This is a genomic window from Geomicrobium sp. JCM 19037, assembly GCF_000698105.1.
Classification (GTDB): domain Bacteria; phylum Bacillota; class Bacilli; order Bacillales; family Marinococcaceae; genus Geomicrobium_A.
Window position 1 is genome coordinate 1 of sequence record NZ_BAWZ01000039.1, and the last position, 42,952, is coordinate 42,952.

General features: G+C 46.5%; 38 protein-coding genes and 12 pseudogenes. 29 read left to right on the forward strand and 21 right to left on the reverse strand.

The window, feature by feature from the left end; translation table 11 throughout:
• Positions 1-718 precede the first annotated feature (718 nt).
• Positions 719-1,692, reverse strand: a pseudogene (gene glpX / locus JCM19037_RS17880) (class II fructose-bisphosphatase).
• A 71-nt stretch (positions 1,693-1,763) separates the two neighbouring features.
• The gene (locus JCM19037_RS17885; protein ID WP_042403461.1) at positions 1,764-2,225 is read right to left on the reverse strand and encodes a GNAT family N-acetyltransferase; all 462 of its coding nucleotides are present in this window, start codon (positions 2,223-2,225) and stop codon (positions 1,764-1,766) included.
• A gap of 114 nt (positions 2,226-2,339) precedes the next feature.
• On the opposite strand from JCM19037_RS17885, the pseudogene JCM19037_RS27685 reads away from it, so the two are divergent.
• Positions 2,340-3,716 (forward strand): annotated as a pseudogene (locus JCM19037_RS27685) (4-hydroxyphenylacetate 3-hydroxylase family protein).
• 1 nt (position 3,717) lies between these two features.
• Here the strand turns inward: JCM19037_RS27685 and JCM19037_RS17895 are convergent.
• Positions 3,718-4,248, reverse strand: coding sequence for a transcription repressor NadR (locus JCM19037_RS17895; protein ID WP_042403463.1), 531 nt, complete (start codon positions 4,246-4,248; stop codon positions 3,718-3,720).
• Positions 4,220-5,347, reverse strand: coding sequence for an IscS subfamily cysteine desulfurase (locus JCM19037_RS17900; protein WP_042403466.1), 1,128 nt, complete (start codon positions 5,345-5,347; stop codon positions 4,220-4,222). Before JCM19037_RS17900 ends, JCM19037_RS17895 begins: the two co-directional genes overlap by 29 nt.
• A 111-nt stretch (positions 5,348-5,458) precedes the next feature.
• Here JCM19037_RS17900 and JCM19037_RS17905 point away from each other — a divergent pair, with 111 nt between their 5' ends.
• The 11 genes and pseudogenes from JCM19037_RS17905 to JCM19037_RS17950 all read left to right on the forward strand — a co-directional run bounded on the left by JCM19037_RS17905 (position 5,459) and on the right by JCM19037_RS17950 (position 12,990).
• Positions 5,459-6,901 carry an L-aspartate oxidase gene (locus JCM19037_RS17905; protein WP_042403468.1) on the forward strand — a complete coding sequence of 481 codons (1,443 nt, stop codon included), beginning with the start codon at positions 5,459-5,461 and terminating at the stop codon, positions 6,899-6,901.
• Complete coding sequence (gene nadC / locus JCM19037_RS17910) at positions 6,855-7,697, forward strand: carboxylating nicotinate-nucleotide diphosphorylase (protein ID WP_042403470.1); 843 nt, start codon at positions 6,855-6,857, stop codon at positions 7,695-7,697. The genes JCM19037_RS17905 and nadC overlap by 47 nt, the downstream gene beginning before the upstream one ends.
• Positions 7,694-8,787, forward strand: a pseudogene (gene nadA / locus JCM19037_RS17915) (quinolinate synthase NadA). The gene nadC and the pseudogene nadA overlap by 4 nt, the downstream one beginning before the upstream one ends.
• Positions 8,788-8,883: 96 nt before the next feature.
• The gene (locus tag JCM19037_RS25995; protein WP_042403472.1) at positions 8,884-9,696 is read left to right on the forward strand and encodes a DUF418 domain-containing protein; all 813 of its coding nucleotides are present in this window, start codon (positions 8,884-8,886) and stop codon (positions 9,694-9,696) included.
• A complete protein-coding gene (locus JCM19037_RS24615) occupies positions 9,633-10,094 on the forward strand; it encodes a DUF418 domain-containing protein (RefSeq protein ID WP_193744801.1) in 462 nt (153 codons plus the stop codon). Before JCM19037_RS25995 ends, JCM19037_RS24615 begins: the two co-directional genes overlap by 64 nt.
• 57 nt (positions 10,095-10,151) lie before the next feature.
• Complete coding sequence (locus tag JCM19037_RS26000) at positions 10,152-10,319, forward strand: hypothetical protein (protein ID WP_193744802.1); 168 nt, start codon at positions 10,152-10,154, stop codon at positions 10,317-10,319.
• Between the two features lie 703 nt (positions 10,320-11,022).
• Positions 11,023-11,310 (forward strand): hypothetical protein, encoded by a 288-nt coding sequence (locus JCM19037_RS17930; protein WP_042403478.1) that lies wholly within the window; start codon positions 11,023-11,025, stop codon positions 11,308-11,310.
• A 5-nt stretch (positions 11,311-11,315) separates the two neighbouring features.
• Entirely contained in the window at positions 11,316-11,819 is a 504-nt protein-coding gene (locus tag JCM19037_RS17935) for a GNAT family N-acetyltransferase (protein ID WP_042403479.1), read from the forward strand.
• Positions 11,820-11,830: 11 nt separating this feature from the next.
• Positions 11,831-12,130, forward strand: a complete 300-nt coding sequence (locus JCM19037_RS17940) for a hypothetical protein (RefSeq protein WP_052364032.1) — start codon at positions 11,831-11,833, stop codon at positions 12,128-12,130.
• A gap of 16 nt (positions 12,131-12,146) precedes the next feature.
• Positions 12,147-12,458, forward strand: a complete 312-nt coding sequence (locus JCM19037_RS17945) for a TIGR04104 family putative zinc finger protein (protein ID WP_042403481.1) — start codon at positions 12,147-12,149, stop codon at positions 12,456-12,458.
• A 178-nt stretch (positions 12,459-12,636) separates the two neighbouring features.
• Complete coding sequence (locus JCM19037_RS17950; protein ID WP_042403483.1) at positions 12,637-12,990, forward strand: hypothetical protein; 354 nt, start codon at positions 12,637-12,639, stop codon at positions 12,988-12,990.
• Here the strand turns inward: JCM19037_RS17950 and JCM19037_RS17955 are convergent.
• Positions 12,966-13,172 (reverse strand): hypothetical protein, encoded by a 207-nt coding sequence (locus JCM19037_RS17955; RefSeq protein WP_042403484.1) that lies wholly within the window; start codon positions 13,170-13,172, stop codon positions 12,966-12,968. The two genes, JCM19037_RS17950 and JCM19037_RS17955, sit on opposite strands and share 25 nt — an antisense overlap.
• Positions 13,173-13,288: 116 nt before the next feature.
• Between JCM19037_RS17955 and JCM19037_RS17960 the strand changes: the two genes are divergently transcribed.
• The 3 genes and pseudogenes from JCM19037_RS17960 (at position 13,289) to JCM19037_RS27690 (ending at position 15,547) form a co-directional block, all read left to right on the forward strand.
• Positions 13,289-13,972, forward strand: a complete 684-nt coding sequence (locus tag JCM19037_RS17960) for an alpha/beta fold hydrolase (RefSeq protein ID WP_238544800.1) — start codon at positions 13,289-13,291, stop codon at positions 13,970-13,972.
• Positions 13,973-14,103: 131 nt separating this feature from the next.
• Complete coding sequence (locus tag JCM19037_RS17965; RefSeq protein ID WP_042403486.1) at positions 14,104-14,820, forward strand: hypothetical protein; 717 nt, start codon at positions 14,104-14,106, stop codon at positions 14,818-14,820.
• A gap of 92 nt (positions 14,821-14,912) precedes the next feature.
• Positions 14,913-15,547: pseudogene (locus JCM19037_RS27690) on the forward strand (CatA-like O-acetyltransferase).
• Positions 15,548-15,594: 47 nt separating this feature from the next.
• Here the strand turns inward: JCM19037_RS27690 and JCM19037_RS17975 are convergent.
• Complete coding sequence (locus JCM19037_RS17975; protein ID WP_042403488.1) at positions 15,595-16,332, reverse strand: IclR family transcriptional regulator; 738 nt, start codon at positions 16,330-16,332, stop codon at positions 15,595-15,597.
• 391 nt (positions 16,333-16,723) lie between these two features.
• Here JCM19037_RS17975 and JCM19037_RS27695 point away from each other — a divergent pair, with 391 nt between their 5' ends.
• The 6 genes and pseudogenes from JCM19037_RS27695 to JCM19037_RS18000 all read left to right on the forward strand — a co-directional run bounded on the left by JCM19037_RS27695 (position 16,724) and on the right by JCM19037_RS18000 (position 22,371).
• Complete coding sequence (locus JCM19037_RS27695; protein WP_238544801.1) at positions 16,724-17,167, forward strand: M20/M25/M40 family metallo-hydrolase; 444 nt, start codon at positions 16,724-16,726, stop codon at positions 17,165-17,167.
• A complete protein-coding gene (locus JCM19037_RS27700; RefSeq protein ID WP_238544802.1) occupies positions 17,125-17,616 on the forward strand; it encodes a M20 family metallopeptidase in 492 nt (163 codons plus the stop codon). The genes JCM19037_RS27695 and JCM19037_RS27700 overlap by 43 nt, the downstream gene beginning before the upstream one ends.
• 13 nt (positions 17,617-17,629) lie before the next feature.
• Positions 17,630-18,390: pseudogene (locus JCM19037_RS17985) on the forward strand (dimethylarginine dimethylaminohydrolase family protein).
• A gap of 22 nt (positions 18,391-18,412) precedes the next feature.
• Positions 18,413-19,287: pseudogene (locus JCM19037_RS17990) on the forward strand (dimethylarginine dimethylaminohydrolase family protein).
• Positions 19,288-19,299: 12 nt separating this feature from the next.
• The gene (locus JCM19037_RS17995) at positions 19,300-20,925 is read left to right on the forward strand and encodes a M20/M25/M40 family metallo-hydrolase (protein WP_042403490.1); all 1,626 of its coding nucleotides are present in this window, start codon (positions 19,300-19,302) and stop codon (positions 20,923-20,925) included.
• 15 nt (positions 20,926-20,940) lie between these two features.
• On the forward strand, positions 20,941-22,371 hold the full coding sequence (locus JCM19037_RS18000) for a YfcC family protein (RefSeq protein WP_081829419.1): 1,431 nt from the start codon (positions 20,941-20,943) through the stop codon (positions 22,369-22,371).
• A gap of 63 nt (positions 22,372-22,434) precedes the next feature.
• On the opposite strand, the gene rnr is transcribed toward JCM19037_RS18000, so the two are convergent.
• The 5 genes from rnr to secG form a co-directional block, all read right to left on the reverse strand.
• The gene (gene rnr / locus JCM19037_RS18005; RefSeq protein WP_042403491.1) at positions 22,435-24,729 is read right to left on the reverse strand and encodes a ribonuclease R; all 2,295 of its coding nucleotides are present in this window, start codon (positions 24,727-24,729) and stop codon (positions 22,435-22,437) included.
• An 18-nt stretch (positions 24,730-24,747) separates the two neighbouring features.
• Positions 24,748-25,500, reverse strand: a complete 753-nt coding sequence (locus JCM19037_RS18010; protein ID WP_042403493.1) for a carboxylesterase — start codon at positions 25,498-25,500, stop codon at positions 24,748-24,750.
• Entirely contained in the window at positions 25,497-25,814 is a 318-nt protein-coding gene (locus JCM19037_RS18015) for a carboxylesterase (RefSeq protein ID WP_081829420.1), read from the reverse strand. Before JCM19037_RS18015 ends, JCM19037_RS18010 begins: the two co-directional genes overlap by 4 nt.
• Positions 25,815-25,881: 67 nt before the next feature.
• On the reverse strand, positions 25,882-26,178 hold the full coding sequence (locus JCM19037_RS18020; protein ID WP_081829421.1) for a carboxylesterase: 297 nt from the start codon (positions 26,176-26,178) through the stop codon (positions 25,882-25,884).
• Positions 26,179-26,277: 99 nt separating this feature from the next.
• The gene (gene secG, locus JCM19037_RS18025; RefSeq protein WP_042403522.1) at positions 26,278-26,508 is read right to left on the reverse strand and encodes a preprotein translocase subunit SecG; all 231 of its coding nucleotides are present in this window, start codon (positions 26,506-26,508) and stop codon (positions 26,278-26,280) included.
• A gap of 324 nt (positions 26,509-26,832) precedes the next feature.
• Between secG and JCM19037_RS27705 the strand changes: the two are divergent.
• Positions 26,833-28,075, forward strand: a pseudogene (locus JCM19037_RS27705) (transposase); the annotation flags it as partial.
• Positions 28,076-28,446: 371 nt separating this feature from the next.
• On the opposite strand, the gene JCM19037_RS18035 reads toward JCM19037_RS27705, so the two are convergent.
• Entirely contained in the window at positions 28,447-28,923 is a 477-nt protein-coding gene (locus JCM19037_RS18035) for a hypothetical protein (RefSeq protein ID WP_042403497.1), read from the reverse strand.
• A gap of 166 nt (positions 28,924-29,089) precedes the next feature.
• Here JCM19037_RS18035 and JCM19037_RS24625 point away from each other — a divergent pair.
• Positions 29,090-30,341, forward strand: a pseudogene (locus tag JCM19037_RS24625) (transposase); the annotation flags it as partial.
• A 197-nt stretch (positions 30,342-30,538) separates the two neighbouring features.
• Here JCM19037_RS24625 and eno read toward each other — a convergent pair.
• The 6 genes and pseudogenes from eno to JCM19037_RS18070 form a co-directional block, all read right to left on the reverse strand.
• Positions 30,539-31,818 (reverse strand): annotated as a pseudogene (eno, locus tag JCM19037_RS18045) (phosphopyruvate hydratase).
• A 22-nt stretch (positions 31,819-31,840) separates the two neighbouring features.
• Positions 31,841-33,359: pseudogene (gene gpmI / locus JCM19037_RS18050) on the reverse strand (2,3-bisphosphoglycerate-independent phosphoglycerate mutase).
• A pseudogene (gene tpiA / locus JCM19037_RS18055) lies at positions 33,356-34,113 on the reverse strand (triose-phosphate isomerase). Before tpiA ends, gpmI begins: the two co-directional pseudogenes overlap by 4 nt.
• Positions 34,114-34,125: 12 nt before the next feature.
• Positions 34,126-35,307 carry a phosphoglycerate kinase gene (pgk, locus tag JCM19037_RS18060; protein ID WP_042403499.1) on the reverse strand — a complete coding sequence of 394 codons (1,182 nt, stop codon included), beginning with the start codon at positions 35,305-35,307 and terminating at the stop codon, positions 34,126-34,128.
• A 75-nt stretch (positions 35,308-35,382) separates the two neighbouring features.
• Positions 35,383-36,390: a type I glyceraldehyde-3-phosphate dehydrogenase gene (gene gap, locus JCM19037_RS18065; RefSeq protein WP_042403502.1), complete on the reverse strand. Its 1,008-nt coding sequence runs from the start codon at positions 36,388-36,390 to the stop codon at positions 35,383-35,385.
• Positions 36,391-37,425, reverse strand: coding sequence for a sugar-binding transcriptional regulator (locus tag JCM19037_RS18070; RefSeq protein ID WP_042403524.1), 1,035 nt, complete (start codon positions 37,423-37,425; stop codon positions 36,391-36,393). It abuts the gene before it with no gap.
• 201 nt (positions 37,426-37,626) lie between these two features.
• Between JCM19037_RS18070 and JCM19037_RS18075 the strand changes: the two are divergent.
• The 3 genes and pseudogenes from JCM19037_RS18075 to JCM19037_RS18085 all read left to right on the forward strand — a co-directional run bounded on the left by JCM19037_RS18075 (position 37,627) and on the right by JCM19037_RS18085 (position 38,989).
• A pseudogene (locus tag JCM19037_RS18075) lies at positions 37,627-37,955 on the forward strand (PadR family transcriptional regulator).
• On the forward strand, positions 37,952-38,371 hold the full coding sequence (locus JCM19037_RS18080) for a permease prefix domain 1-containing protein (RefSeq protein WP_042403507.1): 420 nt from the start codon (positions 37,952-37,954) through the stop codon (positions 38,369-38,371). The pseudogene JCM19037_RS18075 and the gene JCM19037_RS18080 overlap by 4 nt, the downstream one beginning before the upstream one ends.
• Before the next feature lie 3 nt (positions 38,372-38,374).
• The gene (locus JCM19037_RS18085) at positions 38,375-38,989 is read left to right on the forward strand and encodes a hypothetical protein (RefSeq protein WP_052364038.1); all 615 of its coding nucleotides are present in this window, start codon (positions 38,375-38,377) and stop codon (positions 38,987-38,989) included.
• On the opposite strand, the gene JCM19037_RS18090 is transcribed toward JCM19037_RS18085, so the two are convergent.
• Complete coding sequence (locus JCM19037_RS18090; RefSeq protein ID WP_042403509.1) at positions 38,962-39,561, reverse strand: TetR/AcrR family transcriptional regulator; 600 nt, start codon at positions 39,559-39,561, stop codon at positions 38,962-38,964. The two genes, JCM19037_RS18085 and JCM19037_RS18090, sit on opposite strands and share 28 nt — an antisense overlap.
• A gap of 83 nt (positions 39,562-39,644) precedes the next feature.
• Here JCM19037_RS18090 and JCM19037_RS18095 point away from each other — a divergent pair, with 83 nt between their 5' ends.
• Together JCM19037_RS18095 and JCM19037_RS26010 are read left to right on the forward strand one after the other, a co-directional pair.
• Positions 39,645-39,962 carry a hypothetical protein gene (locus JCM19037_RS18095; protein WP_042403511.1) on the forward strand — a complete coding sequence of 106 codons (318 nt, stop codon included), beginning with the start codon at positions 39,645-39,647 and terminating at the stop codon, positions 39,960-39,962.
• Positions 39,929-40,105, forward strand: a complete 177-nt coding sequence (locus JCM19037_RS26010; RefSeq protein WP_193744804.1) for a hypothetical protein — start codon at positions 39,929-39,931, stop codon at positions 40,103-40,105. Before JCM19037_RS18095 ends, JCM19037_RS26010 begins: the two co-directional genes overlap by 34 nt.
• 2 nt (positions 40,106-40,107) lie before the next feature.
• Here the strand turns inward: JCM19037_RS26010 and JCM19037_RS18100 are convergent, their stop codons facing one another.
• Positions 40,108-40,485 (reverse strand): hypothetical protein, encoded by a 378-nt coding sequence (locus JCM19037_RS18100; protein ID WP_042403513.1) that lies wholly within the window; start codon positions 40,483-40,485, stop codon positions 40,108-40,110.
• Positions 40,486-40,532: 47 nt separating this feature from the next.
• The gene (gene rpoN, locus JCM19037_RS18105; protein WP_042403515.1) at positions 40,533-41,876 is read right to left on the reverse strand and encodes an RNA polymerase factor sigma-54; all 1,344 of its coding nucleotides are present in this window, start codon (positions 41,874-41,876) and stop codon (positions 40,533-40,535) included.
• A gap of 207 nt (positions 41,877-42,083) precedes the next feature.
• Here rpoN and clpP point away from each other — a divergent pair, with 207 nt between their 5' ends.
• The gene (gene clpP / locus JCM19037_RS18110; RefSeq protein WP_042403517.1) at positions 42,084-42,680 is read left to right on the forward strand and encodes an ATP-dependent Clp endopeptidase proteolytic subunit ClpP; all 597 of its coding nucleotides are present in this window, start codon (positions 42,084-42,086) and stop codon (positions 42,678-42,680) included.
• Positions 42,681-42,952: the final 272 nt, after the last annotated feature.

Genomic DNA, 42,952 nt, shown 5'->3' on the forward strand with positions numbered 1-42,952 from the left:
CCCTGCCACCGTGTTTACTTTGCCGCAAGGACCGGACGAGCCTCCTCGGTCTAACGACGAGGTCACTGAAAAAGAGAAATTCAAAATCATATAACAGCGTTTCGCATGGTCTAAATAGAAAATCCCACATAGAACTTGCTATGATGGGATTTTCTTATGTGGGGAACCATTTTCTACAGAAATTCCCACATTGAATGGTTTTATACCCACATAGACGCTTCTATGTGGGTATTTTAACGATTGCAACCCGCCCTGTTGTTGAAATCCCCACATAGATGGGCCCCGGTGTCGTGTTAACGAGTAACTTAGGAAATGAGACATTATTTTTTCAGCACCCTCCTAACGACCTGCGAGGTCTCGTCTCGGCCCAACTTCTACAGCGTCACCGCCTTTCGTTCCAAGCAACGGTATTGAATTGGCGACGTTGCTGAACTGAGGTTGCTCAAGATTGGGATTCAACTCGATTCAAGCACTTTGGAGGTCAATAGCAGTAGATACCCATCCTTGCTACGTCTATTGTAAACGATTAAGATCGATCTCAAAGTCGATGAACTTTAGGATTTAACGGGTGGTCTACCATTAGTTTGTGAAGAAATTCTTTAGTTCAACTTATATAGATCGCAATACGGAATGATCATGACGCCACCCTCTGCCCCGCACCATGTAAAAACCGGATGCCATAGCGGGACATCCGGTTTTTAGGGATCACGGGTATTGATTAATCGTTGTCTTGGATAATGTACGGTTTGTGTTCGAGGTTATGCACGGTTTTAATATAACGAACAGTCTTCGTTTTGGCGCGCATGACGATGGAGTCTGTTTCGACAAGTCCTCCGCCGAGAAACTTGGCTTCCCCGAGAATTGTGCCTGACGTGACGCCTGTCGCTGAAAAAATCGCGTCATCTCCGGCAACGAGGTCGTCGAGTTGGAGAATGCGGTGTGGGTCTTTGATACCCATCTCTTTACAACGCTCAATTTCTGCATCGTTTTGTGGTTTGAGTCGGCCTTGCATTTCACCACCGAGGCATTTGAGACCGGCTGCGGCAACGACACCTTCAGGGGCGCCGCCGATACCTACGAATAGGTCAACACCAGTGCCCGGAAGTGCTGTTGCAATTGATGCACTAATGTCATTGTCTGAGAACATTTTAACACGGGCGCCTTTTTTCCGAATCTGATCGATTAACTCTTCATGACGCGGGCGTTCTAACACCATAACCGTGACGTCTTCAACTTTTTTATTGCTTGCTTCGGCAACGATTTCAATCGTTTTCTCGATCGGATCGCTAAGGCTTACTTTACCGGCCGCATTTGGACCGACGGCTAGTTTTTCCATGTACATGTCCGGTGCGTGTAGCAGTTTCCCTCGGTCTGCGATGCTAGCACGGTCATCGCATTCGTATAGCCTTTGGCAACGATCGTTGTCCCTTCAATAGGGTCAACAGCGATGTCGACTTCTGGACCATTGCCTGTACCTAGTTCTTCACCGATATAAAGCATAGGTGCTTCGTCCATTTCGCCTTCACCGATGACGACGCGCCCTTTCATGTTCACCGAGTCAAAAATTTCTCTCATGGCGTTTGTTGCTGCTCCGTCTGCCTTGATCTTGTCCCCACGTCCAAGCCATTTTGCTGCTGCCAAGGCAGCTCCTTCTGTCACACGGGTTACTTCTAATGCTAGTTCTCTATCCATACGTCCCTCCGCCAGTAAACATTATTCGAATAAAATAAGTATATCATATTTTTAATTAGTATAACTCATTTTTATTCGCGAATGTATTCCATCGGTTCTTCCACTCGTGTATATCCATTTTTCTTATAATACGGCTCTCCTGCCTCACTTGGCCAAACGAGAATAAATTCATACTCATGTTCTTTTACCCACTGATGAATATGTTCGAGCAATTGACTGCCAATGCCCGTTCCCCGGTGAGACGGAACGGTATAAACATTCGTCATATAAGCAAAAGGACGAGTAACTCTTCCTGGACGAGGAACTTTATCGACGAGTTGGATATAAATGTGACTCACAATAACGCCTGCTCGTTCAGCTACCCAAATGTGCCAACGGTCCCCCGCAATTGCCTCCTCAAGAAATCGGCGGCATTCCTTTTCGTACACGTGTACATCTGCTTGCTCTTTTTCGGGATGATCCTCAATTGTAAAATCCCAGCGCATCTTGATAAGACGCTCCGTATCAAGGGGTTCAGCTTTTCGAATTTGCATGTTTTATACTCCTTTCAGTTCCCGGACTGGACCGGTTTGCATAATGTAATGCCGAGGAGGGCGACTGACATGGGTATGGTTACCGCTAATGAATATATGGAACGGATTGCTGCGATGAACAGCACCGTTTGGCTTGATGGAGAAAAGATCCGTGGGCCTGTGACAAAGCACCCGGCCTTTACATCCGTCATTAAAAGTAAAGCGAATTTGTATGACCTCGTTCATAAACCAGAATATCGAGCGATTTTACAAGCGGATGATGGGTCATCGAACTTCTCCTGGGAGCCGATGACGACCCGAGAACGCTTGGCAAAACGCCGATTGGCAACGCAACTATGGCAAATGAAAATGCCGGCCTACTCGGACGTTCTCCTGAATATGGGAATACGATCGTGACAACACTTGCTTGTGCGAAAGATTATTTTGCGACTGCCGGTGAGCAATACGGTGAGGCGATTGAGCAACTATACGAAAACGCGAAACGTGCAGACCTAACATTTACACATACGTTTGTGAATCCAAAGGCTAAGAAATCAACGTCTTTTTTCTCGAAAGAAGAAGAGCAGCCAATTGCAGCAAAAGTCGTTGATGAGACGGACGCGGGTATTGTGATTGAAGGCGCGCGCTGCTCGCCACTCAAGGCGGAATTACCGATGAAGTGATCGTACTGCCCGCAGGATTAGAGAAGGATTACTTGTTCGCTTTCTCCATTCCTTCTGACACAAAAGGATTGACCTTTTTAGCGAGGCCGTCTTATTCGAAAGATTCACTCTTTGATGAGCCGTATTCTTCCCAATTTGAAGAAGGCGATGCGATCGTCGTTTTTGATTCGGTGTTCATTCCGTGGGAGCGCGTGTTTTTATATAAAAATGAAGAACTCGCCAAGCGACTCTTCTTCGACACCGGTCTTGAATCTGCGCTTCTCTTTCATGCGTCTAACCGGCAGATCGTAAAAACGGAGTGGATTTTAGGCATTGCTAATGAAATGGTCAATACGTTAAAAATTGGTCAGTTTCAACACATTCAGCAGAAAGTATCTGAAATAATTACAGCGCTTGAAGCGATGCGCGGCTTTGTATACTCTTCGGAAATGCAAGCAGAAATAAACCTTATGGCATGATGGTCCCGAAGGCCGCTCCGCTGAAGACGGCTGTTTCCTATTATCAAAACACGTACGGGAGACTTGTGGAAATTATCCAGCTCATCGGAGCGAGCAATTTTATTGCGACACCTAACGAAAAAGACTTCGAATCGGAAATTGCTCCGTTGCTTGAACGATTTATGGGTGGCTACGAAGCATCAGCAAAAGATCGGATCCGTTTATTTCGACTTGCAAAAGATTTAACGATGGGTGATTTCGGTTCAAGACAAACGCAATTTGAGCGTTATTTCTACGGAGATCCGATCCGGCTTCAATCCGGGCTTTGCCTCGACTATAATCTTGAACCGTACAGTTCACGTGTGCGGAACTTTCTAGAGAAGCTCAAATAATTCATTCGATGAGAAAGCCCTTTTCTCGTAACGCCGCTTTCGCATTGGTGATCTGCTCTTTTCGGCTTGCTTCCACGAGATGGAGATGTACACCGTCTGTAAGCTGAGAGAGCAGCGCACTTCCTGAATCTGTCACCCGTTCACAAAACGCATCCACATCACGGCGGTTGGACACATCGATTCTCCCAGAAAGTTCACCATACACTTCATGTTCAATGACGACCGTGTTTACGGTTAACCCGTAATCAACAAACGTATACAATTCGTCTTTCATTTCATCTGGCGCATGGCGAACCGCAATCCATTCCCGTTCGTTGTTTGCTTGCCCTTCACCCATGTACATGTACCCTTGCGCTGTCGCGAGTACAGGTTCTTCCTTTGCCCGTAATATGGACATGTCTTGGACAATCACTTGACGACTGACCCCTGCACGCTCCGCAAGCTCACCACCCTTTAGCGGTGCGCCTTCCTCTTTCAGCCATTGAACGATCGCTTCCCGGCGCTCACTTGCTCGTAATTTTTTTTGTAACATCGTTTTCCTCACTTATTTGTTCAAAAGTAGTGATCATTTTCTCAACATCTGCTCGGGTTGTTGGGACGCCGAATGTCACGCGAATAAACTGTTCAGCCTCATGTTGTTTCAGCCCAATTGCAAGCAAAGATTCAGGTGTATTCGTTTGCCCTGCCCGACAAGCAGATCCGACCGCGATTTGTATGCCTTGACGGTCACATTCGAGCATGAACTGCTGTCCGCTCCAGCCGTGTACGAGAAACCCAAGATGAAACGGCAAACGCTGTTTCGCTCCAACGAGGGAAAAGCGCCCACTTGTTGTCAAACGACGAATCACTTCATCCCGCCATAACGCCAGCTGCCCGACCTTCGGCAACTGATGAATCGCTTCTTCCATCCCGACCGCAAACGCTGCCGCTCCTGCCACATCGACGGTGCCCGGCCGAAACGACGAACGACTGTAAAACGGTTGCCACGGGACGTGGGGAGCGATGTACGCCACCCCTAACCCTTTCGGTGCGTATAGCTTATGTGCGGACATGCTCATCGCATCGAAAAGGTGCCAGTTCACGTCAACGCGTCCGACAGCTTGGACAGCATCACTATGAAACAGTATATCACGGGACCGGAGCAACTCGCTCAGTTCATCAACCTTTTGCACAGTGCCAATCTCACTTGAAGCAACCGCAAATGTCGCCAAAATCGTTTCTCGTCTGATCGCCTTCTCTACGTGTGCCGGGTCAATGTTTCCTTCACCGTCGACGTCCACAAACGTCACTTCATATCCTTGTCCAGACAAATAATCGAGCGTGTCCAACACAGACGGATGCTCGGTCTTTACAGAAAGAATATGATTCCCTCTTTTACGAGCCGCTTTTGCGAGCGTGACAATCGACAAGAAATTGGCTTCCGACCCTGAACCGGTAAAATGTACACCGTCAGCCTTAATGTTTAAGCAGTGTGCAAACCGCTGCTTGGCAACTCGGTATACATCCGTCGCCTCTAGCCCTCGCGTATGAACGCTGTTCGTATTGCCAAACGCCGCTTGAGATACATCATTGTACACACGCAAGCACGTGTCAGACATTGGCGTCGTTGCACTGTAATCCAAATAAATCATCTCAATCTCCCCATTGTTTTTTCTTTTATTTTATGTAAATATAGGTGACAAGACAACTGTAAAGTTGGTGAAAATTATGATTGTGATCATTGGGACAGGAGTTGCAGGCTCATGGCGGCTTTACAACTTTCAGAAACAGAAGACGTCGTCCTCATCTCAAAAACTGAGGCAACAGTGAGCAACTCCACTCGTGCACAAGGTGGGATGGCTGCCGCTGTCACCGCTAACGACGACACGTTGACTCACGCGACCGACACAATGCAAGCGGGCTACGGCCACGGTAACGCTACATACATTCAGATGATGACCCGATCTGCACCAAAAATTGCTCGAACACTCAAAAATCTTGGTGTGCCATTTGCACCGACTCTCGGACATGAAGGCGCCCACTCCAAACGGCGAATTCTTCACGCCAACGGAGATCAAACCGGTCAAGCCATCACGACGACGCTACTGCAACACGTGAAAAACCGCGTAAGCCTTTATGAACATGAAACCGTCGTAGAACTTGTAACCGAAAAGGGACAAATTACAGCTGTACACACGACCAAACAGCGATTTGAACACCCAAAAGCCGTCATCCTTGCTACTGGAGGCGCCGGTCAACTATACGCACGCACGTCAAACGTAGCCACTGCGACCGGTGACGGCATCGCCCTCGCGTATCGAGCGGGGGCCTCTGTTGCCGACTTGGAATTCGTTCAATTTCACCCGACGATGCTCGAGGCGCCAGGTGGCGGACTCATTAGTGAGGCCGTACGGGGTGAAGGAGCGATGCTCGTGAACAGCGACGGTGAACGCATACTCCGCAACGATCTCGCTAGCCGAGATGTTGTCGCACGTGCGATTCATCGTTCCGACACCCCTGTCTTTCTTGACGCACGCCATGTGAAGAACTTCACAAAACGCTTTCCGGCCATTACTCATCATTGCTTAACCTCGGGATACGATCCAACCGTTGATCCGCTTCCTGTTGCACCAGCTGCTCACTTTATGTGCGGGGGCGTGCAAACGAATGCGTGGGGGCAAACGAACATTGAAAGGTTGTATGCAATCGGAGAAGTCGCCTGCACATCGGTTCACGGCGCGAACCGATTGGCGAGCAATTCATTACTTGAAGCGCTCGTTTTCGCGGAAAAGACGAGTGCGCATATCGCGAGTGGCAAAGAATGGCGCAAACGCTCATCCTTCTCCTCTTCGCCGCCGGTGCATCACCGTTTACCTGACCGCGCTGAACTGCAACAGAAAATGAGCGCATCGGTCGGTGTCGAACGCCATCAAGACGACCTTAACGAGATGCAAGCGTATCTCAAAAACTTTGAATCGTTGCCTGCTGACAACACAACGTGCAGCGAAGACGATCACCTTTTCACCGTGGCCAAACTCGTCACCACCGCCGCACAGTTGCGACACGAAACACGCGGAGCACACATACGAACAGACTTCCCCCATCCAGATCCGAAATGGCAAGGCAAACAAATCACATTCCAATTGAAGGAGGAAAACGATGAACAAACTGCTGCTCGACGAACAGTTACACCGCTTCTTACTTGAAGATATCGGTACCGGGGACTTGACGAGCGAATCCATTTTTCAAGATGAGAAAACAGAGGCGTACGTTGTCGCCAAAGCGGACGGGGTTGTTGCGGGACTGGCCGTTTTTGAGCGAATCTATCAGCTTCTAGACCCGTCTGTTTCTATGAAAACGCCCCTTCGTGACGGGGATGCTGTAACCGAGGGCGACCACGTCTTGTCGATGCGTGGTCCGGCTGCTTCCCTTTTGACAGGAGAGCGGGTTGCACTGAATGTATTGCAACGAATGAGTGGGATTGCGTCGATGACGCATCTTGCTGTGGATGCTCTCGGGGATCGGTCGATTCGGGTGTGTGATACGCGGAAGACGACGCCGGGGCTTCGTATGTTGGAGAAGGCGGCGGTACGCGCGGGGGGCGGGTTTAATCATCGTTACGGCTTGGATGATGCGGTGATGTTAAAGGAGAATCATATTGCGGCATGTGGGTCGATTTCACTGGCGGTGGAGCGGACGCGGGCTGCGATGGGTCACATGGTGAAGGTTGAGGTGGAGACGACGAGCGGCGCGGAGGTCGAGGAGGCGGTACGTGCGGGGGCGGATGTGATTATGTTTGATAATGCGACGCCAGCTGAAATTGCTCGCTACGTTCCGCTTGTTCCTAAGGAAATCTTAACGGAAGCGTCAGGAGGCATATCGATGGAGACGATTGCGACGTTTCGAGGTTCGGGGGTTGATTACCTTTCGCTTGGCTTTTTGACGCATTCGGTTCAAGCACTTGATTTTAGTATGCTCGTACGAAAGGAGTGTTCGGTATGACGTTTACAGCGATTCGCAGGTTACCTGCACAGTATCGAGAGATGAGTAATGAGGAAAAAATATTGCGTATTGTTGAAGCAAAACGAGAGTTCGGGAGCGACCTGTTCATTCCTGGGCACCATTATCAACGTGAAGATGTGATTCAGTTTGCGGATGTGACGGGTGACTCTTTGCAGCTGGCGCAAGTTTGCGAGACCCGAACGAGCCCGTATATTGTGTTTTGCGGCGTCCATTTTATGGCGGAGACAGCTGACATTCTGACCGACAGCGGCAACGTGTGATGCTACCTGACTTGAATGCCGGTTGTTCGATGGCAGACATGGCGAACATTTCGCAAACGGAGCGAGCGTGGGAAACACTAACCGACCAGTTTGGGGATACGATTCTTCCACTCACGTACGTAAACAGCACCGCCGCGATTAAAGCGTTTTGTGGCGAGCGTGGCGGTGCGTGTGTGACGAGTTCAAATGCAGGCAAGATGGTGCGGTGGGCGCTCGCGCAAAAACAGCGGCTGCTCTTTCTTCCCGACCAGCACCTCGGTCGCAATACAGCGGCAGATCTCGGCATCCCGTTGCACAATATGGCGGTATGGAATCCAATTACGCATGAGTTGGAGCTCGCAGACGGTGCTCGCGTTGAAGACATCCAAGTCATTCTTTGGAAAGGGCACTGTTCGGTGCACGAGAAATTTACGGTCGGGCAAATTGAAGAACTGCGGCAAACAGAGCCGGAAACGAACGTACTCGTCCACCCTGAGTGCACGTATGAGGTTGTGCAAGCAGCAGACTACGCAGGCAGTACCCATCACATTATTGAACGTCTAAATGCCGCTGCGCCAGGAACGTCTTGGGCAATTGGCACAGAAATGAATCTCGTCAAACGGCTAGCCGCACAACACACCGATAAACGGGTATTTTCATTAAACAGCAACATGTGCCCGTGCTTGACGATGAACCGAATTGACTTGGAACATTTAGCATGGACGTTGGATCTGTTACGTGAAGATGTATACCAATTTGAGATTTCGGTCCCAGAAGATATCGCTGAAAACGCACGCATCGCTCTAAGGCGCATGCTCGAAAATGTATAATTATTTTCAGACACATTTTAGACACAATTGATTTAAAAATATTTGGATAAGTGTAGTGAACTCTCCTTATAATGGATACATAAGGAGGGTTTTTATTTGAAACATCAAGGAATTTCTTCAAATGAACGGATTCATACGCTTGATATTGTGCGAGGGTTTGCCATTTTGGGCATCGTTCTGGCGAACATGATGCACTTCAAGTCGTTGGCACAGCTGGATTTCACCATTATCATCGAAGGATTTCCTTTACCAGACGACACGTTAAACGCACTTAGCACTCTATTTATTTCATTTTTTGTCGAAGGTAAATTTTATCCGATGTTCTCGCTTTTGTTTGGATTAGGCTTCTACATATTCTACTCACGGGCAGTAGAGAAAAACTTACGTGCGAATCGCTTATTCTCCCGGCGACTTACGTTTCTAATTATCGTAGGGATCGTCCACTTGTTCTTCTTCTGGCACGGCGACATTTTATTCACGTACGGCGTGACTGGCTTTCTATTGCTTTTCTTTATTTCCAGACAACCGAAAACCATTTTAATTTGGGCAACGTTACTCCTTTTCATCTACAGCATTATTTTGGCGGTAATGATGGGTGTTAACAGCTGGTTAATGAGTCTCGGTTCCATGATTGGAGGCGATTTTACTGAAGAAATGGCCGCGATGAATGCCCAAGCAAATGATGTCATGGCAAACGGAAGTTATCTTGATATTCTTTTGCATCGCCTGCCTGAATCTATCATTACATTATTAAATGTTTTCGTCGTCATTCCGTCCATTTTGCCACTCTTTTTGATCGGTTTGTACATGGGCAAGACCGGCATGTTCACAACGTTGGGGACCACTTGCACACGTGGAAAAAGATTTGCATCCATAGCGCTTGGATTGGCTTTTTATTCTCGATCTTAACGACAGCGCTCCTGCATGACTTCACCCCTATACCCGGAGGCGTCGCATACAGTTTAGCTTTTAGCATACGTACATTCACCGGGCCGATTTTAATGCTGTTTTACCTTTCCGCACTCGTACTGCTGCTAACGAAAGAATCACGACAAAGAATGCTACAGCCGATCGCTTCAGTCGGGCGCATGGCATTGACGAATTACTTGATGCAGACGCTCATTTTCGTCACCATTTTCCACGGATATGGGTTCGGCCTGTTTAACCAAGTCGGCAGCTTTGCTGGCGTCATCCTGTCCGTTTCCGTATTTATCATCCAGATTGTACTAAGTACACTCTACTTGAAGAAATTCAATCAAGGACCGATGGAATGGCTTTGGCGCAAATGGACGTATAAAAACGTATAACACTTGAAGCAAGGAGCCAAGCTCCTTGTTTTTTTTCGGTGGCGAAGTGGCGGGGGCGTGGCGAATTTTGTCGAAAGCGAGCACTCCTGTGTCGATTACGTGCGCTTGTTTGTCGAATGGGTGCACTTCGCTGACGAAAGTGTGCACTTTCTTAAAAGCGATCTAGATAAGTTGAACGAAAGAACTTCATTGGATCGGATGACCGAGATGGGGCTTTGCGGGTGAGTGCTTGCATATTGTCTGTTGAAATTCATCTCGTTGCCGATCATTGTTCGTCACTGCAAAGGTTGCGGGCAAAACGAAAAACGTTTGCCGAAGGGTAAAAAGTTATGACCTAGGGGCGCCACTTGGTGCAAGGGTGAGATGACCTGTCACGTATGTGACAATCCAGCCCTCAAACCGGGCACTTTCGGCACGCAACTGTCACAAATCGCAAGATTTGTGACAGTTGACTTCGTTTATGTGCGCATTCACGTTTAAAATCATGATTTTTCTTTCTCAAGTGTCACAAATATGAATATATGGGGCATTTGGACTTCTTCCCACACACCGTAGCAAGGAGGCAGAAACGTGAACCGATGTTGACCTTATAGTCTGAAGTGCCTAGAAAACACGGTGTCGCCTTTTGGCCACCGATGTTGACCTTCTCCTCCGGAGTACAAGCATCCGCCTGCAGTGGAAAGCAACAACAAACTGCGCAACTAGGAAAATCTTAAGTTCTTTCTATCTAGATCACCAACACCTAATTTATTCCAGTTAATCTCATGTAAAGGAGTGAACGTAGCCCGGGCAAAATCGAAAAGAACCTTACGTTAATTTGCCATTCATCTTTGAGGCTCACTGCCCTTTTCTGTTAGTCTAACAGTACAATGGTTTATCGCTTTCCGGCTTGACATACGCAAATGTTGGAGGAGTCCATCATGTTGTTTTGGGTCATTCTTTTGTTTCCTTATTTGCTGCTTGGTATTGCGATTTTGTTGTCAGTGTATTGGCGGGCGAAGCCGCTCGTGTATTGTATGTCGCAGTTGGTTTTCTAACGATTGTGATCGTCGCCATGCTCGTTCCGATTCGGATTGTTCAGGCGATGAATCACTTTGCAAGTTGGATGGAAACGGTCATTATTATGGGCATCATTAATCTCTTTCTTTTCATTCCCGCGGGTCTCGTCTTCATGATCATTGCCGGAATATTTTTTCTAGTCAAATCAAAGAGGTGAATGGATTGAACGAATCGTTTTTACACGTGAACACAGAGCATTTAGTATTGAGAATGCCACAACTAGACGATGTTGCCTCGGTTCTTGCAATTGAAGGACACCCGGATACGAATCAATTTCGAGTGAAAATCCCGGTCACGAACGAACAAGAAGCAAAGGAAACGTTACACACTTGGCGAAACAACTGGCTTGAATCGGGGTTCGGGTATTGGGCAGTTGTTGAATCTATTACTTCTGAGATTGTTGGTTTCGGGGGCATTCGCCAAGAAAACTGGCAAGGGTCACCCGTCTTAAACCTTTATTACCGCTTTTCCCCTCACGTATGGGGCCGTGGGTATGCACAAGAAATGGCGGAAACCGCTTTGGAACTCGGCAAAAAACACGTCCCGCATGTTCCCGTCGTCGCTCGAATTCAGCCTGTTAACAAACCGTCGATCCGACTAGCGGAGCGTCTTGGGCTCTGTCATCAACCTAACTTAGACTCTGATCACTTAATGGTGTTCGCATAGGAGGGATTGCTTTGGAAACATTGCTCGGCATTATTATGACGGTGTTGCCGCTACTGATCGTAGCCGTCCTCGTCGTGTTCGTCATCAAACGCCTCGCGAAAAAAGCAAAAGAAGAGGGCTTTACTCATACAGACAACCAGCGCGCCGTGTTTATGCCTTTTGGAATGCTGATTGGCATGAGTGTGGGGATATTACTCGGTATGTTCCTTCCGGCTTCAATGGGAACCGTTCTTACGCTAGGTAGTGGTTTCGGCTTCTTCTTTGGATATTTGCTGTTCGAATGGAAACCTCAGAAAGAGACGTCCATGTAAAAGGAGGACAATTTTTTTGCGATTACCTACATGTTGGAACTGTACGAAGACGTTTCGTTGGCGACAATGTATCGGCAAGTATGACCGACTCGTTTGCGACTTGTGCGGTGAAGAGAATTTCCTTTCGTCAAAAGGACAATGGCGAATGTTTTTTCCTTACGTACCGATCTTTTTACTTCCTGTTTCTTGGCGTCCCTTTTTTGATGACCCGTTTTATTACTCGATTATTTTTATCGTCGTCTTCGTCATACTTAATCATTTTTTCATTCAACCGTTTCTTCTTCATTATCGAAAAGAAAAAGAGTATTTGATTGATGGTTTCTCATAACAAGTTGGAGAGGTGAACCGATGCTTTTCTATCACATGTATCGAGAAGACGAAGTGTTGACCGACGCCTTTGCCGCGGTTTGTCTCACAGCACGATGTCTGGGTGGGCGTCAAGAGGCGGCGGCAACTTTTACCCGTAGATCATCCAAGAGTTACAACGAGGCAGCTCAGATGAGTGGATGGATTTCCATACATCTTTTGCTGTGTATCCACGCCCTTACAACTTTGCGAAATATTTACAATTTCCACTTGAGACCGACAACGCTTATGTATTCAACCGGGAAATCGTCACAGACCTGTTCGGATACATTGAAGAAGAAATGACGATCGGCAGTGATGAGTATCGCCCTGGCATGTTCACCCATGACCTTCCACCGAAAGAAACGTTAATGAAAGCGTATTGGCAAAGCCGAACACCGTTAGAAGCCTACATCCGCAACCAACCTTATCCTGAACCTGAATACCTCTGCTTTTCCCCTGTACCAGCTCAGCTACTTCGTGGCTTTTTTCACGAGGAGCGTGTCGTTTTGTGACCGGCCAACACGCCGACAATCATTGCCAGCACGAGCAAGACCATCATGATTTGTGTAAGTCCCCCACTCCCCGCACGTCCTTCGAAGAATAAAACGACAGATGTGAGACTGAGTTGAACGAGGACGATGACCCAAAGCAAAATAACATATACAAATCTTGGAACTTTTTGTAGTATCTTCATGTCCTTATCGTAACACAGGTGAAAATGTTCACGTAATGTCCATAGCTCCAGAAAGTGCCCGGCAGGAATACGGGCATCCAGACGGGAATGTATTCTTTACATAAGGAGTGATTTCTGTGCCGACGATTCACATTAATGAACAGACCTTTCATTACCGTACAGCCGGTGATCCATCCGCCCCACCTGTTGTTTTGCTTCATGCACTCGGTCAAAACGCCTCGTCATGGGACTGTGTTGCTACAGCGTTAAGCGATTCATTTTACGTCATCGCACTAGATCAACGCGGTCATGGAGAAAGTTCACATGCGGACAAGTACTCTTTCCAGAAGATGCAGGCCGATGTGTTTGCTTTCGTCAGTCATTTGAAACTCGAACGGTTCATTCTTATTGGCCATTCGATGGGCGGAACGGTCGCGTACTTGTTCGCACAACAACATCCTCGTATGGTTGAGCGATTGGTGATAGAGGATACGCCCGTTCCGACGAAGCCTAGTAATCCGATAAACATTCCAACGAGCCCGCCTGATGAGCCGCTCCCGTTCGATTGGCGCGTCATCCCGCAAATTCTTCAGCAATTAAACGAGCCAGACCCCGAGTGGTGGATAAATTTGAACCAACTAACCATGCCCGCGCTCATCATCGGAGGCGGCGAGACGAGCCACGTGGCCACGAGCCAACTGCACGACACCGCCGGGCAAATGCCTAATTGTGAGTTTGTGACTGTGGAAGAGGCAGGACACCACGTCCATGCGAAAAACCCGACAGCTTTTTTAGCACACGTGAAGCCGTTTTTATCGTAAGCACACACGATCCCCGGATCGTGTTTTTTCGTATGTGGCCGTCGTTTTAAACAGACAAGTTACCTGCCCCTACTAAATCAAGGCGGTGCGGTTTATAATAGTAAGAGCAAATCATGTAAACGAGGGGTAGTATGCAATTTTTATATGAAACGGAGGCAGGCGATTATCGCGATTTTGCGAGTGGTCGTGTGCTGCGCAATGCACCTGGGACGACAGCGTTTCCTGTACGTCTGACGAGTGAGATTTTATTTCGTTGCCGGGCCTTAATTGGCAAAAAAACTGAGCTTACCATCTATGATCCTTGTTGTGGCGGAGCGCACATGTTGACGGCAGCGGGGTTTTTGCACGGCCGATCGATAACGACAATCGTTGGCTCAGATGTGAACTCGTCCGTCGTTCCAATCGCTGAATCAAACGTGTCTCTGCTCACACGTGAAGGCCTTAAGGACCGAAAACAACAACTGCAAGCATTTTTCGATGAGTTCCAGAAGAGCGCTCACCGTGAAGCTTTGGAAAGTATAGAACGACTGGAACAACTCCAGCAAAAGGCGGGGCCGTTTCATTCCCTTCAAGCATTCGACCATGATATTACAACGTCCCCACCGAGTGTTGAAGGTGTGAACATCATTATTGCTGACCTTCCGTATGGCAATACAGTCGACTGGCAAACCACAGAGGACGAGCCCCTTCACCAGATGCTCCAAAACGTATATGAAACGTTAGATCCCGACCAATCTGTAGTCGCGTTGATCAGTGACAAGAAACAACAGACCGAGCACCAATACTTTGAACGTGTGAAAGCACTCAAACACGGCAAGCGAAAAATTACGTTGCTCAAACCGAGGTGAATGATGAAAAAAGCAGAGAAAACAGCCTCCTAACAAAATATAGAAAACAAATTTTTTAGGAGGCGTTCTGAATGAATTTCCAACCCATTAATATGGAACAGTGGCATAGAAAAGAGTATTTCAATCATTACACAAAGCAACAAACATCCTTTAGCATGACGGTAGATGTGAATGTGAAAACGCTACGAGATGCAGCAAAACAACATCGCTATCAGTTTTACCCGGCGTTCATTTACGCCGTAACGAAGGCAATAAACAAGCAGCAAGCGTTTCGTATGACAATGCAAGATGGAGAGCTTGGGTACTGGGATACGTCGAGCCGATGTATACGGTGTTTGATGAGCACGAGCATTCGTTTTCTAACATCTGGACAAGGCGGCGCGCTCGGTCATTCCCTTCGTTTCACGAAGCCTATGTCCAAGACGTGTACGCGCACAGCAAAAAAGGAGTCATGTTCCCGAAAACACCGATCCCGGAAAACGTATTTCCTCTATCGATGATTCCGTGGGTAACCTACTCATCGTTCCAACTTCACGTTGGAAACGCCGGAAATTATCTCGCCCCGATTGTAACGGCAGGACGATACGAAGAACGCGAGCACCAACTGTTCATGCCCGTTTCGCTGCACGTGCATCACGGGGTTGCGGATGGCTATCATGCCGCGACGTTTTTCACTGACCTTCAACATGCGGCCAACACCGCTCAAGATTGGCTGAGCAATTATTAAACAGTGGAGCCAGGGGACTATCCCCTGCTCCTTTGCGCTTTTTCGCACTACACGCGCCCTCCAATTTTACTCGATATTGTTTTTGCTGTTTGTTGAACGTGATGAATGAGAAACCGTTCCCGTTCTTTCGTCAATTGAAAGCTAACAATCCCAATACTAATCGCTCCGACCAACCCCGTTGCAGCCGTTACGATCGGTGCCGCAAAAGATGTCGTCCCCGCCGTTCGCTCACCGTGGCTTACCGCATACCCTTGTGCTTTAATGAGCGCCAACTGTTCACAAAAAAGCGCCCGCTCACCCTCCTCCACGAGCTGCTCCACGAAACGATTCGTTTTCTCATCTGACATGTACGCAAGCATCGTTTTATTCGCTGCACCAATGTTCAACGGAATACGAATTCCGAGTTGATCATGAATGCGGATCGAATTGCTTGGGCAATCAATTCTTTCAATAATAAGCGCCTCCGCGCCAGCAGGTTGGCTAAAATAAACACTTTCTTCAGTCACTTGCATGAGTCGCTCAAGCTCAGGACGGACATACGAGACCACATCCATCGTATCGTACAGTTGTAAACCGTACTCCAACCATTTGTTGCCGAGCGCATAATGCTTCGTCACCTCATCTTGGACGACGAGCCCGTGAAGCGTCATCGATGCGAGTAAGCGGTGCATCGAGCTGATTGGCAACTCACACGCACTCGCAAGGTCAGAAATCGACATCCACTTTTTTGTATCTGCAGATGATAATCTGTGCGCGACCTTCATCGCGCGGTCAATCGTTTGCATCCAAACACCCTCCAGTTTTGTTGACATTTCCGACAATTTTCTTTAAAATCAAGCGCATATATTTCCTAATAAAGAAATCTGTTTCCGATATACGGAATAATAACACAAAATAAGGAGGACGACTATAGATGACAACATTTGTTTCAGAACATTTAGAGCATTGGGCAATCCAAAAACGTCGGTACTTACATCAACATCCCGAGATTTCCGGAGATGAATATGAAACGACCACCTACTTAAAAGAACAGTTAAAAGCGTTAGACCTTGAAATCCTTGATTATAAAGAACCCGGCGTCGTCGCTCGACTGAAAGGGACGGTTGGGGAACAAACGATTGCATTACGCGCAGACATTGATGCTCTTCCATTCAAGAAGAGGGAGAGAAGAGCTATATGTCGACCGTTGAGGGTGTTTCGCACATGTGCGGTCACGATGGCCATACAGCCGTCTTGCTCGCCGCGGCGAAATGGTTGTCAGAAAACCGTGATCGTGTGTGTCACAACCTCCTCTTCATTTTTCAATCTTCGGAAGAGGATTTACCGAGCGGTGCCCGAATTCTCGTTGAACAAGGCGTTATGGAGGGGGTTGACGCCGTCTTTGGCCTTCATCTGTACCAGCCGTTAGAAAAAGGAAAAATCGGCATTGCTCATGGCCCGCTCATGTCGACTGCCGACGATTTTACGATTACGATACACGGAAAAGGCGGACACGGCTCAATGCCTCACGAAGCGGTAGACCCTACTTATATCGCAAGCCATGTGATTCAGGCGTTACAAGCATACCTAGTCGACAAATGGACCCCCAGGAACCGTCCGTCATTTCCATTGGCCATTTAGCCGCAGGGCAAGCGTACAATGTGATTCCATCCACAGTTACGATTGGCGGGACGTTTCGAACATTTTCCGAAGACACACGCACGCGTGTCGCAGATCGAATGAAAACCGTTGTCGAAGGCATCTGTACGTCTTTTGATGGGACAAGTACGGTTCAGATTGGATGGGGCGCACCGGCTGTAGTGAATGATTCCGGGATGACCGATGAATTGGAGAAGATCCTCGGGGAGACATTTTCCAAAGAGCGAATCACAGAAATGACACCGATGATGGGTAGCGAAGATTTCTCTCACTATCTTGAAGTCGCGAAAGGATCCTACTTTCTCATCGGAATGGGCGGAGAGAAGAGCGCCTACGGTCACCATCATCCGAAATTCGACATTGATGAGAGGGTAATGAAAGACGCCATTGAATCTTTCATACAAATTGTTCTGCGATTTAATCAATCCTAAGGGGGACACGAGTATGTTCAAACAAGCCATTGCTAAACGAATCGGAAAGAGCTTTGTGGGAGGTTTAACAACATCAGACTTAGGAGTGCCTGACTATACAACCGCTGAAGATCAACATGCTGCTTATATCCGTGCCTTAAAAACGTGTGGGGTTGAGGTGACACTCCTTGAAGCTAGTGAATCGTTCCCAGATTCCACATTTGTAGAAGACACCGCAGTAATCACAAAAGCTTGCATCGTCATTACCAACCCAGGAGCACCAAGCCGAAACGGAGAAACAAGTCACATTGAACGTGTTCTCAAACAAGAAGACCGACCATTAGAACATATCCAAGCGCCTGGCCGTCTTGACGGTGGAGATGTTCTTCAAGTGGACAACCACTTCTATGTTGGGTTGTCTGAACGAACTGATCGGACAGGCGCCGAGCAACTCTTAACAATCCTCGGCAAGTACGGCTATAACGGGACCATTATTCCATTGGACGTTTTCTTTCACCTAAAAACAGGCATTAGTTATCTCGGCGAAGGGAACATCCTCGTTGCTGGTGAGTTCATTAACAACGCTCATTTCTCCCATTTGAACCAAATTACAGTTCCAGACGAGGAACACTATGCAGCGAACTGCATCCGCGTGAATGATTACGTCATCCTGCCTAAAGGTTATCGTAAGACGAAAGAAAAAATAGAACATGCAGGCTATGAAACGATCGAGGTGGAGATGAGTGAGTTCCGTAAGCAAGATGCGGTCTCAGCTGCCTTTCGCTTCGCTATTAGTTAAAGAAAGGAGGCCTAAACTATGCAAACAGGTGCTCAATCGATGGTTAATCCCATCAAACATATTTTGCTGAAACGTCCAGAACAAGCCTTTCGCAACCAAACGCACATTGACAGAGAATGGCAAGCATACAACTACACAGCAGCGCCGAACTACCAAAAAGCATCGGAAGAATATGAAGCTTTTGAGCAGTTAATTCGAAAACACGTTCCACACGTCCATCTTCTGCCTGAAAGCGAACATACCGGCTTGGATTCGATCTACACACACGACGCTGTCAAGTTTACTCACCTCGGTGCCCTTCTTCTATCCCCTGGCAAGACAGCTCGTGCCAAGGAACCCGAAGCCATTCAACGGTTTTTAGAGCAGAAGAAGATTCCCATCCTCGGTTCTCTCACTGGAAGTGCCCGAGCAGAGGGCGGTGATATCGTCTGGTTGGACGAACAAACTGTGGCGATTGGCCGAGGGTACCGGACGAATCAAGAAGGTATTGCCCAGTTGCAAACGTTACTCCAAGACATCGTTCGTGAGATCATCATCGTTGACCTTCCTCACGCTGATGGTGCCGATGAATGCTTACACTTAATGTCAATCATCAGCATGGTTGACCACGACCTGGCTGTTGTCTACTCCCGCTACATGACCGTCACGTTTAGGAAGTGGCTTGTTGAAAAAGGCATTACCCTGATCGAGGTAGACGATGAAGAATACGAGACATTAGGTCTAACCTATTGGCGATTGCACCTCGAAAATGTGTGATTCTTGCTGGGAATTCACGGACGAAAGCGAAACTTGAAGCAGCAGGGGCAACGGTCATAGAATACAGCGGTGCCGAGATTTCCTACAAAGGAACTGGAGGTCCGACGTGCCTGACATGTCCGATATTACGAGTGTAGAAGGAGAAGTTTATGACTGTTCAACATTACGGGACACCTGAACAACGAAGAAAATTACTTACCGACCTCGTCGCCATTCCAAGCATCTCAGAAAGCGAGGGGGAAACACATTTCCCCGACGCGGTCTACAGCCTACTCTCTCAATGGGAGTATTTCAAAACAAACCCTTCCCACCTGCACCACGGTGCCAGAACCGGAGATGAGGCATTTCTATCTGCGCATTACAAACACACATCAGCAACAGAGACGATTGTTTTAATTAGTCACTTTGATGTTGTCGGTGTTGAGGAATACGGGGAGTATGAATCGTTGGCTTTCCGTGTAGATGAACTAACCGAAGCATTTGTACGCGACGCTGAACAGTTCCACCCATCGGTGCAAAAAGACATTCAGTCTGGGGAATATTTGTTTGGACGTGGCACGATGGATATGAAAGCCGGCCTGACCATTCACATAAGTATCCTGGAAAAAGCGATTATCAATCGTTGGCCGATCAACATCGTTCTTCTCACCGTCCCGGATGAGGAAGTAAATTCTACAGGGATGCGCGCAGCTGTCGGCTACTTGAACCGTATTAAAGAGGAGTATAATTTCTCCTATACGTTGTTCCTAAACTCAGAACCTGTGTTTACGCAAAAACCCGATGATGACAATTATTATATCTACTCTGGGTCGATTGGTAAGATTATGCCAGGTCTATTATTTTATGGGAAAGAAACCCATGTCGGGGAGCCATTAGCCGGTATATCTTCAAACTATATGGCTTCTTTTTTAATGAATCACTTGGAATTAAACCAGCGGTTACGAGAAACGGTCTTCGAGGAGAAAACACCATTGCCCGTTTCTCTCTATCAGAAAGATTTAAAGCAAGAGTATTCCGTAAAAACACCGTATCGTTCCGCTGCATTATTCAATGTATTCTTATTTAAGCGCTCAGCCAATGAGGTGTTTGACATCTTTCAGCAAGAAGTGCATACAGCCACAGAACGGCTCAATGATGCGTACCGCACATTATGTAACGACGAAGGCGTGCAAGGGGTAGGAAACGTTCAAGTGCTTGATTACGAACAACTGGAATCCTATGCAATACAGCGTCATGGCGAGACGAAAGTAGCCGAGTGGAAAAAAGAAATTCATACTCGTACCGACCTTGACGATCGAGAAAAGTCAATCTTGACTGCGGATAAGCTCGCGAGGCATTGCAATGACTTAAGTCCAGCAATTATTTCATTCTTCGCCCCGCCTTACTATCCAGCCGTGTCATCAAAAAGAACGGTGCAATTCGACGCCTGGATTGATTTCATCAAAACTGAATCCCAACGCGCTCATCAATTGCCTGTAAAGAATATTCAATATTTCAACGGGATCTCTGATTTGAGTTATGTTGCCTACCGAGACGCGGGCGGCGATGGCTGGCGAGCGTATGAAGCGAACACTCCTGTGTTTGGAACGAGTTATACCATTCCTTTTCACGGAATGAGCCAGCTTCAAGGTCCGGTACTTAATATCGGCCCCCGAGGAAAAGATGCACACAAAAAAACAGAACGTCTTCATGCGCACAGTGCGTTCGTTGAAGTTCCCTTCATCATTGAGCGCCTCATAGAAAAAGTGATTGAATGCAACGCGTATAACCATTAGGAGGATAAACCAAGCATGAGCAGCCCTCAAACGAATCATGACCCAGAACAGATACAGCCAACCATGTACAGTCGAACAAAAGGCGTTAATCCATTTGTTCTTCTCTTTTCGATTATCATTATTTTTTCGGTCTTGAGCTACATTGTTCCTGCGGGTCAATATGAGCGAACAGAGCAAGACGGCAGAACTGTTATTGACCCGAACTCTTTTCAATTTATTGAATCGACGCCTGTCGGACTGCTGGACATCTTTAATAGCATTCATCTTGGGATGATCGAAGGGGCTCCTATTATCTTTTTCGTCCTCGTCTTCGGAGGGGCACTCGGGATTCTTAACGGTACAGGTGCCATCAATGCGTTTATTCAATACGTACCGATAAAATTTAAAAATAAAGAACTGCTGTTAATCCCAATTATGACCCTCGTCTTCGCCTTGCTTGGAGCGATGATCGGGTCTGCGGAAGACGCGCTCGTCTATATTGCAATTATTACCCCGCTCGTGCTTGCGCTTGGTTTTGACAAACTGACGGCATTTGCCATTGTGTTTGTCGGCATGTCAATGGGGTTTACCGCGGGCATCACGAATCCGTTTAACGTTGGCGTGGCGCAAACCGTCGCAGAACTTCCGACATTTTCAGGGATGGGGTTAAGGATCATTTTGTTCATTGCTTTATATGGTGCAACGGTAAGCTACATATACCTACACGTGATGCGTATAAAGAAAAACCCTAGCCTTGGGGTGTTTGGTAACGAGGCAGAACGCGCAATCGCCGGGAAAGGCACGACCGTTGAAAAGCTAACCGTGCCACATAAAGCGATTTTATCTCTGTTACTCGTTACATTTATAATTATGATTTATGGTGTGATCAGCTTAGGCTGGTTTATCACAGAAATCGCAAGCATCTTCCTCATGCTAAGTATTATCGCGTCCATAATCGTGCGCAAACGGCCCAACGAGATTGCTGATCATTTTGTTAGTGGGTGTGCTGATATGATTAAAGGAGCGCTTATTATCGGTATTGCTTACGGTGTACTCGTCATCCTAGAAGAAGGCAACCTTATTGATACGATCTTGTACTATAGTGCCAACATGCTGGAAGGGTTACCCCCGCTGCTTAGCACAATCGGTTTTTTTGCCGTCCAGTCGATGATTAATTTCTTTGTACCTTCAGGCAGTGGTCAAGCGGCACTTACAATGCCTCTAATGACGCCTTTAGCCGACATGATTGGTGTCACTCGCCAAACTGCAGTACTCGCCTTTCAGCTCGGTGACGGTGTTTCAAAAGTCATCTTCCCAACCTCTGCCACACTCATGGCTGGTCTGGCCATTGCCGGTATACCATACGGGCGATATGTCCGTTGGGTGCTCCCACTCGTTCTGATTAACGCAACAATCGGCTGCATCTTTTTAATTGTTGCTCAAATAATCGGTTACGGACCTTATTAATAAAGAAGCTTGTCCCCTCCATTCACAAAAAAAGGCCGTCCACTCACGGACGGTCCTTTCTGCTTATTTTTTCTTTTTCTTTCGATTAGAGCGGAAGCCTTTGTTTTTCGGGTTCTTTTGGCCTTTTCCGCCTTTGCCCTTTGTGTTGTTTCCACGTTTGCCGCCAGGGCGGTCCCCACGCTCACCTTGGATGACTTTCGGTGCAGTACGCGCGCGTTGCTTGCGCTTTGGCATCCCGACGATTTCAAAATCAATCGTCGTCTCGTCCATATTCACTTCCAACACGCTCACATCGACTTGATCACCGATGCGGTACATATTGCCCGTACGCTCACCAATGAGTGCGTATTGCCGCTCATCGTAATGATAATAATCGTCGGTCAGGTGACTAATGTGCACCATCCCTTCAATCGTATTATCCAGACGGATAAACAATCCGAAGTTCGCCGCTCCGCTTACAAAACCAGTGAATTCTTCACCAATCTTGTCACGCATATATTCCGCTTTTTTCAGATCATCAACGTCACGTTCCGCATCAACCGCTCGTCGCTCCATTTCTGATGAGTGCGTCGCGATCTCTGGCAATTTCCCTTGCCAATGATTGGTCGTCTTCTTGCCCGTCTGCCCGTTCACAAGATACGTACGAATTAAACGGTGCACAATCAAGTCTGGGTAACGGCGAATCGGGGACGTGAAGTGTGTGTAGAAATCAGCCGCAAGTCCGAAGTGACCGACATTCGTCGGGTCGTACTTCGCTTGTTGCATCGAACGGAGCAACACTGTACTAATGACGGTTTCCTCCGCTTCCCCTTTCACCGTCTCCAATACTTCCTGAAGCGCACGGGGATGAATCGCATCGCCACGACCTTTCATCACATATCCAAAACTCGTAATGAACTCCAAAAACTTCTGAAGCTTTTCATCGTCTGGATCCTCGTGAATTCGGTAGATAAACGGCAACTTCAACCAGTGGAAATGTTCAGCGACCGTTTCGTTGGCACAAAGCATAAACTCCTCGATCAACTTCTCGCCCACCGACCGTTCAATTACCGCCACATCCGTCGGACGCCCTTCTTCATCCATTTGCACTTTTGCTTCTTTAAAGTCAAAGTCAATCGCACCGCGTTTAAATCTTTTCTTACGTAAGATGGCAGCGAGCTTCTCCATCCGTTCGAAGAGGGGGACGAGGCTTTCGTACTTCGCCCGTGTCTCTTCGTTTCGATCAGCGAGAATCTCGTTCACAGCGGTGTATGTCATCCGTTCATTCGTGCGAATAACACTCTCAAAAATCTCATGATTCACGACGTCGCCACTCGGAGTGATCTCCATCTCGCACGTGAGTGTTAGACGATCGACTTGTGGGTTCAACGAGCAAATCCCATTCGATAGACGATGGGGAATCATCGGTATCACACGGTCAACAAGATAAGAACTCGTTGCACGGTCTGCAGCCTCGACATCAATCGGAGACCCTTCCGTCACATAGTGACTCACGTCAGCGATGTGCACGCCGAGCTTATAATTTCCGTTGTCCAATTCTTCAACCGTCACCGCATCGTCTAAGTCTTTCGCATCGGCACCGTCAATCGTCACAATCGTTTCTTCACGCAAGTCACGTCGTCTTTTTACTTCATTTGGATCAATCGTGTCAGCCGTGTTTGCTGCTTGCTCCGTAACTTCTTCAGGAAATTCTCCAGGCAGGCCGTGTTTAAAGATGATCGATAAAATGTCGGTTCCTGGGTCATTTTTATGGCCTAGAATACGTACAATCTCACCTTCTGCACCTTGTCTTCCCTCCGGATACTTCGTCAGTTCGACGACAACTTTGTGGCCTTCTGCGGCACCGTGATTTCTTCCTTCTGGAATAAATACGTCGCCTTGCATATGCTTATCGTCCGGTTTCACAAAGCCATACCGTTCATAATCAAGATATGTGCCGACGACCGTCGATACCCCACGCTCAAGAATACGTACGACCGTACCTTCCGCGCGGTCTCCTTTATTGCCACCCGTGCGAGAAGAAACCCGCACGAATACGATGTCTTGATGCATCGCTCCAGCAAGATCGCCAGGAGCTACATACACATCTTCTTCGTCTTCGTTCTCAGGAATAATAAACGCAAACCCTTTGGCGTGAGCTTGTACACGACCTTTGAGTAGATTCATTTTTTCGGGTAATCCGTAGCGATTATTGCGCGTACGGATAAGTGCGCCTTCATCCTCAAGTTCGTTCAGCGTTTTTACGAGCTGTTTTTGCTCATCGGCACTCTCTCCGTGACCGAGCGCCTCTTGCAATTCTTTTACATTTAGTGGTTTATTCGCTTCATCGCGAATAAACGTGAGTACTTGTTCTCTCAATGTTTTCTCTCCTTTCTCTTAAGATGACCATTCTAGTGAATCTAAAAACGCAACGATCTCTTCATGTAAACGTTCTTTCTCTTCCCACAGTGTAATGACGTGTGGGGCATTTTCGTAAAGTACTCGATCTCGATGTTTCGAGCCGACTTCTTCGTAAATCACATCCGCGTTCTCAGGTGGAACGAGGTCATCTTGTCCGGCTTGTATCACTTTTATTGGTTGTTTAATGTTTGCGAGCCGGTCGCGCACATCAAAGATCAGTTCATCAATCGACGCCAATGTATCAAGAGGCATCGTTTCAAATTCATCCATTTCTTCTTCAATCGTCTCTTCATCTTTCTTTTCAAACTGTTTGTATTGCTTAGCATAATCAACAACGCCCTGGTAGAGCCTGTCGTTCATGCCTTGTTGCATGACAGGTGCACACATCGGCACGATGCCATTTACATCAAAAGTATAGCCGACTTTCAAACTGAGCAAACCGCCAAGGGACAGTCCACAAACCGCAATCGTAGTAAACCCTCGGTCAACGAGATGCTGATACCCCTCTTCAACAGCCGCCCACCAGTCGTGCCAATCCGTTTGCATCAATTGTTCTGGTGGCACGCCGTGCCCTGGGAATACAGGAGCATGACTCGTATACCCTTGCTTTTGTAAATACCTTCCGAGCATGCGTACATCATTTGAAGAGCCCGTAAACCCATGGAGCAAAAGAACGGCTCGGTTGCTTTCTCCTTCAAACGTAAACGGTTTTGGAGCTTTAATTTTCATGTTGTCTCGTTTCCTTTCAAGAAATGCTCGATATCTCGTATAACTTGAAGCTTTTCCACATCTTGAAACACAAAATGGTTGGACTGTTCATACATGTACAGTCGTTTATGCTTTGATCCGATATTATCATATAAATAGGCCGCACTCTTCTCCGGGACGAGAATGTCTTTCTCTCCTTGGGCAATCAAGACAGGGGCGGTCACTTCTCGAACGTACGGCCTTACGGTTCGCACGGTTTTCATAAATTCAAATACCGAACGTATTGATGTTTCCTTTGCTTTATCATTAACGAGCGCCATCCACGGGTCGTTCATCCTTCCCGCATGGAGGTTCGGACATTTTCAATGATTTGTGGACGATTTACGTAATAAGCCGCAGCATTCACAAGCACCAGTTTCTTGATCGGATATTTCGCCGCCAAATAACAGGCCAACATTCCACCATTGAAAAGCCGATCACATACAGTTCATCCACATGTTTGAGCATTTCGTTCGCGGCGCGATCTGCGGTATATATCCAAGTCGATCCTTCTCCGTTTTTCAGCTCATCGTCTTCACCGTGACCTGGAAGGACCGGTGTATAGACGAGCCATCCCTTTTTCCTTCTTAACCGTTCAGCAATTGGTTCGACTTCAGCGGGGGAGCCTGTGAAGCCGTGTAAGCATAAACATCCGATCATCGTGATGCGCCTCCGTTCTTACCTGACGATCGTAGAATTCCCGTTCTTTCGGTGATTAAAACAAAAAAACAGCAGGGAGCGTGTGACCCCCTACTGCCTTTAGATGAAATACGCTAATAAAACGGTAATTACAAAGAATAAAATCGCCAGTACGACGGTGGATTTCGATAAGAATGCTTCGATTCCCCGCGCCTTTTGTTTCCCCATTAGTTGCTCTGCCCCACCGGAAATCGCTCCCGATAGTCCAGCACTACGTCCTGATTGAAGTAGTACAACAGTAATCAATGCAATTGCGTTAATAATTAACAATATCGTTAAAACAGTAGTGATCATCACGTTCGCACCTCCATAAAAACGGCAGTCTATCTCATACACAGAAGAAATGCCGTTCATTTCTTCTGTAACCCGTAAATGTCCTTATCTTATAATAGCATACTTCTCATGAGAAGATCAACGGGACGAGCCCGGGTAGCAAAGCGCCCGTCGTATGCGCCGTCGTTTTTGCGATCATTCTAAACACGTCGTTCGCAAAAGCTGATACATTTAGCGAATAGTGATCATTGGATGGAGCAACTATATGCCGACCGACCAATATATTTCGGAATGTATATATTGTGAACTTTACATTTTCCTGATTTGGGCTATTGATCGTTTATTGACCCGATTCGTCGAATCGGGTCAAAGAAATCCCGTGAGAATCCCCCTTTGAAGCTAAACTACCCGGCCATGATTCATGTGCTCTTCGTTTGAATTCTTGAGCTAATTCCGACGATCAAAGATTTGATTCGTCGTTCGCGTAACGACGTGAAGTTCCAACTTGATTGTGGGTTCCCCCTCTCGAATGCCGTCCCCTCGGAAGCTTCGTTTTCACGTTTGGTCACGAAAATCTAAGACGCGGAGGTGATGGCGTTCATTCAAGCCGATGTGCTCGTTCAAGCGTTTGCAGAAGGTTTCATTACCGATGACACCGTCGCCAGACATCTAAAAGCACGCTACCTAGCGCCCGTTAAGAAAGGGAAAACCGAAAAAATGAAGGAACTCGCTAAAAAGCTCGGCCGTAAGCCCAAAGCCGAGCAGGAAGCTTGGCGTCAAGAACAGGCAAAAAAAGAAGCGGCACTTACGCTCTAAGATAAAAAAATTAAAGACCAGTTGGATACCTCTGTTGATCTCTTACGGGCGAAAGTGCCGATGGACCCCAAGTGGGGCATTAAGAAAAACAGCGAAGGTAAAAATTTGTTTTGGCTTGGCTATAAAGGGCACCTTGCCGCCGGGACCCAAAGTCAATACATCCTGCAACCGTGTTCTCTTCGGGGAACTTGAATGATGGAAAAGCAGCGATTGCCTTACTCAAGGGTTTGAAAAAGCAACTGCCAGACCTTGATGTAACGTATTATACAGTGGATACAGGTTGTGATGCTCCAGCCATTTATCAACAGGTCCATCAACAAGAATCTCGACCGTAATCGCCAATAAAAAGCGAAATGAAGCGGAGGCCATCGAGTTTGACAAGCATTTCGCACCGACATGCGTTCGGGAACATTCGTATCGCTACGACAGCTATGACCCTCAATATGAAACCCTCAAGTATACGCGTCCGAAAGAATGCGCCTCGTGTCCGCTTGCCAGGGATTCCTTATGTCAAAATGTGTACAAAGTGAATATTACGCAAAACTTACGTAGATACAATGCGCCCGCACGAGGCTCTAAAGCGTGGAAAACCATCTACAATCGCCGAACGGCTGTCGAACGCGCGATTGGGTACCTCAAAGAGTTCTTTCAACTGAACAATATTCGTTATAGAACGGGAAAACGAGCGAAGGTGCACCTCGACCTCGTTCACCTGCTTTATGATGGTGCAAAACCCGCTTGTGATCGACTCACGGAGCGTCTTCGTTAGAAACAAACGAGTCGGTTAGCAATTTTAAAAATGCCATGAATGTACATAGGGTATCTCTAAGCTTTTTTAAGAAAAGGGGCTTTGAAATTGATTCATTTGATTTCGAATAATCAATTGTGTTATGTTAATCAGAAATCAATAATTACAAAATTAGGTGAAAACTATGTCTAAAAGAATAAAGAACTATTTGGAAGTTCTTATAGGTTTAATTATATTGTCACTAGTAATCGTATTTGTTGATGCTTTACCAACCACAGATAGTTTTATAGTTCTAGGATTAGTAACTGTTGTCGCTATATTGCTCTACGAGATTACATCGTTGGTAAAAGAAAGAACTTAACCGGTAGCACTAGCTACCGGTTATTCTAATATTAAGAAGGGCTTACACTTACAGCTGAAGGTGCATACCAATAATCTTGACCTCTGTTTCCTCTTTCATATTCGATTGTTACTTCAAAGGAGCTTGCGGTTGAGCTATTCAACGCAGATTGAATATCTCTTGAACCTAAATCATTATTAATTACTAATGTTGACAAGACTCCTGACGCACCACCAGATGGTATGCTTATCCCTATTCTAGTTACTGGGTGCAAAACTAATGTTGAAGCAACACCAAATTGGAATGAACTTGCTATATCTTGATCTCGTTCAAGATCTTGTATATCTTCCATAAAATCAACTAAGTCGGATCTTAATACAGTTGCTGAGGTTGTAAAGCTTGGGCCTATCTCTCGATGCTCACTACCCGTTACAGGTATTATTGTACTGATACTAGCTGAAGCTACGGTGGATACAAAAAGAAAAACTGCCATCATTGATGAAATGGATACAATTAACTTTTTCTTCAAGATAAAAACTCCCTTTCAAATATTTGGTATATTCAATTTGTACCCGGTGATAGAGAAAGTTTAAACCTAGAATTTATCTAAAATTAGTTTCATTTCTAATATTAGAGTAAATTCATAACTACCAGCCCTTGTCTCCTAAGGGTTTCGCACCACGAAAAAAGGAGTACCTCCCCATCGCTTTGAAGAGGTATTTTGGCGATCAATATTGATCTCATCCTTCGAGGTGTGTAGCAAAAATCCCGGGAGGGTACGCGTTTGCAGCTCAACTATCCGGCCATGATTCATGTGCTCCTCGTTTGAACTCTTGAGCTAATTCCGACGATCAAAGATTTGATTCGTCGTTTGCTTAACGACGTGAAGTTCCAACTTGATTGTGGGTTCTCCCTCTCGGATGCCGTCCCCTCGGAAGCTTCGTTTTCACGTTTGGTCACAAAAATCTAAGACGCGGAGGTGATGGCGTTCATTCAAGCCGATGTGCTCGCTCAAGCGTTTACGGAAGGTTTCGTTCCCAATGACTCCGGCGCCACACTTCTAAAAGCAGGCGACCTAGCGCCCGTTAAGAAAGGGAAAACCGAAAAAATGAAAGAACTCGCTAAAAAACTCGGCCGTAAGCCCAAAGCCGAGCAGGAAGCTTGGTCTCAAGAACAGGCAGAAAAAGAAGCAGCACTTTCGCTCTACGATAAGAAAATTGAAGACCAGTTGGACACTTCTGTTGATCTCTTACGGGCGAAGGTGCCGATGGACCCCAAGTGGGGCATTAAGAAAAACAGTGAATGCAAGAATTTGTTTTGGTTTGGCTATAAAGGGCACCTTGCCGTCTGTACCCAAAATCAGTAAAGCCTCCATGAGTTGTTTTCTTCAGGGAACTTGAATGATGGAAAAGCAGCCATTGCCTTACTCAAGGGTGTGAAAAAGTAATTACCAGACCTTGGTATTACGCATTATACGAAGGGTATGGTGTCCCCAGCCACCTATGAAAAGTAGATCAAGAAAAATCTCGTTCAGTCATGGACTATAACATACGAAACGAATTCGTTTTCATAGGGTTTGACAAACATTTCGCTCCGACATGCTTTCGGGAACATTCGTATCGCTACGACAGCTATGACCCTCAATATGGAACCCTCAAGTATACGCGTCCGAAAGAATATATGACATGTCCGTTTGAGGTGATTCTTTATGTCAAGAAATGTACAAGGTGAGGGTCAGGCAAAGCTTACGTCGATAGGGTCAAAAGTTTATAACCGTCTACAATCGCTGATCCACTGTTGAATGCGTGATTGACTACAGCAAAACGAGCGAAGGTGCACTTCGACTTCGTTCACTTGCTCTACAATGGTGCAAAACTTGCATATGATCTCCTAACGGTAAGTATGGACGAACAACAAGCTGATATTTCTCAAAGCAAACATATTTAGATTGGGCTTATCTGTGCTTTCTTAAGAGAAAGACTTATGAAGTTGACTCATATAGCTATTGGGAAGAAATCTTTCACAACATTGATCGATTCGCCTTGTTTTGCTTCCAATGGTTGGACTTCCACTTCCAAACAGACGTATTTGGAATGATCATGAAAAAAGACGCCCAAACCAACCGGGCGTCTTCGTTTATTCACTTATCTAAGGTTATAGAACGTCTCTTTGCCTGGGTATTGCCCACGACCACCGAGCTGGTCATGAATACGAAGCAATTGGTTGTACTTCGCTACTCTATCCGTTCGGGACGGGGCACCGGTCTTGATTTGTCCGGCGTTTACAGCAACTGCCAAGTCAGCAATCGTTGCATCTTCGGTTTCTCCAGAGCGGTGAGAAATGACAGCCGTATAACCGGCACGCTTCGCCATTTCAATCGCATCGAACGTTTCAGTGAGCGTTCCAATTTGATTCACTTTAATTAAGATCGAATTTCCGATGCCTTTCTCGATGCCTTCTCCGAGTTTCTCTGTGTTCGTTACGAACAAGTCGTCACCGACGAGTTGAACACGGTCACCAATTCGCTCAGTGAGCTTCTTCCAACCGGTCCAATCATTCTCATCGAGGCCATCTTCAATAGAGATGATCGGATACTTGTTCACGAGATCTTCGTAGAAATCAATCATCTCATCGGCAGTTTTTACAACCCCTTCGCCTTTTAGGTTGTACTTGCCATCATCATACATTTCGGAGGCTGCTGCGTCCATGGCGAGCATCACGTCTTCACCTGGCTTGTAGCCGGCTCTTTCAATTGCTCCATAATTGTACTTAGGGCTTGCTCATTAGAATCGAGGTCGGGCGCAAACCCGCCTTCATCACCAACAGCTGTATTTAAGCCTTTTTCTTTCAACACTTTCTTCAACGTATGGAAGATCTCTGTTCCGATCATCATTGCTGAACGGAAGTCATCGGCTCCGACAGGCATAACCATGAATTCTTGCAAGTCGACGCTGTTATCGGCATGCTCCCCACCATTTAGAATGTTCATCATTGGGACAGGTAATGTTTTCGCATTGATGCCGCCAAGGTATTCATATAGCTCAACCCCTTGATCGTGAGCGGCTGCATACGCGCAAGCGATTGATACGCCAAGAATCGCATTCGCCCCGAGGTTTCCTTTGTTCGGTGTACCGTCAAGCTCGATGAGAAGTTGATCAATGCCGAGTTGGTCAGAAACGTCTACCCCGACGAGTTGCGGTGCGATCGTTTCGTTAATGTTTTCGACTGCTTTGAGCACTCCTTTACCCATATAGCGCGAACCGCCGTCACGCAGCTCTACTGCTTCGTGCTCACCCGTGGAAGCGCCACTTGGCACTAGGGCGCGACCGAGTGTACCGTCTTCTGTAACAACCTCAACTTCGACCGTTGGGTTTCCTCTTGAATCCAATACTTCTCGTGCTAGAATATCTGCAATCATTGACATGTATACTTCGTCCTTTCGACAGCTATTTAATTAGGCTTTTGCCCGTCATTTCTTTCGGTTGTTTCACATCTAATAATCCGAGCATCGTCGGAGCGAGATCGGCTAAAATGCCATCTGTTCTTAAGTGTACCGTTTCGTCTGTGACAATGACAGGCACAGGGTTTGTCGTGTGCGCAGTCATCGCATCGCCGGCTTCTGAAGTGACCTCATCGGCATTCCCGTGATCAGCGGTAACGATCAACTTTCCGCCTTTCGCAAATACGGCTTCCGCAATGCGTCCAAGTTGTTTATCCACCGTTTCAACCGCTTGAATCGTTGGCTCTAACATACCGGAATGGCCAACCATATCTGGGTTTGCAAAGTTTAAGATAATCGCATCGTGCTGGTCACCTGTGATCGTGTCTAGTAGTGCATCTGTCACTTTGACCGCGCTCATCTCCGGCTGAAGATCGTACGTCGCTACTTTTGGAGAATCGATGAGGATTCGTTCTTCACCTGGAAATACATTATTTTGGCCACCGTTCAAGAAAAACGTCACGTGGGGGTATTTTTCGGTTTCAGCGATTCTTAGTTGTCTTAATCCCGCTTCTGACAATACTTCACCTAACGTGTTTACAGGCCTCGTTGGCGGGAAGGCAATCTCTGCTTTTATACTCGTATCATATTGCGTCATCGTTGCATAAAAGAGATTCAAAGGATGCCTGTCCCCACGTTCAAAGTCGGTAAACCTTTCATCGGTCATCGTTTTCGATAATTGGATCATTCGGTCAGGACGATAGTTGAAACTAATGATGGCGTCTCCCGTCTGAATGCTTTGTGCAGCTGGTAGAATGGTCGGCTCGATAAATTCATCATAGACGCCCTTCTCATACGACTCACGAATTGCAGCAATCGGATCTTCGGCAACGACACCTTCACCGTCAACTAAAGCTCGGTACGATTTCTCGACCCGCTCCCAACGGTTGTCTCGATCCATAGCAAAGTAGCGCCCGTGCATCGTTGCTAGCTTGCCGACACCGATCTTTGCCATGTTTTCTTGTAACGCCTCAATATACGTCTTCGCCGATTGTTGACCGACGTCTCGACCGTCTAAAAACGCGTGCACGTACACATCATAAAAATCATGGCGCTTTGCGTGCTGGAGCAATGCGTACAGATGATTCTGATGGCTATGAACTCCGCCATCCGATAGTAAACCATACAAATGAAGGCCGATTTGTTCCGCTTTGCATGTTCGATCGCTTCAGCAAACACCGCATTCTCAAAAAACGTTCCAGCGGCAATGCCTTTGTTAATTAACGATAAGTTTGATGAATGACCCGGCCCGCACCGATGTTCATATGGCCGACTTCGGAGTTGCCCATCTGTCCTTTCGGTAACCCAACATCTTCACCTGATGCCGACAATGTCGCGTGTGGGTATTTCTCCCAAAGTTGATCAAAATGAGGCGTATTTGCTTGCGCTACGGCATTTCCTAACGTCTCCTCTCGCATTGCGAATCCGTCAAGGATAATGAGCGCGACCGGTTTCTTGTGCCTCATTTAGCGGTTTCCTCAATGAGAGAAAGATAAGAATCCACATCTAAGCTCGCTCCGCCTACGAGCGCACCGTCAATGTCTTCTTCTGCCATATAACTGCGAATGTTCTCCGGCTTGACACTTCCACCGTATTGAATGCGAATCGATTCTGCCGTCTCCGGACCATACGTGTCAAAGAGAAAGCGGCGAATGGTTCCGCACATCGCTCCGGCATCTTCTGGTGAAGATGATTTGCCCGTTCCGATTGCCATACGGGTTCATACGCAATGACAATGTCTGCCGCTCTGCCAGCTTCAATGCCATCGAGCGCATCTTCTAATTGCTTTCTTACAACCGACTCTGCTCGTCCAGCTTCACGTTCTTCCAATTGCTCGCCTACACACAAAATCGGCGTAATTCCGTGGTTTAATGCCGTTTTCACTTTCAAGTTGATCCGCTCATCGGTATCGTTATAATACTCACGACGCTCAGAATGACCAATGATGGCAAGTTTTACACCGACCGAAGTAAGTGCACTTGCGCTAATTTCTCCGGTAAATGCACCTTTTTCTTCTTCATGTACATTTTGGGCACCGATTTGAAGATTCGTACCGACCGCTCGCTCTTTCATATCTTTCAAAGAGACCGCCTGGCCACAAACAGCATAATCAACCGATTCAATCGACGGAACACGCTCGACGACTTGGTCTACAAACTTGAGTGCTTCTTCATCCGTCAGATTCATTTTCCAATTCCCAGCAATAAATGGCTTTCTCATTTTGATCACCTCTTATTTATCTTGCAACGCCGTTACACCTGGTAGCGTTTTGCCTTCCATAAATTCTAATGAAGCGCCTCCACCAGTCGACACATGACTCATCGCTCGTTCAACGCCAAACTTGTGAACCGCTGCTGCAGAGTCTCCGCCACCAATGATCGTGTACGTATCACTGCCTGCCATTGCCGCAGCAACACCTTTTGTACCATCGGCATACGGATCCATTTCAAACACGCCCATCGGCCCGTTCCAAACGACAAGTTTGGACTCACGAATGGCTTTTGCAAACGTTTGAACCGTCTCTGGACCAATATCTAGCGCTTGCCAGTCGTCAGGGATTTCACTGATTGGGACAATCTTCTTGTCTGCTTCTGCACTGAATTCAGCCGCGACTTTCACGTCGGTTGGTAGAAGCAGTTCTACGCCATTGTCTTCAGCTTTTTTCATGAATGATTTGGCGGTTTCAATCTTGTCTTCTTCTAAGAGAGACTGGCCAACACCATGACCTTGCGCGCGCACGAATGTGTATGCAAGACCTCCGCCGAGAATGAGGGTGTCTACTTTGTCGAGCAAATGATCAATCACGTCAATTTTATCTTTCACTTTCGCACCACCGATAATCGCCACAAATGGACGGCTCGGATTTTCAAGTGCCTTCCCTAGAACTTCTAACTCTTTTTCAAGGAGTAATCCGGCAGCCGATGGTAAATGATGGGCAATCCCTTCTGTTGAAGCGTGCGCCCGGTGAGCCGCACCAAATGCATCATTCACATACACATCAGCAAGTTCAGCAAAAGCTTTCGCCAGCTCCGCATCATTCTTCTCTTCACCCGGCTCAAAGCGTACATTCTCAATGAGTAATACTTCACCTTCAGAGAGCGCTGACGCTGCCTCTTTCACCGATTCACCGACGACGTGATCGACCTTTTGTACACCGCCACCTACGAGTTCATTCAAACGCTCTGCAACGGGGTTCATTCTTAAACCTTCCACCACTTCACCTTTCGGGCGACCGAGGTGGCTTGCCAAAATAATCTTTGCTCCAGCTTTTTGAAGCGCTTCAATCGTAGGCAATGCAGCCCGAATTCTCGTGTCATCCGTAACGGTTGTCCCATCCATTGGGACATTAAAATCTACACGGCAAAACACGGTTTTTCCTTGCAGATCATGATCACTTATTGTTTTTTTGTTCATTGGGTATGGCCTCCTTCAAACGAGAAATAAGGGAGCAAACGCATCCGTTTCTCCCTTTTCCCTTTACCTGTATTATTATAACCCAATCTTGGCCATATGAGCGACAAGATCAATCACACGATTGGAATACCCGTATTCATTGTCATACCACGAAATAACCTTCACCATATTGCCTTCCATCACCATCGTAGACTGTGCATCAACGGTTGAAGAAAGCGTACTGCCGTTATAGTCACTGGATACAAGCTCTTCTTCACTGTAACCAAGAATACCTTTAAGTTCTCCTTCGGAGAGTTCTTTTAGTGCTGCATTCACTTGTTCTTCCGTCACATCTTCATTCAATTCTGCAACGAGATCGACGAGAGAAACATTCGGCGTCGGCACACGCATCGCCGCTCCGTTAAGTTTCCCTTCAAGTTCAGGTAGCACGAGCGCTACAGCTTTCGCAGCTCCCGTTGATGTCGGAATAATGTTCTCCGCTGCTGCACGAGCACGGCGATAGTCTTTGTGTGGCAAATCAAGGATTTGCTGATCGTTCGTATACGAGTGGACCGTGTTCATGATCCCGCGACGAATGCCGAACTTATCGTGAAGTGCTTTTGCTAAAGGAGCGAGACAGTTTGTTGTACACGACGCATTAGAAACGACATAGTGTTCTTCTGGATTGTACGTTTCATGATTCACCCCAAGTACAAACGTCGCGTCAACATCTTTTCCTGGTGCCGAAATTACGACACGCTTTGCGCCACCTTCGATATGCTTATTCGCATCTTCTTTCGACGTAAAGCGTCCTGTTGATTCCACAACAACATCTACACCATACTTGTCCCAACCGATTTGAGCAGGATCTTTTTCAGAAGAAATGGCAATGGATTTACCGCCTACAACGAGGCTGTCTCCGTCCACTTCTACTTCTGATGCGAATGTTCCGTGTACGGTGTCGTACTTTAAGAGATGGCGAAGCATATCGGCATCCGTGAGATCGTTAACGGCCACCACTTCTACATCAGGATTATTGAGTGAAGCTCTGAAAACCAAACGTCCAATACGACCAAATCCGTTAATTCCAATTTTCGTTGTCATCTATAATTCCTCCTCTAATGTTTGCAGTACAGCTTTCGCTGCACCTTCATCGGTAATAAGCAAATCACTTGGCCGGTGTGTCATATAGGAAGCAATTGCTCTCGCCTTTGACTGACCGCCGGCAATCGTTATGACCTGTTGGTCTTTATTCAAATCTTGAAGTTGTAGACCGATGGTTCGTTCTTTATGAACAATCTGTCCTTCTTGATCAAAGTAATACCCAAAAGCTTCAGATTGTGCATGTTGCTCAGCGAGACCGGTGAGCTTACCCGGATCTGCACTTCTTCTCGTTGCCATCGTCATGGCATCTCCTACACTATGAATAACCATTCGTGGCGAACGAATTAACTGTAGCAACTCTCGTATACCCGGTTCTTCAATGAGTGAATCATAAGCGGTCTCACTAAGTTGGTCAGGCACGTGCAACAAACGGTAGTTCGCTTCTGCTTGCTTTGCAAGCTCCGCACTAATCGTGTTCGCTTGAAGCTCAACATTTTCACCTAACCCACCTCGTGCAGGAACAAATGTGACACCTTTCAAACGTTCATGCGGATACACTGAAGCCGCTAACGTCGCAAGCGTTGTTCCTCCAGCGACTGCAACAACATCCCCATCACGTAACGTGTGGATCATCTCTTCCACACATGCACGGCTCATCTCTTTTTTCACCCAAGATTGCTGATCGCTATCTCCAGAAGTGACAATCACTCGACGCACGTTCAACGCTCGCTCAAGTTGTTCTTGCAACGCCGCTCGACCCGTTAACGCCTGAATGCTTGGCTCTAAAGCATGCAATAAAGAATTCCCTTCTTCTGTCAAACGCATACCTGAAGACTCCACATTGAGAAGCCGTTGCTCCTTGAGCAAATCCACTTCTCGTCTTAAGATTCGTTCAGATACGTTCATCTCAGCACCGAGCGCTCTTCGACCGACAGGTTGGCTAATTTGGATGAATCGCAGCAAATCATACCGGTGAACGAGTGACTCAATCACGTCAGGTTGAAGCTTTTGTTGCCATTCTAGCATCGTTAACATATTCATATTGTTTCACTCTTCCTTATCGGGATCGATTATGTCCCGCGTTGACATTTTCGTTCCCGCTAAGTCGATAATTATATTATAACGGACCTCGCCCGTTTTTACAAATGATTCTGTTTTAAAATATTACTTTGACAGACAGAGTAATTTTGCGTATGATTACTCTATCAGATAGAGGACATGAAAGGAGTGTTATGCATGGTACGAAGCGATCTACTGCGGGGACACCTCGACAGCATTATTCTGACCTTGATCGCTGAGCATGACCGATACGGGTATGAGATCTCCAAAGAAATTCGCACACGCACGTCAGAACGTTTCGTAATAAAAGAAGCGACACTCTATGCAGCATTTCAACGTCTTGAAAAAAAGAACTGATTGAATCTTACTTAGGGACAGAATCTCATGGAGGAAAACGAAAGTATTATCGAATTACCCCACTAGGGAAAGCCTATCGAACAGAAATGCAAAAGGAATGGGTTGAAATGAAAGAAATTGTGGATCAATTCATGGAGGGATCGAGATGAACCGTATTCGAGCACACGTCGAGTCATTGTTTCGTGATATTCACCACTCAGAGGAAAAAGAAGTTCTGATTGAGGAAATTACGGAGAATTTGACTGAAAAAGTGCACGATCTTGTGCAAACAGGTAAATCGAGGGAGGACGCCATTAATAAAGCGATTGTCGAGTTCGGTGACGCTGAAGAGTTAAAAGAGGACTTGCGGATGAAACATCCTGAGTCTAAAGAGACGTCAAGAAAGCACCGAGCAAAGTTAAACTTATACTTTTCATTATGGGGAAGTGCGTTAATCATTTTGCTTTTCATCTTTATCAATTTCTATTACACACCGAACACGATTTGGTTCATCTTTCCGACGTTCGCCATTCTTTGGTGGCCACTAGCCATGACGTTTGTGTATAAACGAACAGGAGAGGAGTAACCGATGCGACGCTCTGAATGGCTTCCAGTCATGTTAGCGACGGCAATCATTGCTTGCGTGGCCGTCGCTTTGGACCTGCTTCTCTCGCCTTCACTCACTTGGTCACCGTTCTTGTTGTTGCTACTACTTCTTTGGCCACTTAGCCACTTGCCATATCGCACGTATAGCATCACCGGTAGTGCGCTCATATTCATTACTTTAGCGTTAATTAACAGCATCGAAACCCCACACTATGCATGGGTTCTGTATGCGCTCCCGATATTTGTATGGCCGATTTCCGCTTGGTTTCCACGTACATTTAAAACATCACTCATGGCTTGGGTCTGTTTCTTCATCATTTCACTCTACTACATCGGGCTCAACATCGGGTGGGAGGACCGCTTTCCGTGGGCAATCTTTCCCGTATTTGCTTTACTCTGGTGGCCAATGACCGTTCAGTTCGTTCGGCGTCCGGTCTTGTACGCATTCGTCATGTCAGGTTTATTAGCTCTCTTCTTTATCGTAGTGAACCTCGTCACGTCACCTCAAGAGCTGTGGGCAGTTTATCCCATCTTCGTGTTCATATGGTGGCCGCTTTCGATGTATTATTTCTACGGTCGGCAGATTCTGTCCAAATAGGACCGAATCTGTTTTTTTACGTGGTCCTCATCGTAACTTTCAGGGAAAATAATCGTATGAAATACAATACCATTCATAAAAATCGTCAAGTTTTCCAATTCAGACTGCTTAGACTCGCCATCCGCGAGACAGTGACCCGCTTCTAGCATGTTCAAAGCGTCCTCGACAAACCGGTAGCACATCGCTACATATCGGTCCTTCATTTCCTTATACTCCCGTTGCTTTTCAGAAACGAGTACGAATTTTACCCACACATTATTTTCGATTCGTTGCTCTTCGTTTTCAATTTGCACGTACTGGGTAAGCATGCTTACAGCATTCTCAATCGTCGTATTCCCTTCCAATACAACATTGTTAATCCGCTCAGCCGTTCTTTCGTACAGCATTTGAATTGTGAACGAAAACAAGTCCTCTTGCTTCGGAAAGTAATATTGAACAGAACCGAGAGAATACCCGACTTCACGTGCAATCTCCCTTAGCGTCGTTTTTTCAACTCCTGTTTTGTCAATCATACGAATACATGCTTCAGCAATTATTTTCTTACGTTCATAGTGGTCTACTACTTTCGGCACAACAAATCCATCCTCTTGATTTTATTAATACAAATGTATTAAAATAAACATTATAAGTCAAATGACCAAAAAAGGCGGTTCTTATGTCAACCTTGCTTGAATATATTATCGTTTTTGCCTTAAGTACCCTTCCATTTTCGGAATTTATCATTTCAATCCCAACAGGCATTATCATCTTTAATCTAAACCCTATTATCGCAACAGCGGTTGCCATTGCTGGCAACCTATTAAGTGTTGTCGTGTTTGTTTTTCTCGGAAGCCAAATCCGGCTGTTCATCAACCGATTTAAGAACCCTGACCGCCCACCTAAAAAACGAAATCCGAAGTTCAAGAAATTCTACGACCGTTACGGCGTGGCTGGTCTTTCGTGGCTAGGATCCACCTCCTTAGCAGCCAATTAACTGCAACAGCCATTGTATCCTTTGAAGACTCAAAAGCAGCTGCAACGTATTACGTAAGCGTTGCTGTCATTACACTCTCCATTGTCGTCGCTGTTCTTTCGGTTGTAGCTGATGAATGGCTCGCATCGATGCTCAATCTGTAAGCTTATTTTTCAGTTTGCTCGTTTAACCGTTTAACCCGGCGCCATTGGAAAACGAGGTCAATGACAGACACAAAAACGATGAGCCAAAAGATTTCATTTTCTGGTGAAATGCCCATTTGTGATTGGCCGCCAATCACATCGAGGAAGAAAATAAGGCCTACAACGTATACCGTTAACACAAGTTGCGTCTTAAATCGGTATAACGGATCACTCGTGTCAATCGCTTTAACTTTGAACATGATAAAATAGATAACAATAATTGCGATGAACCAAATCACAATGGAAACGCCGCCGATGATCGGGATCTCTGGAAAGGAATCTCCGACTAGCATAAGTGTAAATACGATGAGTATAAGTGTGTGCATGAGTATGTTTTTCATGTTGCGAGACTCCTTTTCCGCGCAAAAGTCGGTGCAAGCACCGACCTTTACGCAAATCGCTTTCTTTTTGATGATGCGGGAATCTTTAGCTCGTCGCGATATTTCGCTACTGCGCGTCTAGAAACTTTCACACCTTGTTCTGTATGAAACCGGTCCGTAATCTTTTGGTCGGATAATGGCTTCATTTTATCTTCTTCATTAATCCATTGTCTAATCGCTTGCTTAAGAACTGTTGAAGACGTTTCATCGCCACCAGTGTTTGCCAATCCTTTACTAAAGAATGCCTTTAACTCGAAGCACCCTTTCGGTGTTTGCATGTACTTGGCTGTTGTTGTCCTTGACACTGTCGATTCATGCACGTCCGCTCGTTCCGCAACGTCGCGAAGCGTCATCGGCTTTAAGTTACCTGAAGAAAGAAACTCCTGCTGGAAATCAACAATTGCCTCTGTCACAAGTCGAACCGTCTGCTGACGTTGATCAATGCTTTTTAAAAGCCAAACGAGTTGCTTATACTTCTGATGGGCGTATTCCACCGCTTCTTGATCAGATTGATTTTTCTTTTCGAGGAGGTTACGGTACTGCTTGTTCATCCGAATGCGAGGCAACGACTCATCATTAAGCTGAACGGCCCACCTTCCGTCTTGCCACTCCACATATACGTCGGGTGAGATAAACTTCGGGCTCTCTCCACCTACCCCTTGGGCTGGCCAAGGCTTAAGGCTTGAAATGCAGTCTTGAACGCTTTGCAGCTCTTGTAGCGTCACGCCAAGTTCTTCACTTAACCGCTTCCATTTCTTTTCAGCAAACGTTTGCAAATGATGCTCGACGATTACTTCAGCTAGCGCATGCTCTTCAGGAAGTGATTGCAGTTGCAAAAGCAACGATTCCGCAAGTGATCTTGCGCCAATACCTACAGGTTCAAACCCTTGCAAGATGTAGAGAGCATTCGCATAATCTGTCTCACTCATTCCAACTTCTGAAGCGCCGTTCCAATCTCCGATTCGTAAATATCCTTGTTCATCTACATTGTATATCAAGTATGTTACCTGATCGTATACTTGTGTGGACACATCTTGATGCTGAAGCTGATCAAACAACATCGTCGTGAGTTCTTCACCACTTGCTTTAATTTGTTCAAGATAAGAATCTCTTTCTCTCATTTCGCCACCACCGTCTTCCCGGTCTTGCCACATGACGGGTGCATCGTAAGCGATTGGCTCGTCTCGTTTGGAGTCAATTACTTCGAGTAGTGGGTTCTCTAATGCCTGTTCCTCAATGTATTCTGACAATTCGAGCGATGAGTACTGCAACAGCGAGATGGCTTGGCGAAGTTGCTGCGTCATGACAAGTTTCATTGTCTGTTGTTGAAACAATCCCATCTCCAAGTTCACTACACGCCGCCCCCTCTAATAAAATATGTCTAAATAATGAACGTTACAATTATTATACGCTACATTAAGAAATCACGCTAGATGCGTTTGAATCACACGCATTTCGGAAATCATATAAGAGTGCATGTGTTGAATCGGACATTTTCATTTGACCTTTATTGACCAATGCGGTAAGATATATGCAGATATTCCAAGGGAGGTTTGATGATGAACTTAATTCCTACAGTTATTGAACAAACAAATCGCGGAGAGCGTGCGTATGATATTTATTCGCGCTTGTTGAAAGACCGCATTATTATGCTTGGGTCTGGCGTTGATGATAACGTAGCAAACTCAATCGTTGCGCAAATGCTTTTCCTACAAGCTGAGGACCCAGATAAAGACATCTCTTTATACATTAACAGTCCCGGCGGCTCAATTACTGCCGGTATGGCCATTTACGATACAATGCAATACATTACGCCGAAGGTATCCACAATTTGCATCGGTATGGCTGCTTCAATGGGTGCATTCTTGCTTGCTGCTGGAGAAAAAGGCCAACGCTTTGCACTGCCAAACAGTGAAATCATGATTCACCAACCACTCGGTGGTACACAAGGTCAAGCTTCTGATATCGAGATTCATGCTCGTCGCATTATTGAAATGCGTGAAAAGCTCAACACCATTCTTTCTGAGCGTACAGGTCAACCTCTTGAAGTCATTCAAAAAGATACCGATCGTGATAACTTCATGACAGCAGACGCTGCAAAAGACTACGGTCTTGTCGATCAAATCTTTGAAAAGAACGGCCAACCAGGTAAATAAAGCATTCTCACGCACGGCACGCGCCGTGCGTGTTTTTTTATGAGAGCGAATTTCATAAAGAAGCAAAGTGTAGGCCTCATAAAACAGACACGTTGCACATGAGTTTGGGGGCGCCACACGCAACTTAGCCCCTCTGCACGGAACAGAACGGCGCGAGGCTCTATTTTTGTGTCGGACAGAACCTTGTACGGAACAGAATTGCGCAGGGCTCTATTTTTGTGCCGGACAGAACCCTTGTACGGAACAGAATTGCGCAGGGCTCTATTTTTGTG

Coding starts and splice junctions, on each gene's coding strand:
- JCM19037_RS17900 (WP_042403466.1), bottom strand. CDS start 5,347: ATGATTTATTTGGATTACAGTGCAACGACGCCAATGTCTGACACGTGC.
- JCM19037_RS18095 (WP_042403511.1), top strand. CDS start 39,645: ATGTCAACCTTGCTTGAATATATTATCGTTTTTGCCTTAAGTACCCTT.
- JCM19037_RS17905 (WP_042403468.1), top strand. CDS start 5,459: ATGGCGGCTTTACAACTTTCAGAAACAGAAGACGTCGTCCTCATCTCA.
- JCM19037_RS17950 (WP_042403483.1), top strand. CDS start 12,637: ATGGATTTCCATACATCTTTTGCTGTGTATCCACGCCCTTACAACTTT.
- nadC (WP_042403470.1), top strand. CDS start 6,855: ATGAACAAACTGCTGCTCGACGAACAGTTACACCGCTTCTTACTTGAA.
- gap (WP_042403502.1), bottom strand. CDS start 36,390: ATGACAACGAAAATTGGAATTAACGGATTTGGTCGTATTGGACGTTTG.
- JCM19037_RS18085 (WP_052364038.1), top strand. CDS start 38,375: ATGCGACGCTCTGAATGGCTTCCAGTCATGTTAGCGACGGCAATCATT.
- JCM19037_RS18070 (WP_042403524.1), bottom strand. CDS start 37,425: ATGTTAACGATGCTAGAATGGCAACAAAAGCTTCAACCTGACGTGATT.
- JCM19037_RS18010 (WP_042403493.1), bottom strand. CDS start 25,500: ATGAAAATTAAAGCTCCAAAACCGTTTACGTTTGAAGGAGAAAGCAAC.
- JCM19037_RS17965 (WP_042403486.1), top strand. CDS start 14,104: ATGCAATTTTTATATGAAACGGAGGCAGGCGATTATCGCGATTTTGCG.
- JCM19037_RS17975 (WP_042403488.1), bottom strand. CDS start 16,332: ATGCAAACGATTGACCGCGCGATGAAGGTCGCGCACAGATTATCATCT.
- JCM19037_RS17995 (WP_042403490.1), top strand. CDS start 19,300: ATGACTGTTCAACATTACGGGACACCTGAACAACGAAGAAAATTACTT.
- JCM19037_RS17885 (WP_042403461.1), bottom strand. CDS start 2,225: ATGCAAATTCGAAAAGCTGAACCCCTTGATACGGAGCGTCTTATCAAG.
- clpP (WP_042403517.1), top strand. CDS start 42,084: ATGAACTTAATTCCTACAGTTATTGAACAAACAAATCGCGGAGAGCGT.
- JCM19037_RS18020 (WP_081829421.1), bottom strand. CDS start 26,178: ATGATCGGATGTTTATGCTTACACGGCTTCACAGGCTCCCCCGCTGAA.
- JCM19037_RS18100 (WP_042403513.1), bottom strand. CDS start 40,485: ATGAAAAACATACTCATGCACACACTTATACTCATCGTATTTACACTT.
- JCM19037_RS18000 (WP_081829419.1), top strand. CDS start 20,941: ATGAGCAGCCCTCAAACGAATCATGACCCAGAACAGATACAGCCAACC.
- JCM19037_RS17895 (WP_042403463.1), bottom strand. CDS start 4,248: ATGTTACAAAAAAAATTACGAGCAAGTGAGCGCCGGGAAGCGATCGTT.
- JCM19037_RS18080 (WP_042403507.1), top strand. CDS start 37,952: ATGAACCGTATTCGAGCACACGTCGAGTCATTGTTTCGTGATATTCAC.
- JCM19037_RS27695 (WP_238544801.1), top strand. CDS start 16,724: ATGTCGACCGTTGAGGGTGTTTCGCACATGTGCGGTCACGATGGCCAT.
- pgk (WP_042403499.1), bottom strand. CDS start 35,307: ATGAACAAAAAAACAATAAGTGATCATGATCTGCAAGGAAAAACCGTG.
- JCM19037_RS18015 (WP_081829420.1), bottom strand. CDS start 25,814: ATGAACGACCCGTGGATGGCGCTCGTTAATGATAAAGCAAAGGAAACA.
- JCM19037_RS27700 (WP_238544802.1), top strand. CDS start 17,125: ATGGACCCCCAGGAACCGTCCGTCATTTCCATTGGCCATTTAGCCGCA.
- JCM19037_RS17955 (WP_042403484.1), bottom strand. CDS start 13,172: ATGAAGATACTACAAAAAGTTCCAAGATTTGTATATGTTATTTTGCTT.